This window comes from Geodermatophilus amargosae, assembly GCF_900116515.1.
GTDB lineage: Bacteria > Actinomycetota > Actinomycetes > Mycobacteriales > Geodermatophilaceae > Geodermatophilus > Geodermatophilus amargosae.
Map to the genome: position 1 here is coordinate 55,713 of NZ_FPBA01000020.1, position 49,388 is coordinate 105,100.

Below are 49,388 nucleotides of genomic sequence, written 5' to 3' on the forward strand. Positions count from 1 at the left end.
TCGAGCAGGCCCGCGCGGGGCACCGCCCGCGCTGAGGCGCAGCCTGCGCCTCCGGCTCAGACCCGCGTCGCCAGGAGCTCGGAGAGGTTGCGGTCGACCTCGTCGAGGTAGGTCTCCTCGAAGCCGAAGAGCCCGAAGTGACCGGCGATGCTCGACAGCACCCGCAGCTCGCTGCCCGGGATCAGGGCCTGCTCGGCCGCGCAGTCCCGAACGGGGAAGAACATGTCCTCGTCGATCGGCATGACGAAGGTCTTCGCGGTGATCCGGCCCAGCGCCGTGGCGAGGTCCGTGCCGGTGGCGCGGGCGACGTCGCCCCGCTGCCACTTCCAGCCCATGGTCAGCAGGGCGTTGGGGTCCATGGCCGCGAAGGTGGCCTGGACGAACCGCTCCTGGAACTCCTCGAAGGTCGACCAGGTGACGTCGGGCAGCTCGACGGTCCGCCAGTACTCGGTCTTCCAGAACTCCGTCGACAGGCCCACCACTGCCCAGATGTCGGCGTGCCGGCGCAGCCCCTCGGCGACCTCAGTGTGCGAGCGGTACTCCCCGCCGTTCCAGCCGGGGTCGGAGGTGATGGCGTCCATGAGCGTCCGGGTGAACAGGACGCCGTGCGGGGTGTTCTGCGCCGTCCCGGCGATGGGCGCCGCGCGCAGCACCTGCCCGGGGAAGCGGACGGCCCACTCATAGGTCTGCTGCGCGCCCATGGACCCGCCCACGACCAGAGCCCACCGCTCGATGCCGAACAGCTCGGCGGCGAGCTGCTGCTGCGCGCGGACGTCGTCCTCGATGCGCACGTCCGGGAAGCCCGACATCGCGATGTCGCCCTCGGCGTTGTGCGGCGAGGTGCACAGCCCGTTGCCGATCTGGTTGACCACCACGATGAACCAGTGCGACGGGTCCAGCGCCCGGCCGGCGCCGATGTAGACCTGCTCCCACGTGGCGTGCGTGCCGCTGAACCACGTGGGGATCAGGATCGCGTTGTCCTTGGCGGCGTTGAGCTCGCCGTAGGTGGCGTAGGCCAGCTGCAGGTCGGGGATCCGCCCGCCGTCCGCGAGGTCGAAGCCGCCCAGCGAGTGCAGCCGGTAGGCGCCCTGCACCTCGGGTGTGTAGAAGGCGTTCTGGATCACGGCGGACTCCCTCGTCTCGCGTGGGGGTGACGCCGGTCACTCTCGCTCACCGGACGCCGGCACGCGATCCCAGCGGGGCACCGGTTGACACGCCTGCCATGGTCGGGGCGATGACGACGGTCCCGGACGGGCTGGTCGCGGTCGTGAAGCGCGACTGCCCCACGTGCACGCTGGTGGAGCCGGTGCTGCGGCAACTGGCCGATGCCGGCGCGCTCACCGTCGTCTGCCAGGACGACCCCGCCTTCCCCCGCGACCTGCCGGTGGTCGACGACCGCGAGCTCGAGCTGAGCTGGCGGCTGCGGATCGAGACCGTGCCCACCCTGCTGCGGATGGCCGACGGCGCCGAGTCCGGCCGGGTCGAAGGCTGGCTGCGCGGCGCGTGGGAGGCCTTCACCGGGGTGCCCGGCCTCGGCGACGGACTGCCCGAGCACCGGCCCGGGTGCGGGTCGCGCAGCGTCGAGTGGGGCGTCGAGGACGAGCTGGCCCGGCGGTACGGCGGCCGGGTGCTCACCGCGCGGCGGGTCGAGCTGGCCGACCTCGAGGACGACGTCGAGGCGCTGTTCGACCGCGGCTGGACCGACGGCCTGCCCTGCGTCCCGCCCACCGAGGAGCGCGTGCTGCGGATGCTGGGCGGCACCCGGCGGGCCCCGGACGAGGTGGTCGCCGTCGTCCCGCCCGACCTGGTCAAGTGCACCGTCGAGAAGGTCGCCGTGAACGCGGTCCTCGCCGGCTGCCTGCCCGAGCACCTGCCGGTGGTGCTCGCCGCCGTCGAGGCGGCCTGCCGCGACGAGTTCGCGCTGCACGGCGTCCTGGCCACCACCTGGTCGGCCGGCCCGGTGCTCGTCGTGAACGGTCCGGTCACCGGGCGGCTGCGGATGAACTCCGGCATCAACGTGCTCGGCCAGGGCAACCGCGCGAACGCCACGATCGGCCGCGCGCTGCAGCTGGTGGTCCGCAACGTCGGCGGCGGACGCCCGGGCGAGGTCGACCGCGCGACCCTCGGCAACCCGGGGAAGGTCGGCTGGTGCTTCGCCGAGGCCGAGGACGGGCTGCGCCCCTTCCCCCCGCTGGCCGAGTCGCGCGGCGTCCCCGGCTCGGCGCTCACCGTCTTCGCGGGTGCGGGGCTCGTCCCGTTCCTCGACCAGGCCAGCCGGACGCCGGAGTCGCTGTCCCGCACGCTGGCCCTCGTCCTGCGCACGGTCGGCCACCCCAAGGCCGCGCTCGGCATGGACGCCCTCGTCGTCCTCGGCCCCGAGCACGGGCGGGTGTTCCGCGAGGCGGGTTGGGGCCGGGAGCGGTTGCTCGAGGAGCTCGAGCCGCTGCTCCTCATGGAGCCCGACCAGCTGCGGCGCGGCGCGCTCGGCATCGCCGAGGGCATGCCCGACGCGCTGCTGGACCGGCCGCTGCCCAAGTTCCGCCCCGGCGGGCTGCTGTTCGCCTACGCCGGCGGCCCGGCCGGGATGTTCTCGGCGGTCATCGGCGGCTGGGCCAGCGGTGCGGCCGGCAGCTCGCCGGTCACCGTCCCGATCGAGGAGGTCTGATGGCACGGGTACTGCTCGACCCGACGTCGGAACGGCGGCCGGCAGAACGGGCGCTGACCGCGCGGCCGCCGTCGCTGGAGGGCGTCACGGTCGGCCTGCTCGACATCTCCAAGAGCCGCGGCGACGTCGTCGTCGACGAGCTCCAGGCGCTGCTGCACGCCGACGGCGTCGCCACGCTGCGCTACCGCAAGCCCACGTTCGCCCGGCCTGCCCCGGTGGACCTGCGGCACGAGATCGCCACCCACTGCGAGGTGGTCATCGAGGCGCTGGCCGACTAGGGCTCCTGCACGTCGTGCAGTGTGCACGACATCGCCGACCTCGAGGCCCGGGGCGTGGTGGGCGTCTTCCTCGCCTCCACGGAGTTCGCCGACGCCGCCACCGCCCAGTCGCGGGCGCTGGGCCTCGCGGTGCCGCACGTGCTGGTCCCGCACCCGATCCAGGACCGCACCGACGACGAGCTGCGCCGGCTCGCCCGCGAGGCCTACGCCGCCGTGCTGGCCGCGGTCACGGCCGGCTGACCGCACGGGCGGCCGCGCGCTGCTCCATCCTCGGCGGGGTCGCCGACGCGACCGCACGTCGTGCACACGAGTCCGTGCGCGACGGCGTCCCCGCCCACGGTGTGGTGATGGAGGACGGGGGGTCGTCCGGCGCGGCCCAGCGGTCACCCCGGGAGGTCTTCGCAGCAGCCACCGACGTCCGCGCCTGGTGGTTCGAGGCTCCCGCCGACCGGCGATCCGGTGCGGGCGCCCGGACCCCCACCGCCCGGACCCCCGCCGCCGGGATGCCCACGACGGCGCACGGGCTCCTCGACGGGCCGGAGGACCCGCCGCTACGGTCCGGGGCCACCAGGGGTGCCCCGCGTGCCGTCCACCCGGCCGGCCCCACCCGTGCCGCTCGGCGACCCGGCACCCGCACCGCGGTGCCAGTCTGGACCGTGGACCGTGTCCGACAGCCCCTCCGCAGGATCCCCGACAGCCGGTCGAACGCTGCGCGACCGCCGGCTCCCCGTCCGCATCCACCGGTCCGCGCGCCGTCGCCGTCCGCTGCGTGCCGCAGGTCCGGCGACGGTGGTCGCGGCCGTGGCAGCGCTGACCACCGCGTGCGCCACGGCCGGCGGGAGCGTCGCCGCGCCGGCAACCAGCAGCGGGCTCCCCACGGCCCCGCCGCCGCCGGCACCACAGCTGACCGCCGAGCAGGTCGAGCACGCCGTGGCCTCGCTCGACGGGCTCGTCACGGATGCGATGGACCGGACCGGGGTACCCGGCGTGGCGGTCGCCGTGGTCTACCGGGACCGGGTCGTCTACTCGCAGGGCTTCGGGATCCGGGAGGTCGGCAGGCCCGAGACCGTCGACGCCGACACGGTCTTCCAGCTGGCCTCCCTGTCCAAGCCGCTCGCGTCCACCGTCGTCGCGGACGTGGTCGGGAGCGGGGTGATCGAGTGGGACGACCCGGTCGTCGCCTCGAACCCGGACTTCGCCCTGAAGGACCCCTACGTCACCGCGAACGCCACCTTCGAGGACCTGCTGTCTCACCGCAGCGGACTCTCCACCGGCGCCGGCGACCTGCTCGAGGACCTCGGCTTCGACCGCGAGTACGTCCTCGGCCACCTCGACCAGCAACCCCTCGAACCGTTCCGGTCGAGCTACCACTACAGCAACTTCGGCTTCACCGCCGGCGCCGAGGCAGCGGCGGACGCCGCCTCGACGCCGTGGGAGGACCTCGCCGAGCAGACGCTGTTCGAGCCGCTGGGCATGACCGAGACCAGCTACCGCCACGAGGACTACGAGAACGCGGCGAACCGGGCGGCGATCCACGTGCCCACCGGTGACCGGACCTGGGCGGCCCTCTACGAGCGGGACGCCGACGCCGAGGCACCCGCCGGTGGCGCCAGTTCCTCGGTGCGCGACCTGGCCCAGTGGATGCGCCTGCAGCTCGGCAACGGCGTGTACGACGGCACCCAGGTGATCGACCCGGACGCGCTGGACGTCACCCGCACCCCGCACTCCGTCTCGAACCCGCCGGGGAGCCCGGTCTCCCGCACCGGCTTCTACGGCCTGGGGTGGAACGTGTCCTACGACGACCAGGGGCGGCTGCAGATCGGTCACTCCGGCGCGTTCGACCTGGGCGCCGCCACGTCGGTGCAGATGCTCCCCGTCGAGGAGCTGGGCATCGTCACGCTGACCAACGGCAGGCCCCAGGGCATCCCCGAGGCCGTCAGCGCCGGCTTCTTCGACGTCGCGCAGCACGGCGCGCCCACCGTGGACTGGCTCACCTTCGCCGCGGGGATCTTCGAGCAGCTCGAGGAGGAGAACGCGCCGGAGACCGACTGGTCGCAGCCCCCGGCCGAGGTCGAGCCCGCCTCCGCTCCCGACGCCTACGCCGGGACCTACGACAACCCCTACTACGGACCGCTCACGGTGACCGCGGACGGCGATGCCCTGACCATGTCGATGGGACCGCAGGACCGGCCCACGCTGTTCCCGTTGACGCACTACAGCGGGGACGTCTTCACCTTCGAGAGCATCGGGGAGAACGCCAACGGCCTCGCCGGGGCGATCTTCACCCTCGGCCCGGACGGGACGGCCTCGAGTGTCCGGCTCGACTTCTACGACCGGACCGGACTGGGCACCTTCACCCGCGACTGACCGCACGCGTGCACCTGGCTCGCCGCCCCTCGGCGTCTGGGCCAGGGGCGGCCGCCGGGCACCGGTGCCGGCGCCTCGCGTTCGGCCGGCACCCCGATCACCGGGGTCACCTCATCCCGGTCACACCGTGTGTGCAGCCGGGACGCCAGGCCGCGCCCGAAGTCAGCGGAGATCGGAGACGAGAAAGGTCGCGAAGGGACGGAGGACGTCCTTGACCGTTTCGTGACACAGGCACCAGGCTCGCCGCCAGCCGTCCCGATGGAGGCCACCATGGTCGCAAGGGCACCTTCCACGGCACGTTCCACGCAGGGCCCGCGGTGGCGGCGGTCGATCGCCACCGTGTTCGCCTCGACCGTCCTGGTGCTCGCGCCCGTGGCCGGCCCCGCCTGGGCGCATCCGACTTCGCCACCCGGCGATGCCCCTGCCTGGTGCCGGGACAGCGGGACGACGGCCCAGCTGGACGAGGTGATCTCCACGACGCTGCGTGAGACAGGGGTCCCGGGAGCGGTCGTCGGGGTGTGGGGGCCGCACTGCAGGTACGAGAAGGCGTTCGGCGTCGCCGACGAGGCCACCGGGGCGCCCATGCGCACGGACTTCTACCACCGCATCGGCAGCGAGACGAAGACCTTCACGGTCACCGGGGTCCTTCAGCTCGTCGACGAGGGCCTGGTGGGGTTGGACGACCCCATCGGCGACTACGTCCCGGGGGTGCCGGAAGGCGACCGGATCACGCTGCGCCAGCTGGCCCGGATGCAGAGCGGGCTGTTCAACTACAGCGAGGACGAGCAGTTCCAGCTCGACCTGGTGACCGATCCGTACCGGCCCTTCACCCCGCAGGAGCTGCTGGGTTACGCCTTCGCCCATCCGCTGGACTTCCCACCCGGCGAGGGCTTCCACTACAGCAACACCAACACGATCCTGCTCGCACTCGTCATCGAGAGGGTCAGCGGCCTGCCCCTGCACCAGTACATCGAGGAGCGCGTGCTCCAGCCGCTCGGACTCGAGGACACGTCCTTCCCCACCGACAACACCTTCCCGGAGCCGCACGCCCAGGGCTACACGCGGACGACCCTGGACGGCAGCCAGACCGTCGCCACCGACTGGAACCCGTCGTGGGGCTGGGCGGCGGGGGCGATGATCTCGACCCTGGACGACATGCGGACCTGGGCTCGGGCCGTGGCCACCGGCACCCTGCTCGAGCCGGAGACCCAGGCGCAGCGCCTGGAGACGGTCACACCTCCGGGGTTCAACCCCGGCGCCGGCTACGGGCTGGGCATCTTCGACGCCGAGGGGTGGATCGGGCACAACGGGTCGTTGCCCGGCTACCAGACCCTCGCGGTGTACCTGCCGGAGCGGCACCTCACCCTGGTGGTGCTGCTCAACACCGACGAGCCCGTCCCCGGCAGCAACGGGGAAGCGCCGTCATCCGCGTTCGGCACCGCGATCACCCAGGTCATCAGCCCCGACCACGTCTTCGACCTGAGCCCCGCGTAGGCGGGTGCCCGTCGGTTCGACCCCCGGCCGAGGGACCGGGGGGCCAGGCCGGGTGGTCGCGCGAGGCGCGACAGCGCTCCTCCCGGGTCGAGGTGCCGCACGCCGGCCGCCCGTGGTCGGGAAGCGCTTCCCGGACCTCAGAGGTCCGCGACACCGTCGTCAGCAGAGGGGTGAGGACATGGACGTCTCGGTCGCCTTCCCGACCGCGTTGGACTCGCACGAGGACATCACGCTCGCGGAGGAGCTCGGCTATGCGCGGGCATGGCTCTACGACACCCCGCAGAACAGTCCGGACGTGTGGATGTGCCTGGCTCTCGCCGCGGAGCGCACCACCCGGATCGGTCTCGGGCCCGGCGTCCTGGTCCCCTCGCTGCGGCATCCCATGGTCAACGCCGCCGCGACGGCGATGCTGGCGGCGCTGGCGCCCGGCCGGGTGGAGGTGGCCTTCGGGACGGGGTTCTCCGGGCGTAGGGCCATGGGCTACGGGGCCATCACGTGGTCGTTCATGGCGGAGTACATCCGGGCGTACCGGGGGCTGTTGCGCGGCGAGGTCGTCGAGTGGGAGGGCGCCGAGATGCAGATGCTCCACCCGGCCGGTCACGCCCCTCGCCGACCGGTCGACGTACCCATCCTGATCAGCGCCCTGGGGCCGAAGGGCGCCGAGGTCGCGCGGGAGCTGGGCGACGGCCTGTACGCGACCCTGCAGCTCCCCGACTTCGCCCGGGAGTTCCCGAGGGTCTCGTACCTGGCCTGGGGCACCGTCCTGGACGAAGGCGAGGACCCGACCTCCGAACGGGTCCGCCTCGCGGGCGGTCCCGGCACCGCACTCGCGTGGCATGGCGCGTACGAGTTCGGCGGGCAGGCAGCCGTGGCCGGGCTGGCAGGCGGTGGGGCCTGGAACGAGGTGGTGAACCGGACTCCGGAGGAGCGCAGGCACATCGCCGTACACACGGGTCACTGCGTCGAGCTCAACGAGGCCGACCGGGCGGCGTGGGATGCAGGGGGCTCCTCGCTGCTCGGACCGACCACGCTCAGCGGGACGCGGGAGGAGGTCCGCGACAAGCTCGGCGAACTCGCCGACAGCGGTGTCACCGAGATCGTCTTCCAGCCGTGCGGACCGGACGTCCGCCGTGAGCTCGAGACGTTCCTCGAGGTGGCCAGCCGCTCGACGACTGCTGTCCGCAGCTGACCGACCGGTGCGTCCCGGTGCGGACAGCGGAGCTGCGCGAGCGTTCCGCCTCCGCCACCGTTGCTCGCCTGGCGACCGTCCGCCCGGACGGTGCTCCTCACCTCGTCCCGGTCGTGTTCGCGGCATCCGCCGACACCGCCTGGCCGGCCGTCGACGCCGGACCCGAGCGGACGACGCAGCTGCAGCGGTCGACCGACCTGCGGCGTGAGCGCCGGTGCGCCCTGCTGGTCGACCACGACGAGCAGTACCGGAGCCGCTGTGGTCCGAGTAAACGATCAGGAGCGAGAGCACGAGAGCCCGCACGGACGTCGTCCGTGCGGGCTCTCGCCGGGGTGGAGGTGGCGGGAATCGAACCCGCGTCCTGCGACGCATCACCAGGGCTTCTCCGAGCGCAGTCCGCTCTGTCTCTGCTCGGCCCCATCGATCTCACGGACGAGCCGATGTGACGGGCCCAGTCACTGTTTGGTGTCCCGTGCGCGCCCGCGACCGGCGCACACGGTCAGTCATCTAGCTGATGCCAGGATCCGGGCCGATGACGAACCCGGGCTGACAGAGTCGCCTCGCTACTTAGGCAGCGAGGGCGAACTCGCGCTGACTGGAGTCGGCGCTTGTGTTGTTTCCGACGCGTGGTTAACGAGCTCATCGTCGGCTTCCTCGGCTCGCTTCCCCTGGTCACCCGACCGCAGTCGAGACCATTCACCCCCTGTGCAGTTGTGCACCCATCGTAACCGGGCTGGCCAGCCGGTTGTTCCCGCGCCACCCCGGCGCGCGTCGACGATCGACGGGCGGGCGCCTAGATCCAGTCGCGGCGCTTGAAGACGGCGTACAGGGTCAGGCTCACGCCCAGCATCAGCACCAGCGCGAACGGATAGCCCAGGTGCCACGACAGCTCGGGCATGTCGTCGAAGTTCATCCCGTACACCGTGCCCACCAGGGTCGGCGCGAAGAGGATGGCCGCCCACGCGGAGATCTTCTTGACCTCCTCGCCCTGCGCGATCGAGGCCACGGTCAGCTCGCGGATCTCGTCGTTCTGCCGCTGCGCCACCAGGGTCGCGTTCACCGTGAGGATGTCGCGCAGTTGCAGCCGGAAGGCCTCGATGCGCTCGTTGACCTGGGTGACGTGGTCGGCGACGTCGCGCAGGTAGCTGCGCAGGTCCTCGTCGACGCCGTACTTGTCGAACCCGGCGGTGATCGCCGCGAGGATGCCGGTGAGCGGCTGCGCGGCGCGCTGGAACTCCAGGACCTCCTGCGACAGCTCGTAGATGCGCCGCGAGACGCCGGGGTCGCCGCGGAAGACCTCGGTCTCGATCTCGTCGATGTCGTTGGCCAGGCCGGCGACCACCGGCGAGTACCCGTCGACGACGGCGTCGAGGATCGCGTAGAGCACCGCCTCGCTGCCCTTGGCCAGCAGCGCCGGCTCGCTCTCCAGCCGCCGCCGCACGCGGGCGAGGTCGGGGGACTCCGAGTGCCGGACGGTGATGGCGAACTGCCGGCCGAGGAACAGGTGCAGCTCGCCGAACTCGACCTCCTCGGTCGCGTCCAGGTACCGCGCGGCCTTGAGGACGACGAAGAGCGTGTCGCCGTAGCGCTCGAACTTCGGCCGCTGGTGGGCCTGGATGGCGTCCTCGACGGCGAGCTCGGGCAGGTCGTACTGCTCGGCCATCTCCCCCAGCTCGGCCGGCTCGGGCCGGTAGAGACCCAGCCACACCAGCCGGTCGTCGAAGCCCTCGGTGAGCCAGTCGTGGCTCTCCTCCGCCGACGACGGGGTGGCGATGCGCCGGCCGCCCGCGTAGACGGCGTTGTCGACCAGGCGCGAGAGGCGCTCGGGCTGCGGCGCCGGCGGCGCCGGAGGGGGCACCGGGCGCAGGACCTGCGGGCGGGGACGGCGCCCGAGGGTGGACAGGGCGGTGAGGGGCGCGAGGCGACGGTCGGCCATGACGGGGCTCCCGGAGGACGCTGGGTGACGGGACTCAGCGGAGGCCCTCCGCGCACCGGCCCCCGGCACGCGCGGCGGCCGGGAGTTCAGGCGGAGAGGGCCTCGGGACTGGGACTGGGCGGTTCGCTGCGCACGCGCTCGCCCTCCCTCCCGTCGACCGGTGCCCGGCGTCCTGCGGGCCGTCGTCCATCGTGGCACGCCGGGTCGCTCCCGGCCCGGCCCGAGGGGATGACTTCCCTCTCCGTTCACCCGCCGTCGGCCGGGCCGGACCGCGGTCAGACGTCCAGGACGAGGCCCACCATGACCGGCAGCAGGACCACGATCAGCAGCGCACCGAGCACGTCGAAGGAGATCCCCGACCGGATCATCTTGGTGATCGGCACGACGCCGGAGCCGTAGACGATCGCGTTCTGCGGCGTGGACACCGGCAGCATGAAGCCGAAGGACGCCGCGAAGGTCGCCGCCAGCGCCGGTACGAACGGGTTGATCCCCGCGGCCACGGCCACCGGGATGATGATCGGCACGACCACCGCCGCCGACGCGGTGTTGCTCGTCGTCTCGGAGATGATGATCGCGAGGATCACCGCGAAGATCGTGATCGCGAACGTGCTGGTCAGGCCCAGGGTGTCGGCCGAGGCGTTGCCGATCGTCTCGGCCAGTCCGGTGTCGGCGAGCAGCGACCCGAAGATGATCCCGGTGCCGAAGAGCAGGACCGTGCCCCAGTCGATCGTGGCGGCGTCGGACCAGTTGAGGGTGAACTCGCGGCGCTTCCAATCGGTCGGCAGCAGGAACAGCAGCGAGGCCCCGAGGACGGCGACGATGCCCTCGTTGATCCGGCCGCTGATCGTCGTGTACAGGTCGGAGTCGGTGCCGGCGACCAGCGCGATGACACCGGGGAAGATCCACAGCGCCACGGTGACGCCGAAGGCGATCAGCGTGTTCTTCTCCGCCCGCGAGACCGGGCCGAGCTGGGCGCGCTCGGCCTCCACGTACTCGTGGACGCCCTCGATCCGCCGGATCTCCGGCCGGTTGAGCAGCAGCAGGACGGCGGCGAGCGCCACGAACATCAGCGCGCAGATCGGCAGCGCCATGAGCATCCACTGGAGGAACCCGATCCGCTCCCCCGTCGCCTCCTCGATCAGCCCGCGGCCGATCAGGTTGGGGGGCGTGCCCACCGGCGTGATCAGCCCGCCGACGCTGGCGCCGTAGGCCAGCATGAGCATCAGCGCGACGCCGACCCGCAGCCGCAGCGGGTCGAAGTCCGGCTTGACCAGGTCCTTGGCCTGCAGCAGCTTGGCGATCACCGACAGGATGCCGAGCGCCGTCGGCAGCAGCATCGCGACCGTGGCGGTGTTGGACACGAACGCCGAGAGCAGAGCGGTGATCAGCCCGAAGGCGACGACCACCCGCGCGGTCGACGCACCGACCCACTTCAGCGACAGGATCGCCATGGCGAACCGCCGCGCCACCCCGTGCTTGAGCATCGCGGCGGCGAGGATGAACGCGCCGATGAAGGTGAAGACCGTCGTCGAGCCGAACGGGGCCACCGCCTCGTCGGCGGGCACCACGCCCAGGACGACGATCGCGCCCACACCGATCAGCCCGCCGATCGGGATGGGCACCGGCTCGGTGACCCACAGGACGATGACGCCCAGCAGGACCGCGGCGAGCAGCTGCTGGTCGTTCGCGAGGTCCAGCGGCAGCAGCGCGAAGACGATCGTCACGAGCGGGGCCAGGAACAGCCCGACCGTGCGACGCCCCTTCTCGAACCGCTCCTCGGCCGGGCTGAGCTGCTGCTCACCCAGGCTGCGGTAGGTCGCCGAGCCGCGGAAGGCGGCGTCGACGTCGGTGCGCTTCCCGGACTGCTCCGGACGCTCGATCGTGGCCATGGCGCCTCCCCCGACGATGTGAACCACACCATAGGGAGCCGCGGGTCAGCCGGGAACCTCCCCGGCCGGTCGGGGCACCTGCATCGCCACGAGGAAGCGGGCGACCATCGCGTAGCCGCCCACCAGGACCGTGAGCTCGACGACCTGGCGGTCGTCGAGGTGCGCGCGCACCGCGGCGAAGACGGGGTCGGGGACGGCGACGTCGCGGGCCGAGGCGTCGGTGAAGGCGAGCACGGCGGCCTGCGCCGGCGACCACACCGCCTCGGCGGTCGGGTTCCCGGAGCGCAGCACCCGCAGGTGCAGGTCGGTGAGCCCGGCGCGGCGGCCGATCGGCTCGTGCGCGGCCCACTCGAACTCCGCCCCGGTGAGGACGGCGACCCGCAGGACCACCAGCTCGCGCAGGTCGTCGGGCAGCGTCGTGCTCCCGCGCAGCGCGCCGAGCAGGGCGTTCCAGCCCTCGGCCACCGGCGGGCTGTGCAGCAGCAGGCGGTCCAGCGCGGTGAGCACACCGCCGCGGCGGGCACGCAGCAGGTCGGCGGTGGGCCCCTCGTCGGGGGCCTCGGGCAGGCGGGGGCTCACCGGCCCGCGAAGACCCCGGCCGGGTACGCCCCGTTGGCGACGAGGGTGGCCGACAGCCGCTTGCCCAGCTCGACGACCCGCGCCGTCCGCTCCGGGCCCAGGTGCGCCCAGGGGGCCGTGGCCAGCGCGTCGGTCTCGGTCTCCAGGTCGGCGCGCAGCCGCTGCCCGGCCTCGGTGAGCCGGTCGCCGTCGAGCAGGCCCCGGTCGGCCAGCCGGGCCGCGGCGGCGTCCCAGTCCTCGTCGCTCCAGCCGCGGGTGGCCTTCGCCGAGGCGGGCAGGAAGCCGCGGCCGGTGGCGGTGTGGGTGACCAGCGCCTCCAGCCCGGACAGCCCGGCCCGCACCAGGACGGCGACGTGCCCGTCCCCGCGCCACTCGCGCAGCAGCGAGGCGGCGTGCCACAGCCGGGTGACCGGGTCCTCGGGCCAGGGCAGGTCGGCGTGCCCGGCGTAGAGCGGCCGGCCCTCGGCGGTCAGCACGGTGCACGCCTCGACCAGCAGGTCCGTCAGCTCGGTGACCTCGGGAGCGGCCGCGGCCTCCTCCCCGCCGAGCAGGCGGGTCAGCGAGGCGCGGGCGGAGGCGGCGCGGGCGGTGACCACCTGCTCCGGCGAGGCCAGCGTCCACGCGCGCGGGACGTGCCGGCCCACGATCGCCGGGGAGAAGTTGGAGAAGGTCGCCGTCACCACGCCCGGGCCGACGGCGCCCATCGGTGCCGCGCGGCCGGCGAAGTAGACCATCCGCCCGGGCCGCAGGCCGATCGCGGTGAGGTGCTGCTCGGTCTCCGGCACGAAGTAGACGTGGTTGTGCAGCGGCTCGACGGCGCGGTGCGCGCGGCCGACGAGGGCCGGGTCGAGAGCGGGCGCGGGCTGATCGGCGCTGACCATGCCGTGGACCCTAGCCAGCGGGCGGGACCGCCGTCCGCCGGTACAGCAGGTACGCGCCGTCCTCCCCCGCCGGCGCGAACCCCGCCCCCTCGTACAGGGCGCGGGCCGGGTTGTCGCGGTGCACGCCGAGGCGCACCTCCCCGCACCCGGCCGCCGCGGCCCGCCACGCGCACTCCTCCAGCAGCAGGCGCCCGAGCCCGCGGCGGCGGAACCGCGGCAGCACCTGCACGGTCACCACCAGCGCGGCGCCGCGGTCGGGCGTCCACGTGACGAACCCGGCCGGCGCACCGTCGACCTCGAGCACGGTGGTGCGGCCCGGGTTCGCCCGCCACAGCGCCCGGTTGCGGTCCAGCGCGGCGGTCCAGGCGGCCTCCTGGCCGGGCTCGACGTCGCGGACGTAGGCGCGCTCGGCCTCCTCGACCAGCAGCAGGTCGGCTCTGGTCGCCGCCCGGGTGGCCGGACGGGTCACCCGGCGACCGGCGGAACGGCGAACGCCCAGGCGGTCCGGGTCCGCGCGGTGCGGAAGCCGGCCCGCTCGTAGAGGGCCAGCGCCCCGGTGCTGTTCTCGCTGTCGACGTCCAGGGCCGCCCGGCCGCAGCCGGCGTCGGCCGCGGCGCGCAGGGACGCGGCGATGGTCGCCGTCGCCACCCCCTTGCCGCGTGCGGGCGGCAGCACCCCGATCTGGCCGAGGTGCACCGTCTGGACGCCGGTGGCCCGGGTGTCGGCCTCGTACACGTAGCCGAGGACGTAGCCGGCCACCGCGCCGTCGACGAGGGCGAGCACCGACAGGTCGGGCCGGAACGCGCGCTGGCCGGTGAACCAGCTGCGCCAGGCGACCTCGTCGCGCTCGGTGGAGCCGTGGTGGGCGGTGAAGGAGGCGTTGTGCGCGCGGCGCACCTCGTCGTCGCGGTCCCAGGTGAAGGGCACCAGCTCCACGCCGGGCGCCGGGCGCACCTCCGGCACGTCGGCGAGGTCGCGCTCCATCGAGTGGTACCAGCGCTCGGCGGTGAACCCCGCGCGCTCGAACAGCCGCGCGGCCGAGTCCATCGCCGGGTACGCCGACGCGACGAGCCGGCCCGGCAGCCCGGGCGGGGCGAAGGCGGCGTGCTGCTCGGTCCCGCGGCACACCTGCCAGGCGAGGAGCGCCCGGCCGATCCCGCGGCCGCGCTCGGCGGGGTGCACGCGGCCCTCGGCCCAGATGCGCAGGGCGTCGCGGCCGCCGCGCGGGGAGATCGAGGTCGCCCAGGCCAGCAACCGGCCGCTCTCGTCGACGACCGCCCGGCCGTCGCGGGGCAGGTCGACCAGCTCGCGGTCCCACCACTCGGTGAGGTCGCCGGCGTCCTCGTGCTCGCCGGTGTCGTCGACGGCCTCGGCCGCGGCGAGCAGCTCGGCGGCGGCATCCGCGTCGTCGAGGGTGAGCGGGCGGGCGGTCAGGCCCTCGGGGAGGCCGGTCAGGTCGGCGGGGAGCACGTCGGACACGGGCGACGAGGCTAGGCGGGCTCCCCCGGTGTCGGCGACCCGTTTCCCAGCGGGACGAACAGGCAGAACGGATGGCCGTCGGGGTCGGCGTAGACGCGCACGACCTCGTCGGGGTCGTCGTAGCCGCCGAGCTGCCGCGCGCCGGCCTCCTCCGCGACGGCACAGGCCGCGGCGAGGTCGTCCACCTCGAGATCGAGGTGGATCTGCATCTGCTGGGTGCCCGGCTCCGGCGGCCACACCGGCGGCACGTGGTCGCGCTCGAGCTGGAAGGACAGCCCGGTGCCGCCGTCGGCCGGCCGCAACGTCGCCCATCCCTCCTCGTCGTCGCGGAGGGGCCAGCCGAGCAGCCGCTGGTAGAAGCGGGCCAGGGCGGGTGGGTCCGGGGAGCCGAGGACGGCGGCGGTGAGGCGGAACTGCGGCATCAGCCCTCCAGTGCGAACAGCCGGGCGCCGTTGTCGTGCAGCACCGCGCGCAGCCAGTCGTCGCCCAGGTCCAGGCGGCACAGCGCGGCCAGCTGCTCGGCGTAGGGGTACGGGATCGACGGGAAGTCGCTGCCGAGCAGCACCTTGTCCCGCAGCGCCGCCAGCCGCGGCCGGTCGGCGGGGTCGAAGGGCATGAGCCGCTCGGTGAAGTCGGTGGCGAACATGGTGGTGTCCAGGTGCACCCGCTCGTACCGCTCGGCGAGGTCGAGGAAGTCGCGGTACTCGGGCATCCCGAGGTGGGCGATCACCAGGCGCAGCCCGGGGTGCCGCTCGAGCAGGCCGGTCATGGGCGCGGGCCCGGTGTGCTCCCCGCGCAGGGGTCCCGACCCGCAGTGGATGACCACCGGCGTCCCGGTCTCCTCCAGCCGCGCCCAGACGGCGTCGAGCAGCGGGTCGCGCGGGTCGAAGGACCCCACCTGCACGTGCACCTTGAACACCCGCACGCCACGGTCGAGCGCCTCGGCCACGTAGTGCGGCGCCTCGGGCTCGGGGAAGAACGTGGCCGAGGACAGCACCTGCGGGTGGGTGGCGGCGAACTCGTGTGACCAGTCGTTGAGCCAGGCGGCCATGCCGGCCTTGTGGGGGTAGGGCAGCGTCGGGAACGCGCGCACGCCCAGCCGGCCGAGGACGGCGAGCCGCTCGTCCTCGGGCAGCGGGTAGTGCACCGGCCAGGCCGCGCCGTAGTGCGTCTGCGCCGCCTCGAAGTAGGACCACACCTTCGCCTGCACCCGCGGCGGCAGGAAGTGCACGTGCACGTCGACCAGCCCTGGCAGGCCCAGCTCGCGCCAGAACCGCGGGACGTCGTCGTCGTCGAGGGGCGGCAGGGGGCTCACCGGAGGGAACGTAGCGCCCGCCGGGGCGGGAGGCCTCCGCCCCCCGCTCAGCGCCGGCCGGGAGAGACGGCGGCGCAGGTGGCCAGCTCGACGACGTCGTGCAGCCGCTCGAACAGCCCCGGCGCGGTGCTCGGCGTGATCTGCGCGTTCACCGGCACCGTGACCGTCCGCCGGCCGGTCGCCGTGGCGGCGGCGAACTGCGTGTACCCGGCGGTGTTGCCCGTGTGCCCGTAGACGGTGCCGCACCGGGTGTCGTACCGGAACAGCCCCAGGCCGGCGGAGTTCTCGCCCGGGCCGGGCGGCTCCGACGACCCCGGCCGGAAGCGGAACTGCTCGGCCCGGGTCCGCCGGTCGGTGAAGGCCCCCCGGACGTCCGCGCCGATGAACCGAGCGAGGTCGGCGGGGGTCGACACGACCCCACCGGAGGCCCACGCCCAGCCTGCCGCCAGCACCGTGCTCACGTCCTCGGGCGGCTGCTCCGACACGTCGTAGCCGGAGACGTGCGGCTCGGGCAGCCCGGGTCCCGTGGGCAGGCTCGTCGCGGTCAGGCCGGCGGGCCGGAGCACCTCAGCGTGCAGCACGTCGGCGTAGGAGCGGCCGGTGGCCGACTCGATCAGCAGTGCGACCACGACGTTGTCGGAGTTGGAGTACCGGTACTCCGTCCCCGGGGTGGACAGCAGGGGCTCGTCCTCGACGTAGGACAAGAGGTGCCGGGGCTCCGGCGGGTCGGTGAGGGACGCGACCACCTCCGCCCGGAAGTCGTCGCTCCTGCTGAAGTCCGGGATGCCGCTGGTGTGCCCGAGCAGCTGGCGCAGGGTGATCGGCCACCACGCACGCGGCAGGTCCGGCAGCCGGGTGCCGATGGCGTCGTCCAGGGACAGCACGCCCTGGGACACCAGGCGCAGCGCGGTCGCGGCGCTGTACGCCTTGGCGACGCTCGCGACCCGCATGGCATCCCCGGCCTCGGGACGGCGTCCGGTGGCGGTGTCGGCCACCCCGGCGGTCAGCACGTCGAGGCTCCCGCCGCGGCCCAGGGTCACGATGGCCCCGGGTGGCCCGCCCGGCTGCTGCACCAGGTCGTCGAGGGCGCTCTGCAGCGCTTCGGTCCGTGGCCTGTCGTGGGCGACCGCGGGCCCCACCCCCAGGGACAGGCAGAGCCCGGTGACCAGGGGCGCGAGGAGGACCAGTGCGCGCCGTCTTCTCAGCATCGGCGGAGCCTGGCGGGGTGGAGACGCGCCCACCAGGGTCTCCGGGTCCGCCCGCCGGCTACCGCAGCGTGACGACGACCTTGCCGCGCACGTGCCCGCCGGCCACCAGGTCGTGCGCCTCGGCGGTGCGCTCGAGCGGAAACGCTCTCGCGATGGCCACCCGCAGCTGGCCGGCGTCGGCCATCCGGCCCAGCTCCTCGAGGTCGTGCCGCTCGGGCCGCACGAACACGTAGCGCCCGCCCATCGCGTTGACCGCCGGGTCGACGACGCTGGCGATGCGGGAGACGTCCCGCACCTGCTCGGGCGCGTCGGCCAGGGCGTCGCCGCCGTTGAGGTCCAGGACGGCGTCGACCGGCGCGGAGAGCTGCTCGCTGACCGGCCCGGCGGAGTAGTCGAGGACCTCGGCGGCGCCGGCGTCGCGCAGGAAGCCGTGGCTGCGCGGGCTGGCGGTGCCGACGACGTGCGCGCCGAGCGCGACGGCGATCTGCACGGCGAAGAAGCCGACCCCGCCCGCGGCCCGGTGCACCAGCACGCGGTCGCCCTCGCCGACGTCGAGCGCCTCGGTCAGCGCCTGGTAGGCGGTCAGCCCGGCCAGCGGCAGCGCCCCGGCCTCGGCGAAGGACAGCGACTCCGGCTTGGGCGCCACGCAGCGCTGCGGTGCCGGCACGAGCTCGGCGGCGGTCCCCCACTGGACGTCGTCGCGGCGGAGGTAGCCGAACACCTCGTCGCCGGGCGCGAGGTCGACGACCGCCGGCCCGACCGCCTCGACGGTGCCGGCGAGGTCCCAGCCCGGGACGATCGGGAAGTGGTGCGGGAAGAGCCCGGCCAGGTTCCCCTCGCGGATCCCGACGTCGACCGGGTTGACCCCGGCGGCGTGCGTGCGGACCAGCACCGTGTCCGGGCCGACCGGCGGCTCGGGGAGGTCGTCGCGCAGCGTCAGGACGTCGGAGCCCCCGAACCGGTCGAAGGCGATGCCCCTCAACGGCGTCCCTTCACGTAGCGGCCGAAGGCCTTCTGGATCTCGCGGCGGGAGTCCCGCTCGGCGAGGTCGTGGCGCTTGTCGTAGGACTTCTTGCCCTTGGCGAGGGCGAGGGTGGCCTTGACCTTGCCGTCCTTGAAGTACAGGTCCAGCGGCACGAGCGTCAGGCCGCCCTCGCGGGTCTTGCCGATCAGCTTGTCGATCTCCTCGCGGTGCATGAGCACCTTGCGCTTGCGGCGCGGGGCGTGGTTGGTCCAGGTCCCCTGCGTGTACTCGGGGATGTGCACGTGCTGGAGCCACACCTCGCCGTCGTCGACGGTGGCGAAGCCGTCGACCAGCGACGCCCGGCCGGCGCGCAGGCTCTTCACCTCGGTGCCGGTGAGCACCAGGCCGACCTCGAAGGTGTCGAGGATCGAGTAGTCGTGCCGCGCCTTCTTGTTCTGGGCGATGAACTTCCGCCCCTGTTCCCGCGGCATGTCCCCAGGTTACTGGGGCTCACCGCCGCCCATCCCCCGCGGCGGCGATCTCGCGCCGGAGCTGCCCGTAGGTGGGGGCCTGCACCGGCAGGAACGCCGCCTCGCGCACGCGCCGGGCGGTGTCGCTGCCGGCCAGGTACCCCGACCCGCCGGCCACCGCGGTCTCCAGCCGCACCGCCTCCGCCGCGACGTCCAGGGCGGCCAGCCGCAACCGGGCGAGGTCGCCGGGGTGCACGCCCACCCGGTCGCCGGCGAGGTCCTCCAGCCGGCGGGCGGCGTCGTCGCGGCGCTCGGCCAGCGCGGCGGCGTCCGGACGCAGGACGGCGGGCAGGTGCTCGCCGGCGGCGGTCAGCGCGGCGTCGGCGACGCCGAGGGCGAGCGCGGTCTGCAGGAGCAGCATCGCCGGGCGGCACACGGCCATGAAGCCGGCCAGGTCGTCGCTGAGCACCTGCCCGGACCCGACGACGACGCCGTCGAGGTGCAGGCCGCCGGTGCCGGTGCCGCGCAGGCCGAGCAGGTCGTGCGGCCCGGTCGGCGTCACGCCGGCGTCGGTGCGCCGGAACAGCACCACCACCCGGCCCTCGTCGGCGGTCCGCGCGGGCGTGACCACGACGGCGTCGTCGAAGAGGTTGGACGCCCAGCCGACGGTGCCCGACAGCCGCCAGCCCGCGCCGTCGCGGACGGCGTGGACCGGGAGCGTGCCGGTGCCGGCGAGGTCGGCGACCGCCGGGGCGAGCGCGGTGGCGCCGGGGACGGTGCCGGCCCGCAGCTCGGCGACGAGGCCGGTCAGCGGCTCCGGCGGCGGGCAGCAGCGCAGGTACTCGAGCACCATCCGCTGCGACCAGGCGCCGAAGGCGGTGGCCAGCGACACCGACGCGAGCCGGCGGAGCATCCGCACCGAGGCCAGCAGCGCGACGGTGGGGTCGTCGTCGTCCGCGCCGAACGCACCGATCTCACCGAGCCGCCGCAGGGCGGGGCGGACGTCGGCCCGGCCGGCGTCGAGGTCGTCTGCCGTGGCACCGGTCACCGTCGTCGTCATGCCCCTGCCCTACCCCGGTGTCCGCCTTTCGCGCGCGGATGGCGGCGGGACTACAGGCGGACGTAGAGGCGCAGCGTCACGTAGGCGGCGACCGCGGCCAGCCCGACGCCGGCGCCGGCGATGATCGGGCTGATCGTGGCGATCGCGCCCCAGTCGACCGGCGGGATGATGCCGGCCTTGATCGGCCCGGCCAGCGTCTTGTCGACGAAGAGCACCTTGGTGAGCACCAGGCCGCCGACGGCGAGCAGCGCGCCGATCAGGCCGGCGAGCGCCGCCTCGAGGATGAACGGCAGCTGGGTGTACCAGCGGGAGGCGCCGACCAGCCGCATGATGTTGGTCTCGTTGCGGCGGTTGAACGCGGCCAGCTGGATGGTGTTGGAGATCAGCAGCAGGGCCGCCAGCGCCTGCACCACCGCGACGGCGATGGTCGCGTTGCGGGCGCCGTTGAGCAGGCTGAACAAGCGGTCGAGGAAGTCGCCCTCGTCGCGCACCTGGTCCACCCCGTTCTGCCCGTTGGGGAACTCCGCGGCGATGACCTCGTAGCGCTCGGGGTTGACCAGCTCCACGCGGAAGCTCTCCGGCAGCGCGTCGGCAGGGGTGTTCTCGACCAGCTCGGGCTGCTGGGAGAACTGCTGCTGGAAGCGCTCGTAGGCCTCGGCCTTGGACTCGTAGAGGTAGCTCTGCACCTCCGGCGAGTCGGCCAGCTGCGCCTCGATGGCGCCGCGCTGCTCGTCGGTGACGTCGTCGGCCAGGAAGATGGAGACCTGCACCTTGTCGTAGTAGATCTCCTTCATGTCGGAGATCATCCCGGCGATGAGCAGGCCGGTCCCCATGAGACCGAGCGAGATGGCCGTGGTCAGGATCATCGCGACCGTCATGGTCAGGTTGCGACGCAGCCCGGTGGCCACCTCGGAGAGGACGAAGTTGACGCGCATGGAATCCCTGTCGTGAGGTGCAGGTCGTGGGGAGCGGGCGGCTCAGCGGCCGTCGCGACGGCGTCGCATCAGCGGCCCACGCCGTAGACACCGCGCGTCTGGTCGCGGGTGATCTGGCCCCCGTTGAGCTCGATGACGCGCCGGCGCATCGAGTCGACGATGTGGTAGTCGTGCGTCGCCATGATCACGGTGGTGCCGGTGCGGTTGATCCGCTCCAGCAGCAGCATGATCCCCTCGCTGGTCTCCGGGTCGAGGTTGCCGGTGGGCTCGTCGGCGAGCAGGACCAGCGGCCGGTTGACGAACGCGCGGGCGATCGCGACCCGCTGCTGCTCACCACCGGAGAGCTCGTGCGGCAGGCGGGCGGCCTTGCCCTCGAGCCCGACCATCTCCAGCACCTCGGGCACGACCCGCTTGATCGTGCGGTGCGGCTTGTTGATGACCTCGAGGGCGAAGGCGACGTTCTCCGCCACCGTCCGGTTGCGCAGCAGCCGGAAGTCCTGGAAGACGCAGCCCATCGTGCGGCGGAGCTTGGGCACCTGCCACTTGCTCATCGTGTTCAGCGTCTTGCCGTTGACGGTGACCGTCCCGCGGGTCGGGTCGTCCTCCTTGAGCAGCAGCCGGAGGAAGGTCGACTTGCCGGAGCCCGAGGAGCCGATCAGGAAGACGAACTCGCCCTTGTCGATCTCCGTCGACACGTCATCGAGGGCCGGCCGTCCGCTGGCCGGGTAGAGCTTGGTGACGTGTTGCAGTTCGATCACGAGGGGCCACGGTACCTGCCCGGAGCCGCACGATGGTCGGTTCGCGCGAGGACGCACCGGTGCGTTTCCCGACCCGCGCCCCTACCCGGCGGGATCGCCCCGCCAACCCCGCCAGATCGTGACGGAGGCGACCCTAGTTGGCGGGGACGCTCTCCTGCTGGCGGCGCCAGCGGATGCCGGCCTCGATGAAGCCGTCGATGTCGCCGTCGAGGACCGCCGACGTGTTGCCGGTCTCCTGCTCGGTCCGCAGGTCCTTGACCATCTGGTACGGGTGCAGGACGTAGGAGCGCATCTGGTTGCCCCAGCTGCTCCCCTCCCCCTTGAGCGCGTCCATCTCGGCGCGCTGCTCCTGCTGGCGGACGACGAGCAGCCGGGCCTGCAGCACCCGCAGCGCGGCCGCCCGGTTCTGGATCTGGCTCTTCTCGTTCTGGCAGGAGACGACGATGCCGGTCGGGATGTGGGTCATCCGGACGGCGGAGTCGGTGGTGTTGACGCTCTGCCCGCCGGGACCCGAGGAGCGGAAGACGTCGACCCGGATCTCGTTCTCCGGGATGTCGACGTGGTCGGTCTGCTCGACGACGGGCAGCACCTCGACGCCGGCGAACGACGTCTGCCGGCGGCCCTGGTTGTCGAAGGGCGAGATCCGGACCAGCCGGTGGGTGCCCTGCTCGACCGAGAGCGTGCCGTAGGCGTAGGGCTGCTTGACCGCGAACGTGGCCGACTTGATGCCGGCCTCCTCGGCGTAGGAGACGTCGTACACCTCGACCGGGTACTTGTGCCGCTCGGCCCAGCGCAGGTACATCCGCATCAGCATCTCGGCGAAGTCGGCCGCGTCCACGCCGCCGGCCTCGGAGCGGATGGTCACCAGCGCCTCGCGGGGGTCGTACTCGCCGTTGAGCAGCGTGCGGACCTCGAGCTCGTCGATCGCCTTGCGCAGGCTCTCCAGCTCCCGCTCGGTCTCGGCGGTGGTGGCCTCGTCGTTCTCCTCCGCGGCCATCTCGTGCAGCAGGCCGACGTCGTCGAGCCGGCCGCGCAGCTCCTCGACCCGGCGCAGGTCCCCCTGCAGGTAGGAGAGCTTGGAGGTCAGCGCCTGGGCGGCCTCGATGTCGTTCCAGAGGTCCGGCGCGGCCGCCTGCTGCTCGAGCTCGGCGACCTCGCGGCGGAGGCGGTCGACGTCGAGGACGGACTCGATGCTCGTGAGGGTCGTGTCCAGTTCGTCCAGGACGACGGAGAAGTCTGCGGCCACGTCGATCGAGGGTAGTGCGCCCCGGGAAGGTGGCGGCGGTCACGGCGGTTGCAGCGACACGTCCTGACCGCCGACCGGGAGGAGCGCGGGATGCGCGCCGTCGTCTACACGCAGTACGGAGAGCCCGACGTCGTGGGCGTCGCGGAGGTGCAGGAGCCGCACGCCGGGCCGGGGCGGGTGCGGATCGCCGTCCGGGCGGCGAGCGTCAACCCGATCGACTGGAAGCAGGTCACCGGCCTCATGGCCCGCGGGGACCGGCCCGACGGGCCGGCCGTGCCCGGCGTGGACGCCGCCGGGATCGTGGACGAGGTCGGCGAGGGCCTCACCGGCGTGCAGGTCGGCGACCCGGTGTTCGGCCTCGGCCGGGCGACGGCGGCCGAGCACGCCGTCCTGCACGCGTGGGCGCCCAAGCCCCCGGAGGTGTCCTTCGAGGTCGCCGCGGGGCTGGGCGTGACCGGCGAGACCGCCGTCCGCGTGCTCGACCTGCTGAACCTCGACGTCGGCCGCACGGTCGTCGTCGACGGTGCGAGCGGCGGGGTCGGCACCGTCACCGTGCAGGTCGCCGTCAGCCGCGGGCTCGGCGTGATCGGCACGTCGTCGCCGGCCAACGCCGACTTCGTCCGCTCGCTCGGCGCGCTGCCCGTCCCCCACGGCGAGGGCCTGGCCGACCGGGTGCGGGAGATCGCGCCCGACGGGGTGGACGGCGGGATCGACACCGCAGGCCGCGGGTCGGTCCGCGACCTGGTGGCGCTCACCGGCGACCCCGGGAAGGTGGTGACCATCGCCGACTTCGGCGCCGGCGAGCTCGGCGTGCACGTGACGACGTCGAGCGAGGGCGCCGTCCCGCGGCTGGCCGAGGTGGCCGGGCTGGTGCGCCAGGGCCGGCTGCAGCTGCCGGTGGCGGAGAGCTACCCGCTCGAGCAGGCGGCCGAGGCCTACCGCCGCAGCCGCGAGGGGCACGTGCGCGGCAAGCTCGTGCTGGTGCCCTGAGTCCCCCGGGTCAGGGCCCGCGCGTCTCGGTCACCACCCAGCGCAGGTACTCGGGGCTGCCGTCGACCAGCGGCAGCGCGATGACGCACGGCACGTCGTAGGGGTGCAGCTCGGCGGTGCGGGCGACGATCGCCGGCACCAGCGCGCGGCGGGTGTGCAGGGCGACGCGGGCCTCCGGGTCGTCGTGCACCTCGCCCGCCCACCGGTACACCGACCGGATGGCGGTGAGCTGGTGCCCGCAGGCGGCCAGCCGCTCCTCGACGAGGGTCCGCGTGTAGCCGGCCAGCCAGTCGGCGTCGGGGCCGGTGACGACGACCTCGCAGCACTCGGGGTCCACGTGCCCATCCTGGGGTGCGTGCCCGGGGGCGCGCGGGGTAGGGCCCGCCCATGAGCGACGACCTGACACTCGACATCGACGGCGAGCAGTACGTGGTCCGGCAGGGCGGCGACCTCGGACTGCAGGTGGGCCGGCGCAACGGCGGCGAGGTGGCCTGGCTCGACGACGTCGACCCGGCGCTGCTGACCGAGGACGCCCGCGCGGCGCTCGCCGAGGGCGACACGTCGAACGAGGCGCTGCGGGTGGCGATCAGCGGCATCGTCCAGGCCGAGGTCGAGCGGGGCGGCTGATCCGCACGGACGGCGCGCCGCCGGTCCCGCACGGGACCGGGCGGTGCGCCGTCGCCGGTCAGCGGTACACGTAGGGCGCGAGCGCCGGCTCCTCGGCCACGTCGGGCGCGTTGCCCTCGCTGTCGCCGGCGTAGGCGACGAAGGCCGCGTGGTCCGTGGCGAAGGTCAGCGCGTCGACGCCCGGCTGGAACGCCTGCAGACAGGTCGACAGCGGGATGCGCGAGCGCACTGCCGGCCCGTCGTGGGTGAGCGCGTCCGCGACGATCGCGTAGCCGACCGGGTCGTAGCTGCCGATGGCGAAGTGGTCGGCGGCGTTGGCCGGGCAGACCGCCTGGGTGGCGATGTTGGCGATCGCGCCGTCACCGGTGCGCAGTGCCGAGCTCGCCACCCCGGGGGTGTTGGGGACGACGACCTCGTCGAGTGCGGTGTAGGCGACGGTGTAGTCGATGCCGGCGAAGGTCTCCGCGCCGCTGTTGAGCGCCTCGAGGAACTGCGACCCGGTGGCCTGCTGGTGGAACGAGGGGTTGCAGTCCCCGCACGTCACCGCGGAGTCGAGGGTGCCGTGGTTGGACGGCGACAGGCCCACGACGTCGTCGACCAGCTCGCGGGTGTCCGGCCAGAACCGCAGCGCCCAGCGCGGCACCATCCCGCCCTGGCTCCAGCCGACGACGTCGACGTCGCGGCGCGACTGCGAGCTCATCGTGCGGACGGCGTCGACGAGGTACTCGCCGGCCACCTGGATGTCGCCGGTGGCGTCGAAGGGCAGCGTGACCGTGCACCAGCGCCAGCCGTTGCGGTCGAAGGCGCGGGTGTAGTTCCAGCCGAAGCCCACCTGGGGGTCCATGGTGGTGCCGGGGACCAGCAGGATCGGGTCCTGGGCCAGCCCGCGCAGGGAGCCGTTGCAGGACAGGCTGGCGTCGAGGTCGGCCCTGGGCACCGACAGCCGTGGCCCGGGCCGGTCCACGGGGGCGAACTCCCCGGTGTCCGGTGAGGTCGTGGGAGCAGGCGCGGCGCTGGCCGTGCCGCTCCCCAGGAGGACAGCGGCGCACGCCGCGGTCAGGGCGGTCAGCAGTCGGGACCTCGTCATCGAGGGTCGCGTCTCCTCGCGGTCGGGCGCGCTCGGATCGCGCGCTCGTGCAACACAACGATCGAGTGTCCCTCAGGATGTGCGCCGCGCCACCCGGCCTACGGTGCCGCCGTGACCGCGACCCGCGAGGGCGAGACCCTGCGCGGCGACGACCGCTGGGGCGAGGACCTCTCCGGGGAGTCGTTCGTGCGCTGCACCCTGCTCGACGTGGACCTCTCCGAGACGACCTCGGTGGGCGCGACGTTCGAGGACTGCACGTTCACCGACTGCCGGTTCTCCGCCGGCCGGCACGCGGCCTCGGCGTTCCGCGGCTGCCTGTTCACCGCGTGCTCGTCCACCACGGCGGAGTCCACCGACTGCACGTTCCTCGGGAGCGCCTTCGCGTCCTGCTCGCTGCGGCCGCTGCGGGTGACCGGCGGCGACTGGTCGTTCGTCTCCCTGGTCGACGCCGACCTGCGCGGCGCCGACCTCACCGGCGCCACCGTCACCGACGCCGACCTCTCGGCCGCCGCACTCGCGGACAGCCGCTGGACGGGCGCGGACCTGCGCGGCAGCGACCTGTCGGCGTTCGACCCGCGCGAGCTGCCGCTCGACGGCGCCCGCATCCGCGCCGAGCAGGCCGTCGCCCTCGCGCAGTCGCTGGGACTGCGGATCGGTTGACCGGCCCAGGTCAACCCCCGGCGCCGTCTCCGTCGAGCGGCTGCCGGTGCGGTGCGCGCCCCGCGGGGCGAGGTGGTCGTCGGTGACTGCGTCCCGGGCGACGAAGTGGGTGGCGACGACCGGGCCGACGAGCAGCCGTAGCGGTCCTCGTCGACGGCGGTGCCGGAGGCGGCCCGCCGGGCACGCCCCTCCCGGACGTCGTCGTCCCGTTCACGGGCTGTGGCGGTACTGGGCCTGGGCCTGGGCGGGCGTCAGCGCCGTGTCCCACAGCGCGCCGGCCGCCACCGAGCCGCGGTACCAGTCGTTGGCGGGCCGGTCGGGCCAGTTGGCCAGCGTGTCCCACCCGAAGCGCCAGAAGCCGGTGACCGGCTCGGCTGCCGTCATGGCGGCGTCGCCGGCCACCTGGACGCCGTCGACGTAGAGGTACGTGCCGGTCGCGCCCATGCTCACGGTGGCCAGGTGCCAGCCGCCGTCGGCATAGGAGGCGGTGCTGCCGATCGTGCGGTTGCCGCCGTTGTAGACGCCGAAGACGAGCCGCCCGGCATCGGTCATGTAGAGGTGCCGGTCGTACTGGCCGCCGATCCCGGTGGCGTACTTGGCGAAGCCGAACAGCCGGCCACCCGGGTGGTCCGTGGCGAACCAGACCTGCACGGTGAAGGTCTGCGGCGAGACCTCGCTGCCGGCGGTGCTGACGTAGCCGGTCGTGCCGTCGAGGGTGACCGCCCGCGCAGGTCCCTTGCCGCAGTCGGGTCCCGGGGTGTCGAAGGCGATGCCACCCCGGTAGGTGCCGTCGCCGGCGGCGCCGAGGGTGCCGGTGTTCAGGGCGGTGGTGCCGGAGGCCTCCTGGAAGTCGTAGAAGCGCCGCGCGCGGACCGCGGACTCGTCGATGCAGGCCCAGACGGCGGCCGCGGAGGTGCGCCAGGCGTCGGCGTCGCCCGTGTGCGCCGACCAGCCGGCCGCGGCCTGCGGTGTCGGGACCAGCCACGTGGCGCCGGCCGCCACCGTGAGCAGCGCGGCGGCGCGCACGGCGCCCGGTCGACGGGACCGGGCCGCCGGACGGTCCCGGAGCACGATCAGGACCGGGCCGTCCGCGGCGCGCCACCAGCCGGCGGCGGCCAGGACGGCCAGCGCCCCGGCGCCGGAGCCGACGAGCGCCGACCAGCGGCCCTCCTCGGCCCAGACGACGGGAAGCCCGACGGCGGGGATGCGCAGGACGCCGGCGCCGTGGACGGCCGCCGGGTCGACCAGCGCGGTGTCGGGCGTGCGGTTGGCGTCGCCCTGCAGCCGCAGGGCGCCGTCCTCGACCTCGACCAGCCGGTGCAGCCGCAGGCCGCCGGACCGGTCGGGATCGTCCACGAGCAGGACCTGGCCGGGCCGGATGTCCTCGGCGGCGACCGGCCGGACGACGGCGACGTCACCGGTGTACAGCGCCGGCGTCATCGAGCCGCTGCTCACGACCGTGGACTCCCAACCGAGCAGCGCGGGCACCAGGGACCAACCGACGAGGCCGAGGACGGTGACCAGCACCGCCCTGGCCAGGACGGTCACGGTGAGCGCGGCCCAGCCGGCGCGGGAGTCGGTCGTCATGGCAGGTGCCCGGACGGCGAGGTCGGCTGACCTCTCAGCGCGACTGGGCCTCCCAGGTGAAGGTGACCGAGGCGCTGCTGTTCTGCGTCGAGTCCGGCGCGTCGGCGGCGAAGAGGTAGGTGAAGCGGTAGCTGCGGGTCTCGGCTGCCGAGGGGTCACTGGTGCCGGCCGGCTGCCAGGTGCCCACGCCGTCGGCGAAGCTCTCGGGGAAGTCGGCCAGGCTGCCGTCGTAGAGGTCCGCGCCGATCCGGGTGAAGCCGGTGCAGGAGCCGAAGCTGCCGCCGCTCCCCTCGGCGACGGTGAGCCGCAGGTGGCCGTCGAGCCCGTTGGTGGCCGCGGGCGCGACGCCGTAGAGGTGGGCGGTCGAGGGGACCGTGCCGGTGGAGCTCACGGTGATGCAGTGGGTGCCGGTCATGCCCGGACGCAGGCCGCGCACGGTGAACATCGCGGCGCCGCCGTCGTCGGTGAGGTGCACCGAGCCGGTCTCCCAGCTGTCGACCGCGTTGCCCGTCGAGTGCGTGTACGCCGCTGCGGAGGTCTGCCAGATGAGGCAGGCGGAGGCGATCAGGCCGAGCAGCACGCTCGCCGCCAGCCCCAGCCGCCCGGTGCGGTGGCTGGGTCGGCGGACGGTGCGGTACGTCGTCATGGTGTCGTCCTGCGATCGGGTGACGCGCGAACGGGTGTCCGCGACCACCTGTCCTGTCGGGGACGAACCGTCTGGGAGTGAGCCGACAGCCGGTCGTCCCACCCGAAGGGGTGAGAGGACCGGGCGCTCCGTCGGGACCGTCCCCGGACCCGACGGGAACCGCTCCCGGCCTGCGGCGACGCGTCAGCCGGCCACGAGCTCGGCGGCCGCCTCGGGCCACCACTGGCCGGCGGGCGGGCCGCCGCCGCAGGTGCCGTCGGAGTCGCCGGGCTGCTTGATCCACAGCAGCGCGTCGAGGCGGGGTGCGGCGGGCGACGTCGTCGGCGGCTCGCCGAGCGCGCGCCCCGGCGGGTTGCACCAGCGCCCCTCGCCGCCGGGTGCGTCCTCCGGCGGACCGGCGCCGTTGCGGCTGGTGTCGATGACGAAGTGGGCGACGGGGGTGCCGGGGGGCGCCCCCTCCTCCAGCTGCTCGGACAGCGCCAGGCCGTACTCCGCGTTCGCCTCGGTCGTCTCGTAGTTGGAGACGTTGAGGGCGAACCCGTCGGCGGCGTCGACCCCGCTCTTGCGCAGGGCGTCGGCGAGTGCCGGCAGGTCGTCCACCCAGTCGGCGTTGCCGGCGTCCAGGTAGATCCGCGTCTCCGGCTGCCGGTCGAGGATCGCGACGGCCTGGGAGAGCAGCAGGTAGCGCGCCGCGGGGTCCACGCCCTCGCAGCCGGCCACGGCGTGCGGCACGGCGTCCGGCTCCAGGACGACCACCGCGGGCCGGTCGGCGAGGGCCGCCGCGAAGCTGCCGATCCAGGCCAGGTAGGCGTCGACGTCGGCGGCACCACCGGCGGAGTAGGAGCCGCAGTCACGCCCCGGCACGTTGTAGGCCACCAGGACCGGCAGCCGGTCCTCCTCCGCCGCGGCCCGGGAGGCCGCCTCCACCACCGGGTACGGGTTGTCGGGGCTGGCGATCCAGACGGCGGTCGGCTGCTCGGCCAGCGGGGCCAGTGCCTCGGCCTCCTCGGTCCGCCCGCTCGCGCGGGCCTCGCGCACCGCGGCCGGGCCGTGTCCCTCGGGGTCGAGCCAGAGCTCCTCCCCCGCGAGCCGGCTCGACTCCTGCGTGGCGGCGGTGCCCGTCGCGCCGCTCTCCGGCGCGCCGTCGGTCCCGGTGCCACCACTCCCGGTGCCACCGCTTGCGGTTCCACCGCTCCCACCACAGGCGACGACGGTGCCGGCGACGACGGCCAGCACCGCGGCGCGGACCGACCGTCGCCGCTGGAGACGGGTCCTCACGCGACGTGCACCCAGCGCGCCGGGGAGGGGACGCCGTCGGAGTCGAGCACGACCAACGTGTACCAGCCGGAGGGGGTGAGGCCCTCCTCCTCGGGCACGGTGAGCTCGACCGTCCCGCTGCCGCAGCAGCCGTCGGGGCAGTGCGCGCCCCCGTCTGCGGTGGTGTGGCCGGACGCGCCCTCGGGGCAGGACGCCGGCCGCACGTCGAGTGCGACGGACCGCTGCTCGGTGTCGGTCTGGTGCGTCACGGCGCTGGGCCGCAGCAGCCGGGCCTCGGCGACCTCGGTGCCCTCGACGTCGACGGAGAAGCTGCTCCCCCGGCTGATCTCCTCCGGTGCCCCGGTGATGGCCGGACGCTCGTCGGCGAACAGGTACGGCGGGGAGTAGATCTCGATCCGCGTGTCGAAGGTGCCGGTGCGGGTCTCCTCCGCGTCGGCGAACAGCGGGTCCGACCCCATGGTCATGACCCGGCCGTCGGGGAGCAGGAGCGCCGTCGCGTGGTAGTTCCGCCCGACGAAGTTGGGAGCCGCCTCGTCGAGCGTGCCGGTCTCGGGGTCGTAGATCGTCGTCAGGTGGAGGTCGCTCTCCTCGTTGCCGCGATAGTCCTCCGAGCCGCCGGTGAGCAGGGTCGTGTCGTCGGGCAGCGTGACGGCGTTGAGGTAGCGGACCGGGCTCGGGTAGTCCGGCGCCGGCTCGTACCGCGGGGCCACCGATCCGTCGAGGTCGACCACGTTGAACCGGGTGGTCGACTCCGGGCTGTCCCCGACCAGGCCACCGCCGACGATGCCGACGCGCTGGTCCTGCACCGGGGCGAGGAAGAACGACGCGCTCGTCTCGTTGTACTCGGCGTCCTCGAGACCGTGGACGTCCTGCCAGGAGTTGTCGCTGACGTCCCAGATGCCCGGCTGGCGGCCCGCCTCGGCCGGCCCGTAGCCGGTGTTGGAGCCGCTGTAGAAGACGCGCCGGCCGTCTGCGAGCCGGAACAGCGCCGGAAAGGTCGGGAAGTACCGGAAGAGGTCCGGCTGGTCGGTCCAGGTGCGGGTGGCCGGGTCGTAGAGCTCGTTGTCACCCGGCAGGATCCGGCCGTACTCGTCCAGGCCGGACACGGCCAGCACGCGGCCCCCGTCCAGGCCGATCAGCGTCGGGTACCAGCGGGCCTCGTCGAGCCGGCCGGTGCGCCGGTAGGTCTCGGTGGCGACGTCGAACTCGTAGGAGGCGTCGAGGCCCTGGAAGTTCTGCTTGTCCTTCGTCACGCCGGCGCCGCGGACGTGCACCTCCCCCCGGTGCTCCGCCGGGAGGTCCGGCGCGCCGAACGTGCGCTCCTCCTCGACGACGTACTCGTCGCCGGTGCCCTCGGCCTCCACCCACACGTCGGCGACGCCGTCCATCGCCGAGCCGTCGGGCATCTCGTGCGCGGCGGGCAGCCTGACCTCCTCGGTGGAGGTGTAGGTCAGGCCGCCGTTGGTGAACGTGGTGCCCACGGGCAGCGTGAGCGGCTCGTCGTGCTCGTTGGTGAGCGACAGGACGCCCGCGGCCCGGTCGACCTGCTCGTCGAGCCGCTCGTACCGGCGGGTGCCGCCGGCGATGAGCAGGTTGCCGTTGGGCAGGTAGGCGTGCCCGCCGCAGAAGAGGTCCTCGGGGGTCGGGACCTCCTTGGTGTCACCGGTGACCGGGTCCCAGACGATCGAGCGGAAGGTCCCGGCCTCGAACCGCTCGGCGTTGTTGCCCGAGCCGGCGATCAGCAGGACCTTGCCGCTGGACAGCAGTGCGGCGTGCACCGCCGACAGCCGGTACTCCTCCGACAGCTCGACGGTCTCCCAGAAGCCGTACTGCTGCTTGTAGTCCTGCTGGTTGCGCTCGAAGTCGTAGACGAGCCGGTCGGCCACGTCGACGACGACCGGCCCGTTCGCCGCGACGACGCCCGTGACCGCGGCACCGACCAGCGCGGCGTTGCGCAGCCGCCGCAGCGGCCCGGCCACCCGGCGGGTCATCGGAGGCTCTCCTGCGGGAGGCCCGCGAGCTGCACCGGTGCGACGACGACCGCAGGAGCGATGGCGGGCAGTTCCTGGACGATGTTGTCCTCGATCCGGTAGGTGGCGGCCGCCTGACGGCGACGGCCGGTGGAGGTGGTGACCAGCCAGCAAGGCGACCGGGAACAGGCACATGACCGCGCTGAGCACCGCCCAGGCGGAGACCGCGACGTGCACGTGACCCAGCGGCACCGAGGCGACCAGGACCCCGACGAGCAGCGCCCCCCAGGCCAGGTGCCGCCGGAAGACGCCGAGGTGGTCACCGGAGACCGCGCCCTTGCGGGTGACGACGAAGGCCGGCTCGCGCTGTCGCAGCGCCTGCGACAGCGCCTGGACGTAGACCGGCGCCGACATCGCCGACATGGCCATGCCCGCCACGCCGGAGGAGCCCTCCTGCTCGTGGGGGCTCACGTTGTGCCTGCGGTTCCAGAAGTAGACGCCCAGGTGGAGCACCGCGGAGTTGACGTAGAGCATCAGCCACACCTGCGCGGTGACCACGAGGCCACCCACCCCCGTGAGCATGAAGGCGGTGAGGTTGAGCGCGCCGAGCACCCAGCTGATCGCCGCCGACGGGTAGTAGGCCAGCAGCATCGTGTAGTGCGCCCTGCCGGCCCAGGACAGCTTCCAGAAGGACGTCCGGAAGTGACGCAGGATCGTCTGGTCCGCGCCGCAGGCCCACCGGTGCTGCTGGGTGAAGAAGTCCCGCCAGGTCGCCGGGCCCTCGCCGACGGCGAGCACGTCGGGGGTGTAGACGGACTTCCAGCGCGCACCCGTCTCCGGGTTGCGCGCGGAGTGCCAGACGATGCTCGTGGCGGCGTCCTCGGTGATCGAGTCCGCCAACCCGCCGATGGCGCGCAGCGCCGAGATGCGGACGGCGTTGTTGGTGCCGACGAAACATCGCCGACGAGAGGCGGTTGCCCGCCCGCTGCAGCACGCTGTGGAACATGTACTGCTGCGACTCCGCGCCCCGGGTGACGACGTTGTCGTAGTTGCCGTACACCTGCGGGCCGACGACGAAGGCGACGTCGGGGTCGCGGAAGTAGCCGACGAGCCGCTCGACCATGTTCGGGTGGGGCACGTGGTCGGTGTCGACCGACACCCACAGGTCGTAGTCGTCGCCGTGCGCATCGAGCCAGGCGTTGTAGTTGCCGTGCTTGGTGCGTGCCTTGAACCCGCCGCTCGGCTGGTTCCAGCGGTCGACGCCCTTGCGGCTGAAGTGCCGGACGCCGAGCTCGGTGCACATCGCGCGCACGGCCGCGTCGTCGCCCTCGTCGAGCAGCCACACGTCGAGCCGGCCGTCGTAGTGCATGCGGCACGCGGCCTCGAGCGTCGCCCGGACCATCTCCAGCGGCTCCTTGCCGGGGACGATCGTGGTGAGGAAGGCGACCCGCTGGCCGGCCAGCGGCGTCATGGGGACCGGGTCGCGGGCGTTCAGCGTGGCCAGCGCCAGGGTGATCACGTTGACCATCTGCAGGACGCCGATGACGGCGACGCTGCCCAGCAGCACGACCGCGAGCACGGAGCGCCAGTCGCCGACGTACTCGGGGTGGTGGGAGGGGAGCAGCAGCCAGACGAGGAAGACCAGCTCGAAGACGAAGGCGCCGAGGACCAGCAGCCGTGCGCGGACGCGGGCCCAGCCCCGGGTGACCGGCCGGAAGCGGACGCGGCCGTCGGCCGGCGGCTCCTCCAGCGGTCCGGCGAGCTCGCTGAACTCCGGGTACGGGTAGGGAGCGACCTCAGCCACGCCGGGACGTGACCAGGAGGCTGCCTCCTTCCCGTGCGGACACCAGCGGGGACGTCGCAGCCCGGCAGGGCACGGCGATCTGGGGCAAGGCGGACCCATTCGTGAGACGGCGGTTCGGGCAGGTGCACGGCGCAGCGCCGGCGGAGGCCGGCGGACGGAAGGACCGTGGCGTGCTGCGGCGAACGACTCCGTCCCTGCGCGCCAGCGCGCGGGTCGGATCCGATCGGCCCGTTCCGTGCTGCTTCCGGGGGAAGCCGCGACGCACGGTAACCAGAGCCCCTCCGCAGCTGCCACTGAGTCACCGGTTCGGGGGCGCCTCGTGCTCGATACGCGGGCTTTCGTCACGAGAACCTCGTGTGACGCTCACCGTGCGTCATTCCGGTCGAGTCCGTGCCCCGTGCTCCCTCGCTCGACGTCCGGCGCCGCTGGCCTCCCGGACCCGTGACCCGCCCCCGGGTGGCCGCGCGCATCCGCGGCCGCGCCGCCCTCGACGCGCGGGACCGGGAGGACGCGCGGCGCGGGCACCCCGCCGTCGACCTCAGCGCCTTCGCGCGCGCCCGCGGCCTGGAGCCGCTGGGCAGCCTCGACCCCAGCGGCCACACGGCCGTGATGCCCATGGAGCCGGAGCTCCAGTTCAACGTCGTGCGCGGCACGGTCGCCGGCCGTGACGCCGTCCTGTGGCACTGGCGCTACCCGTGGCCGCTGGACGACGACGGGCCGGCCGGCCCGTACGCCTTCTCCGGCGTGGTGTCGGTCGCCCGGTCGGGCTGGCGGTCGTTCCTGGGCATCAGCGCCGACGACGACCAGTACGTCGGCGTCCCGTGCACCGGGGTGGCCGCGCTCGTGCCGGAGGCCGGGCTGCTCCCCTCCTTCCGCATCGCCTGCGGGCCGGGCACGCGGCAGCTGTCCCGGCGGGCGGTGGACCTCGGCCCGTCCGGCCTGCCCGGCGCCGGGCCGGACGCCGAGGGCCCGCTGCCGGAGGGCTCCGCCGCGGCCGTCGCGCGCGGGCCGCTCGGCGCCGTGGTGCGCGCGGGGTCGCGGTGCCCGCTGTTCGACGTCGGCGACCGGTTCGGCACGGTGGTGCTGCGCCGCAACGGCTACGTGGCCGACGAGCGCGACCTCGACGGGCTGCTGCGCACGGCCGTCGACGCCGGGGACGCGCTCGCCGGGCCGGCCCGGCCGCTGCCGTCGCCGCGGCCGTTCGAGGAGCCCCTGCCGGCTTCGGGCCCGCCGCTCCCTCCCTGGCTGGTGCCGCCGGCGACCCAGCTGGAGGCGGTGCACGCGCTCGCTCGCCGCTTCGGCCTCACTCCGGAGGACCCGCGCGCCCACACCGCCGCCTTCCCCGCCAACCCGGCGCCCGGCACCGCGTGGGCGGTGCTGCGCGGCGCCCCGCCCGGCCTCCCGCCGACCACCCGGCTGGCGCTGCACACCGAGGCGCCGGTGCGGGAGGTGAACACCGGCCGCACCGCGCTGGTGCTCCCCGCCGGGGACGCCACGCCGACGCCGCGCGGCGGGGTGCGGATCGACTCCCCCACGGCCCCGCGGCGCCTGGCGGTGTACGACGGGCTGTGGACGTCCTCGGTGCTCCGCTCCCGGCAGCTGGAGCTCGGCGACGTCGACCTGCTGCTGTCCGCCGGTGCCGACCTGGCACGGCGGACCGGTGCGCTGCCGGGCTGAGCGGGTCCCGCAACCGGGACCTCCGACCCTCTGCGCCGCCCCGAAGTCGATCTAGCGTCGGGATCGGACGCCGGAGCGTCGGCGTCCGGACGCCGGTCTCCGTGGCCGGTCGCTCCGGGGAGTCCCCATGACCGTGCCCGTCGACCACCCCACCCCCTCCGGCGAGGAGCCGCAGCCGCCCGCCGACCACCCCGCCGAGGACGACTACGCGACGAGGCGCGGCATCGAGGACCGCAGCTGGTTGCTGGCCGCCGTGGTCATCGCCTTCATCGTGCTCGCCTTCGTCGGGATGATCGCCCTGACCGCGCTCGGCGGCGGCACCGACTACGTGCCCTGGGGCGAATGACCCCTCGACGGAGGAGTCACTGCAGGGCGAACCGCTCGTCGAGCAGGCGGTTGACGCTGCCCTCCGCCTCGTCGACGGCGGCGGCGTTCTCCGCGCTCGGGCACCGGTCGAACGAGCTCCGGGCGACGCCGAGTGCGATGTAGGCGACGGAGATGTCGTAGTCGAGCTGGTCGAAGCTGCTGACGGTCGGGCTCATGACGACCTCCTGGCGATCGGTGCCTGCGAACTGCACGCTAGGACGCAGGTATGACGGTTCTTCGTCGCCCAGGTCATCGGCGGATGCCGATCCGTCCCATCCGGCACTCCCTCCCCCTAGCGTCGGCACCGACCCAGCGGAGGACGACGGAAGGCGATCCCATGACCGGTACGACCACCCTCACCCGGGAGCGGGCCGACCTCATCGAGTCGCTGCGGCGGCACCGGGCCTTCCTGCGGTTCACCGTCCGCGACCTGACCGACGAGCAGGCGCGGCGCCGTCCGACCGCCAGCGCGCTCGACCTGGCCGGGCTGGTCAAGCACGTGGCGGCCACGGAGGCCAGCTGGGTGCGGTTCGCCGAGGGTGGAGCGGAGGCGATGAACCGCAACTGGGGCCCCGACGCCGCGACGCGGCACTGGCACCTCGCGCCCGGGGAGACGCTGGCGGACGTGCTGGCCGAGTACGAGGCGGTCGCCGCGCACACCGACGAGCTCGTCGCCTCGCTGCCCGACCTGGACGCCGACCACGCGCTGCCGGAGGCCCCCTGGTTCGAGCCGGGCGCCCGCTGGTCGGCCCGGCGGGTGTTCCTGCACGTCATCGCCGAGACCGCCCAGCACGCCGGCCACGCCGACATCCTGCGCGAGTCGATCGACGGCCAGAAGACGATGGGCTGACACCGCCGGGCCGGCAGCGTCGGGACGTCGGTCCTCCACACCTGCCCGACCACGCCTCCTCCCGACGGGCCCGCACCCCGGCTCGGTGACGCCGCGGTGACGGTTCCCCGGGGACGCTGCACCAGCCCGGAGGACCTGGGAGGTGCCCGTGCTCGCCCGCCCGCGCGCTGCGCTCGTCACTGCCGTCCTGGTCCTGGCGCTCGTGCCCGCGTGCGCGACACCCGAGTCCCCCCGGGCCGTCGAGCCCACCGCCGCACCGCAGTCCTCGCCGTCATCCGGGATGCCGCGAGATCCGGGCCAGCAGTCCGGCACGACCGAGGCGGACGGTGACGAGGGCCAGGACCCCGTGGAGCAGCCCGACGACGGCACGGACGGTGGGATCGGTCCTGGCCCCGGTTCCGGCACCGGCGAGGATCCCGGCGCCAGTGAAGAGCCCGGCAACGACCCTGGCGGCGACGGCACCGGCGACGACCCCGGCGGGAACGACTCTCCGGACGAGGACGGCACCAGCCCGGGCGGCAACGGCACTCCTGAGGGGAACGGCACCGGCCCCAGCGACAACACGTCCGGCGGCACCGGCCCGGGGACCGGTGGCAACGGCCCGGGGACTGGGGACAACGGAACGAGCCCCGGCGGCACGGGCACTCCCGATGGGAACAGCACCAGCCCCGGTGGCAATGGCGCCGACCCTGGCGGCACGGGTCCCGGGACCACGGACGACGGCTTCGCGTGGGTCCCGTTCGGCCCGGCGGACCCCAGCGACCCCCCGCCGGAGCAGCTGTACGGGTACCTCGAGCGCCGGGACTGCGACGGCCTCGCCACCTCGTCCGACACACCACCGTGGCCGGCCCTCGCCGCGGTCTGCCGGGCGGTCGTCGAGGGGGACACCAGTCAGTGGTCCGTCGCGGAGGCCGCCGTCGCCGACGGCCCGGGCGGGGGCGGCGGTTGCCTCCTCGACCAGGCCTGGGCCCTGCTCACCCGCGCCCTCGAGTGGCACGAGCGCAACCCCGGCCGCACACCGGAGATCGGCTACCCGACGGCGGGCGGTGCGACGGCCTGCCCGTTCCGGATCACCGAGGTGCAGGTGGTCGACGAGGAGGGGAACGCCCTCGGGACCCCGCTCGAGGGACCCGTGACCGGCGGGACGCTGCTGCTGATCGACGGCGAGGGGATCGACGACCTGGAGAGCGTCAGGATCGGCTGGGGTCAGGCTGTGGTTGCCGAGGGCGTCTTCCGTGCAGAACCCCCCGACGACCCCCGCGGGGGCGGCCTGGACGACGTGGTGGTGCGGACACCGCCGGCTCCCCGGCCCGGCCCCGTCGAGATCAGCCTCCGCAACCGGGCCGGTGAGGTCGTCGCACCCGTGCAGTTCACCTACGTGACCACGCAGACGGAGACACCCGACACCGGATCGGGCACCGGGACCGATCCCGGCACGCCGGCGGCCCCCTCGGGGGAGGGCGGATGAGCCAGAGCCGCGAGACGGCCGTCGCGGACCGACCCGACCAGGTCCCTCCGCCACGGTCAGGAGACACACTGGCCGACAGGTCCCCACCGGCTGCCGCTCCCGCCGGGCAGGTGGGAGCTCCTCCCGACACGACCGGGACGGCGGCACCTGCGCAGACGGCGCCCTCGGACGGGACGCCGTCGTCCCCGGCCGGAGCGACCGCGACCCGGGCGGTCGGGGACGAGGAGGAGTCCTCCCCCCTCCGGTCGGCGCTGTCGGTGCTGGCCACCCTCGGGCCACCGATCACGGTTGTCACCGCGCTGATGCACTACTTCGGCTGGTCGCGGGCGGACGTGCAGGCCGCCGCCATGGGGCTGGACGTGACCCTGTTCGGCTACTCGCCCCAGGACTACGTCATCCGCAGCGTCAGCACCCTGTACGTCCCGCTGCTGGTCACCGGGGCGGTCGCCCTCGGCTGGCTGGCCCTGCACCGGCGCATCGCCGAGCGGGTGCCCGAGGAACCGGCCCCGGGACGCACCTCCCTGCGGGTGGCCGGCTGGTGGGTGCTGGCCACCGGCCTGCTCGCCGCCGCCGGAGCCGTGGCCGTCGCGACGGCCGACGACGAGCGGGGGCCCGTCTTCACCCCACTGGTGCTGGCCGTCGGAGCGGCGGTCGCGGCCTACGGCGCCTGGATCGTCCGGGCGACGTCCCCGGCCGGTCGGCCGGTCCCGCCCTGGCAGCGCGCGCTGCGCGCGCTGCTCACGAGCGCCGTCATCACACTGGCGCTGTTCTGGCAGATGTCGAACTACGCCGGGGTCGTGGCCCGGGGGCACGTCGACGACCTGGTCGACTCGGTGGCGGACATGCCCCGGGTGTGGGCGTACAGCTCGACACCCCTCGGCATCCAGGCGCCCGGCGTCCGCGAGGACGTGATGGGCGACGAGCCGGCCGCCGAGGACGACGATGCCCGCTACCGCACGAGCGGCCTGCGGCTGCTCGTCCGCTCCGGCGGCCGGCTGTTCCTGCTCCACGACGGCTGGACGCCGGAGACCGGCACCGTCGTCCTCCTCCCGGACGACGGCACGATCCGCTGGCAGTTCTCGAACTGAACCCGCTACCCGCCCGTCCTCAGCGGTCGACGTAGCGGTCGGTCTCGACGACGAACTGGCCGGTGGCGGTGTTGGCGTCGACGAACTCCGGCAGCAGCGGGATCCGCACCGTCACCGTGGCACACACCGAGAACTCCTCCCCCGGCGCCAGCGTCGGCGCGTACCCGCCCACCGCCTCGTCGCAGGTGACGCCGGCCGGCACGAAGGACAGCCGCACGTCGGTGGCGTCCACCGCCTGGTCGGCCACCGCCAGCTGCGCAGCCCGCTCCGCCCGCGCCAGCCCGGAGGCCGGGTCCGGCGCGGTGGCCAGCGCGCGTCCTGCCTCCCGCGCGGCCGCCGTCGCGGCGAACACCCCGCGCTGCACCGCGGAGAACCCGGCGACGACGTAGACCAGCGGCACGAACACCACCAGCGCGACGAAGACGAACTCCACGACCGCCGACCCGCGCTCCCCCGAGCCCAGCCGCGCCCGGAGCCATCTCACGCGGCCTCCTCCCTCACGCGGCCTCCTCCACCGCCCGGCCGGTGACGTCCAGCGGCAGCACGTTCCCCAGCCCCGCCAGCAGCGCCGGCACCGCACCGGTGCAACGCACGCTCACCAGCACCAGCCCGGTGTCGTCGACCTCCTCGACCGCTGTGCACACCAGGCCCTCGGCGGTCCCCTCCGACGTCGCCCGCGCCACCGCCGCCAGCGTCCGCCCGGTCGCCGCGGCGGTGGGCACGTCGGCGTTGGCGGCGTACCGGGCGCCCTCCTGCGCGCTCGCGGTCACCACGTTGCGCACGTGCACGTAGACGGCCACCTGCAGCACCGCCAGCAGCAGCACGACGACGAGCACCGAGACCAGCACGAAGTCGACGACGGCACTGCCCCGCTCGCGGTCGTCAGCCACCGCTCGTGACGGAGGCCAGCGCGTTCTGCACCGCCGACACGATCGCCTCGCGGAACGGCACGAGGATGGCCAGCACGAGTGCCGCCGTCATCACGGTGATCATCACCCAGCCGGGCACGTCGCCCCGCTCGGGATCGTCGTCCCGCAGCCGCGCGGCCACCGCCGCGGTCGTGGTCAGGAGCCAGGCCAGTGCCCGCATCCGTCGTCCTCCTCCGTTGTGCACGGCGCTCAGCGCGCCAGCGAGACGATGCTGATCAGCCCCGGGAACAGGGCGAACAGGACGGTGACCGGCAGCACCAGGAAGACGACCGGCACCATCATGGCGATCTCCTTGCGGCCGCCGGCCTCGAGCAGCCGGCGCTTGCCGGCCTCGCGGACGTCGGCGGCCTGCGCGCGCAGGACCTCGGCCAGCGGGGTGCCGCGCTCGATGGCCACGAGCAGGCCGTCGACGAACCGGGCCAGCGCGTCCACCGACGTCCGGTCGGCCACCTGCTGCAGCGCCGTCACCAGCGGGACGCCCGCCCGCGCCCGGCCGAGTGCGCCGCCGAGCTCGCGGGCCAGCTCACCGCCGGACAGCCGCGTCACCCGGGCGATCGCCGCCGCCGGCCCCTCCCCCGCGGTCACGGCCAGCGCCAGCAGCTCGGCGACGACGGGGAACTCCGCGAGCAGCAGGTCCTCGCGCCGGCGCACCTGCTGGGTCAGCCACCAGTCGCGGCCGAGCACCCCGCCGAGCAGGCCGGCCAGGCACACCAGCGCCACCGACAGCACGTTCACCCTGCCGGCCAGCAGCGCGCCGACCGCCGCCACCAGCGCGGCACCCAGCAGGCCGAGCCCGCCCCACACGACCTGCTCGACGCGGAGGTCCTCGACGGTCTGGTCGGTGCCCAGTGCCTCCAGCCGGCGCCGGACGGCGGCGCGCCCGCCGAGCACGCGGTCGACGAACCGGGCGCCGTCGGCGACCACCGGACCGAACACGCGGCGTGCGGCGGTGAGCAGGCCCGGCTCGGTCGCCGTGCCGAGCAGCCGCGACGGCGGCGGGGTGTCGTGCACGTAGGGCGCCAACCGGTCGACCAGCCGCACCGCGCGGAACGGCGGCGCGAAGCTCGCGATCAGCAGCACCCCGACCGCGGCGACCCCGCCGAGCAGCATCCCGATCAGCGTCATCGCAGCACCCGCACGTCCTGCGGCAGCCGGCCGATCCGCATCATCAGCCGGTAGGCCACGAGGCAGACGACGCCGCCGCCGAGCAGCAGCGCGGTACCGAGCGGGGTGTCGTAGGCGGCCAGCGTCGTCGACTGGGTGGCCAGGAGCAGGAGCACCACCCACGGCGCGCCGACGGCGAGCCGCGCGGCCTGCACCACCCAGCCCTGCCGCGTCTCGAGCTCGGCGCGGGCGCGGGCGTCCTCGCGGAGGAAGCCGGCCAGCGTCCGCAGCACCCGGCCGAGGTCGGAACCGCCGACCTCCCGGGCCACCCGCAGCGTCTCCACGATGCGGTCGCCCACCGGGTCGGCGAGGTCGGCCTTGAGCCGGTCGAGGCTCTCGCCGAAGCGGCCGCTGGAGCGGTGGTCGGCGGCGAAGCGGGCGAACGGCGGGCGCAGCACGTCCGGGCCGCGGGTGGCCAGCGCCGCCAGCGACTCCGGCAGCGAGAGCCCGGCCCGCACCGCCGAGGCCAGGTTGTCGACCACCTCGGGCCACACCTCGCGCAGGTCGGCCCGCCGGCGCGCGGCCAGCCGCCGCACCTGGGCGTACGGCAGCGCGGCGGCGAAGAGGCCGAAGGCGAGGCTCACGGTGACCGTGCCGGTGGTCAGCAGGACGACGACGAGCGCCAGCAGGCCCAGGCCGGCCTGCAGCGCGACCAGCTGGGCGGGGTTGATGCCGGTCAGCCCCGCCTCGGCCAGCAGCCGCGCCCGCCGCCCCGGCCGGCGCGGCGTGGTGCTGCGCTGCGGTGCCCGGGGCCCGCTGCGCCAGACGAGCAGCAGGCCCACGCCGAGCAGCAGCCCGAGCAGCGCACCGGTCAGCTCCACGTCGCCGTCCCCAGCAGCGCGGCGAGGTCGAACCCGGCGGCGGCGAACCGCTCGGGGTGGGGCGGGAAGCCGTCGGCGCGGACCAGCCGGCCCTCGCGCGAGGTGAAGACGTCGGCCAGCTCGACCACGCCGTCCTCGGCCCGCCCCGGCACCGCCACGACCTCGCGCACGCGGCGCTGCCCGGACGCCTCGGTGGCCACGTGCACGACCAGGTCCACGCTGGCCGCCACCGTCGGGACGACGAAGGCGTGGCCGATGTTGTCACCGGCCAGCAGCGGCAGCGTGCACATCTTCACCACGGCCTCGCGGGCGCTGTTGGCGTGCAGCGTGCACATGCCCGGCAGCCCGCTGTTGAGCGCGATCAGCAGGCGCAATCGCCTTGATAACATACTGGTGTGCCTAGGGTCTCACGTCGGCTGCGCGCGGCCGTCTACTGCCGGATTTCCAATGACCGGGAGGGTGAACGCCTCGGCGTGGAGCGGCAGCGCCAAGACTGCCTCGCTCGCGCGGAACGGGAGGGCTGGGAGGTCGTCGGCGTCTACACGGACAACGACCTGGGTGCGTCGCGGATTGTGCAGCGTCAGCGGGCGGATGGAAGCTGGGAGGCGGTCAGCACGCCCCGTCGTCCTGCGTTCGAGGACATGCTGGGCAAGGCCGAACGTGGGGAGTTGGACGTCATCGTTGCCTACTCCAACTCCCGGTTGACTCGCCGGGTGATGGAGTTGGAGCGGTTGATCCAGCTGCACGAACGTACCCGAGTGCAGATTCAGACGATCGTCTCGGGCAACGACGACCTAGCAACGGCCGACGGCCAGATGACCGCGCGGATCAAGGCGTCAGTCGACGCCGGGGAAGCCAAGCGGATCGGGGAACGAGTGAAGCGCGCTGCACAGCAACGCCGCGAGGCCGGCCAATTCCATGGCGGCCGACCTCCCTACGGCTATGACCGCATCGGTAAGGGCGAGCTAGCAATCAACGCCGAGCGCGCAGCGGTCGTGCGGGAGGCAGCCGACCGAGTACTCAACGGTGAGTCGGTCTATGGCATCTGGACCAACTTCAACAAGCGCGGGATCAAGACAGCGCCCAGCCCGCGAGCGCCGCAGGGGACCCGCTGGCAGGGTCAGACGTTGCGCCGCATTCTCACCAGTGCGGCCACGATCGGTTGTCACGAACTGGACACCGGCAAACTCATCCAGGTCGCCGAGCCGATCCTGGACCGGCCGACGTGGCAACGACTGCGCGAGATTCTGTTCGACCCCGGTCGCCGAACCGGTTCTTCGCCGGACTGGTCGAGCCGACTCAAGTACCCGCTGTCGGGGCTGCTGTTCTGCGCCAAGTGCGGGCACTGGCTGTCCGGTGCGGCGTTGCCCGACCTACGGCCGTCCGGTCCGGACGGCAAGCGTCGGCCACCAATATTGAGCTTCGCGTGCGTCACCGCCACCGGTGGCTGCGGAAAGCTGCGCATCGCGTACAGCCCGCTGGAGCAGTGGGTGCTGGACATGGTCTTCGCCAGGCTTGACGTCCCCGGCATGCAGGAGGCTCTGTCTACGCACCAGGAGTACCCGGACGCCGAAGACCTCCGCCAGCGGATCGCCGATGTTCAGCGGCGCCTCGAGCGGCTCGACGATCAGTACGCCGACGGGGTACTCGACGACCAGCGGTACCGGCGCCAAGTCCAGCGGCTGACCGAGCAGATCACCGAGATGCGCACCCGCCTGGCCGAAATTCAGCGTGCTGTCTTCGTCATCGGCACCGGCGGCCGGTCACTGCGCGAGGTCTGGGCCGAGCACGACGCGACCTGGCAGCGGACCCTGCTCGGACACCTCATTGACAAGATAGTCATCGAGCCGCATCCGGCCGGGGTCACCACCAATCTGTCGCGTCGGCGCGCGGAGAGCGGCGAGGAGTTAACCCAGCGCCGCGCAGAACACCGCGAGAGGTTGCTGCTCGAGCGGGTGCACATCTCCTGGAAAGCGTGAGCACTAGGTAGATCTGCTGCTGGCACCAATTGTCAACCCCGGCGACCGCGTCTGCAGCCGCCGCCATTCTTCGCTACACTCTTCAGTACCGACGCCCAGTCGGTTCCAGGAATTAGGAACCCGCGGGCGGCGGCATGCCGTTTTGCGGGTTCCTCGACTGTAGAGGGGTACCGCATGGCACTCAATCGATTCGGTCCGCAGCCCATCCGCGAGGTCATCTGGCGAGCCGGCTACTCACATCAGGAGTTCGCCGAGATGTCCGGCGTCCGGCCGATCTCACACGTCCGCCTGGCGCTGTCGGGATACTGCCCGCCCTCTGCGGAACTACGCCGAGCCGCCGCTCGGTTGCTGCGTGTGCCGATCGAGCAGCTGTTCACGTCCGAATCCCTGAGTACACCGCATCATCCGCACCGCCCACACCGGCCCCGCTCGGTCGATCGACCCACGCCGACGCCACGGTGAGCGAGTTCGATTCCCTCTCTCCTCTGCAGCAGCAGGCGCTTGAACGCAGCTGCGCGCAGAGCAATGTGCCCATCCAACTCGCCGATCCTCGAACGATTGAGCAAGTTACCGCGCTACTCCGGTCGCCAGCCACATCCCCAATGGCAACGGAGACAGACGTGCATGTTCGTCGGCGCCCTAACGATGCCGGCAGCAGTGACGGGGGAAGCGGTCGGACGGGCCGTGCGGCGCCCCGATCCTCCTCACTTGCTGGCGATCAAATTCAGAGTCAATCAGACGTCGCGATGAAGGACGCGCAGCCATGGGCATCAACAGCTCCGCCGCGGTACACGGACCAGGACATCGTGTCTCCAAGCCTCGTCGACGAACCCGCGGCGTAGGCGGTAACCCCGCAATACCGAGCGGAATACCGCCGAAACGCAGGTCAAGGTCGAGGACAGCGGAGGGTGCTCCGCCAACCGCAGTACGACCGGCGATAGTACGTCTGCATCAAAAAGGGACCACGCCGAGCCGGCAACTCAATGTGATTCCAACCAGGTCCCACAACCCGGCTACCACTTTCCACGCAACGCGACACAGTCACATCCAGAAAAGGTAAAACCATGCAGTGCGAGTGTAACCCAGAAGAACCCATGCCCGAGCCCCAAGAGGGCACCGTCATGCTTGAGCCAGCACTGTGTTGGGCCAGCATGGGGATGCCGATCCTGCCGCTGCAGCCGTGGGACAAGCCCGGATGGTCGGTCATCCTCGGCACTGGCTACGAGGTGGCCAGCGCAGGCATCACCGACCCCCAACGCGCGAAGGAGGTCTGGGACGCCTACCCCATGACCAACATGGGTCTGGTGTGCGGCACCGTCCGCTACGCCTCTCACTGCATCATGGTGCTTGACCTCGACGTTCATGAGGACGGTGCTGATCCGGTCGGAGAACTTGTCCGCTGGCAGCAGCACACCGGCATCAAGCTCCCACCCGGTCCGACGGTTGAGACACCTCGTGGGATTCAGCTCTACTTCCTGATCCCGGAGGGCACCGGACCAATCTGGAGTGGCGCGAAGTGGCTACCCAACGTCGATGTCCGAGCCGATGGCAGCTACGTCGTCGCACCCCCGTCGGTGATCGCCACACGTCGCTACCCCGGCCGGTACCCGGCGGACAAGTTCCCCGAGGGCTGGGCGCAGTACCGGTTCCTTGACATGTCCGGCACCCCCTACTATCCGCGTCCGTCGGAGTTCTTTGATGATCTGGAGAACGCTGTCGCCCCCGCCGCGCTGCTCGAGGACATCAACAGCAACCGCAATCGGCGAGGCAAAGAAGCCGCCTACAAGGCCGCCACAGGGCACACGCGGGCTCCTCGCAGCGGCCGGGTACCGGTGGCCTACTACATCGAGAACGGCATCCCTAAGGGCGTCGTGCAGTGGGATGAGCTGTGGGCTATCGCCTGGTCGGTACACCACCGGCAAACGCCGCAGGAGACGTTCGACCTGATCAAGCACATCGCCGACAAGTCGCCGCAGAATGAGTGGGACCCGTGGATCGACGGATACCTCGACATCGGCACGACGGGTAAGACGCTGTGGTCCATCGTGAACCGCTGCTACGACCGCGCCGACCGACACCGTGGTGACGAGATCGACCAGAGGCGCCGCGCCGAGTTCCACGCACAACGCGACAAGGAGACGGCGGAGAAGTATGCCGCTGCTCTGACGTGGCTGGACAACCTGAACACCAACCGCAAGGACAAGTGACCACAGTGACGGCAACTAACGACACCCTAGGCCATCTGGCCCGTCTATATGCGGTGCCTGCCGCTACTCCTGATCCCACCGCCACTGAACCCGATGACGACAGCACTGACATCGGTGCATTCCAGGGCGATTCGGCTAGCGTTGGTGAGGCCTACTACGAGGGCCTTGTGCAGGAGAAGCGGCTTCACCTTCGGGCCAGCAGAGAGGCCGCGCTCCGGGAAGCCGCCCAAGACGACGGCGCCGGCGATTCGTGGCAGGAGTTGGACCTAGGTCCCATCTACGAGTCCGGAATCGTTCCTCCTCAGCCCACCATCACGGACAGGGGCGATGGAAGGGGCCTGTTCTATCCTGGGCTGCCCAACGTCATCTTCGGTGACTCAGGAGCCGGCAAGACCGCTCTGACCCAATGGGTGGCCGCACAGGAGCTGATGGCCGGGCATCACGTCTACCACGTCGACTACGAAACCAACGTCTATGTGTGGCTATCCCGATTCGATGCGCTCGGTGTTCCCCGGGCGAAGGTGCTGGCCGGATATCACTACTACAACCTGTCCGAGGGACAGCGGCCACCGAAAACTTTCCACCCTGATGCCCGTATCGTGATCATCGATTCACTCACCGCGGCCATCGCTGCGTCTGGTGCTGACCCGAACGCGATGGACGGTGTCGAAACCGTGTATCGGCAGGTGGTCAACCCGTTCACGCGAGCCGGTCTGGCTGCGGTAGTCATCGATCACGTCCCGCACGCTGACAAGAAGCGCATGGTGAACTCGACCCGCAAGAAGGGCATCGTCCAGGGCGCGATCTACCGCGTGGAGGGTGTACGGGGAGCTCCCTTCGGCCCCGGCATGGCGGGGACGTCGGCCCTGCACCTGTTTAAGGACAACATGGGCGGGACGCAGGTCGCGGTGGAGGACGTAGTGACGACGTTCAACATGGCGTCTGACACCAAGGGCCTGAACATGCAGTGCTACTTCGCTCGGCCGTCCGCCACGCCACCGTTGGCACAGCTGGCTCTCCAGGCCCAGCGGCAAGACGAGCTGAAGGAGAAGCGCAAGCAGGACATCTACGAGGTGGTCGCCGAACTGGCCGACAATCCGCCAACGAAGACCGACGTCTACAAGCACATCGGCGGAACCTACAAGTACTTCACCGAGGTGCTAAACGAGATGATCACCACGGGGCAGGTGTACACATTCCGACCCAAGGGCGCTCGCTCCGATCACTATGTCATCGACCGTCCCTGACCGTTCGTCATCGGTTGCAGCGCAAACCTGAGAACTGAGGAGTCTGAGGTCCTTATAGACGAGGACCTCAGCCTTGGACTCAATACTGAGGCCAATATTGAGCCCTCAATTTCTAGATTTGAGCTTCCGACTTGCATGTATGGCAGGGATCAGCTGCAAATTGACATTGGGCATTTAGCCCTCAACTCCTGCCCGCCTACTATGAACTTTGAGCCTCTGATCCCAATTCCTTAATAGGTAGTCTCTGGGGACGAGCCCCGCGACCACCGCGACGGACAACCCAGAGGACCTCATTATGAGCACTGTGCTCTACACCTACTGCGAAGAGTGGCAACAGCGGGTACAGGACGACAGGTGAATCACCTGGACTACCGATCCGATTTCTGGCAAGTGGGACCGTTGAGCACCCTTCGCGCAAGCGCGGCGCGGGCGCGGGCGCGGGCGCGGGCGCGGGCGATTATAGCGGTCCGGCTTACTAATTGGGCACTTACCATCAAGCTGACCTCTACGAATTGACGAAATATCTGACCCATACGCTGCGAGCGAGCTCGCCTACCGTATACCGCCTGGCGCACTGAAGGCTCCTGAATCAAGCGCGATACGGGATCAGCTGGCGGCGTGCTCGGGGTCGGACGATCGCGGATGGACGGAATACGGCGACCAGCCGCCTGCTCATCGACGCAGGGTGCACATGCAGCGGGGTGACGAACCTGAATTTGACGATGTGGACCTGGACGACGGGTCGTCGAGCTAGCTGGTCAGGGCAATGATCTTTGACTTACTCCTTCAGGTCGCAGACTGCCCCGCGCTTGCCCGCTACTTCCGACTGCGCCAACTGGACCGCACGCAGGGCAGCCCAACCTCCGGCTCGAGCCCGGCAAGGGTGAGCCGCTGGGTCATGATGAGGCGCGCCAGATGCTCGACCGTCGGGGACACGCGGCCGGCATTTTGATCTGCACGCTCACCAGTTTCGTCACTCCGCAGGGCACAGGTGGCAGGCCGACGACGGAAGCGAGATCAACCTAATGCGGCTGATGGGTTGGCGCGCCTCAGACAGGCTGCGCCGATACGCCGCCTCGACTGCTGACGTCCGTGCTCGGGATGCTCATCGACGGCTCAGCCTGGGCGACAAGTTCTGACGTCTCACTTGACGTGGCCGAAATTGGCCTGTGCGCCTCTGTGACCGACGAACCCGCGCGATTGATAGCTCAGTTAGGGGTCGGCAGCTACGGGGGCTTCAGTACCGAGGATGGGTGTGGGTCTAATACTGCGGCGGCTGCCTGCACGTAACTCGACCGAGCAGCGTCCAGGGGGTAGGTGCCGAAACAGGCCATACAGGGCTTGCGCGCTGTAGCCGAACTTTACGACTCTTCCCCGGAGCTCTTGATCTTGGTGGATCGGAGTGGCACGGCGCTCGATCAGTCCGGTTGTCCGCGCACCTCGAAGGCTAGGATTCGGCGACCGGCCCACTGCTGGCCTCCTGTGAACCCACACAGTCAGGAACATCGTTCGTGATCAAACGTTCCTTCGCCGTCCTCGCAGCCGCCGTTGCCCTCGGCGTCCTCTCCGTCGGCACTGCTCAGGCCGCCCCTGCCGACACCGCGCCATGTAAGTCCGGCGGCTACGCCAACTACGTTGACCCGGCCACCGACCTGCCGTTTGCCAACCAGGGTCAATGCGTATCCGTTGTCAACCATGGTGGCATCCTCGTCCCGGTCGAGGAGGAGCCCTCGGTGATTGCAACACTCACCAATATTCCTGCTGACGGTTGGATGGGATTCACCTGCCGCGTAGAGCTTGACGTGTCAGGCCCTGCCGGTACATACCTCGTCGAATCCTACCGGAATGGCCACTTCTACCGCGGCGAAGATATAGTAGTGCCTTAAAACTGGTTTCAGATTGAGGGCAAGCGGCGGTAGCAGATCAGCGCACAAGCCAACTGGAGCAGGCCGAGGTGGATGTCGCCGCGGCGCTCGTAGCGAGTGCGCAACCGCTTGAAGGCGTGCAGCCAGGCGAAGCTGCGCTCGACCACCCAGCGGTGCTTACCCAGGCCCGAGCCGTGCGCGATACCGCGGCGGGCGATCCGCGGGGTGATGCCGCGGGCGCGCAGCTGGCGGCGGTAGATGTCGTGGTCGTAGCCGCGGTCGGCGAACAGCTCCCGCGGTCGCCGGCGGGGTCGGCCGCGTCGGCCGCGGATCGGCGGCACGGCGTCGACCAGCGGAATCAGCTG

Annotated in this window: 47 protein-coding genes, 1 other RNA gene and 4 pseudogenes (1 of these 52 only partly in view); 19 read left to right on the forward strand and 33 right to left on the reverse strand. The window is 72.7% G+C overall.

The window, feature by feature from the left end:
* A protein-coding gene (locus BM414_RS21295; protein ID WP_093582742.1) for a winged helix-turn-helix transcriptional regulator crosses the window boundary here: on the forward strand, nucleotides 1-35 show its 3' portion. 340 nt of this gene lie to the left of the window's left edge; 35 of the gene's 375 nt are visible here — the last part of the coding sequence; its start codon lies off the left edge, out of view; its stop codon occupies nucleotides 33-35.
* A 21-nt stretch (nucleotides 36-56) separates the two neighbouring features.
* Here the strand turns inward: BM414_RS21295 and BM414_RS21300 are convergent, their stop codons facing one another.
* A complete protein-coding gene (locus BM414_RS21300) occupies nucleotides 57-1,124 on the reverse strand; it encodes an alpha/beta fold hydrolase (RefSeq protein ID WP_093582744.1) in 1,068 nt (355 codons plus the stop codon).
* 110 nt (nucleotides 1,125-1,234) lie between these two features.
* Here BM414_RS21300 and BM414_RS21305 point away from each other — a divergent pair, with 110 nt between their 5' ends.
* The 6 genes and pseudogenes from BM414_RS21305 to BM414_RS21335 all read left to right on the forward strand — a co-directional run.
* On the forward strand, nucleotides 1,235-2,665 hold the full coding sequence (locus BM414_RS21305; protein ID WP_093582829.1) for a thioredoxin family protein: 1,431 nt from the start codon (nucleotides 1,235-1,237) through the stop codon (nucleotides 2,663-2,665).
* A pseudogene (locus BM414_RS31475) lies at nucleotides 2,665-3,183 on the forward strand (UGSC family (seleno)protein). The gene BM414_RS21305 and the pseudogene BM414_RS31475 overlap by 1 nt, the downstream one beginning before the upstream one ends.
* 561 nt (nucleotides 3,184-3,744) lie before the next feature.
* Nucleotides 3,745-5,310 (forward strand): serine hydrolase, encoded by a 1,566-nt coding sequence (locus tag BM414_RS21320; protein WP_217644858.1) that lies wholly within the window; start codon nucleotides 3,745-3,747, stop codon nucleotides 5,308-5,310.
* 339 nt (nucleotides 5,311-5,649) lie between these two features.
* Entirely contained in the window at nucleotides 5,650-6,804 is a 1,155-nt protein-coding gene (locus BM414_RS21325) for a serine hydrolase domain-containing protein (RefSeq protein ID WP_217644859.1), read from the forward strand.
* A gap of 178 nt (nucleotides 6,805-6,982) precedes the next feature.
* A complete protein-coding gene (locus tag BM414_RS21330) occupies nucleotides 6,983-7,993 on the forward strand; it encodes an LLM class flavin-dependent oxidoreductase (protein ID WP_093582749.1) in 1,011 nt (336 codons plus the stop codon).
* A gap of 17 nt (nucleotides 7,994-8,010) precedes the next feature.
* Nucleotides 8,011-8,232, forward strand: a pseudogene (locus tag BM414_RS21335) (pyridoxamine 5'-phosphate oxidase family protein); the annotation flags it as partial.
* 91 nt (nucleotides 8,233-8,323) lie between these two features.
* Here BM414_RS21335 and ssrA read toward each other — a convergent pair.
* The 16 genes from ssrA to prfB form a co-directional block, all read right to left on the reverse strand.
* Nucleotides 8,324-8,697, reverse strand: a transfer-messenger RNA (tmRNA) gene (ssrA, locus tag BM414_RS21340).
* Nucleotides 8,698-8,786: 89 nt separating this feature from the next.
* Nucleotides 8,787-9,929 carry a magnesium and cobalt transport protein CorA gene (locus BM414_RS21345; protein WP_093582751.1) on the reverse strand — a complete coding sequence of 381 codons (1,143 nt, stop codon included), beginning with the start codon at nucleotides 9,927-9,929 and terminating at the stop codon, nucleotides 8,787-8,789.
* 275 nt (nucleotides 9,930-10,204) lie between these two features.
* A complete protein-coding gene (locus BM414_RS21350) occupies nucleotides 10,205-11,818 on the reverse strand; it encodes an SLC13 family permease (RefSeq protein ID WP_093582753.1) in 1,614 nt (537 codons plus the stop codon).
* A gap of 45 nt (nucleotides 11,819-11,863) precedes the next feature.
* On the reverse strand, nucleotides 11,864-12,397 hold the full coding sequence (locus BM414_RS21355; protein ID WP_175551720.1) for a carboxymuconolactone decarboxylase family protein: 534 nt from the start codon (nucleotides 12,395-12,397) through the stop codon (nucleotides 11,864-11,866).
* Nucleotides 12,394-13,278, reverse strand: a complete 885-nt coding sequence (locus tag BM414_RS21360) for an SCO6745 family protein (RefSeq protein ID WP_093582755.1) — start codon at nucleotides 13,276-13,278, stop codon at nucleotides 12,394-12,396. The genes BM414_RS21355 and BM414_RS21360 overlap by 4 nt, the downstream gene beginning before the upstream one ends.
* Nucleotides 13,279-13,288: 10 nt before the next feature.
* The gene (locus tag BM414_RS21365; RefSeq protein ID WP_175551721.1) at nucleotides 13,289-13,747 is read right to left on the reverse strand and encodes a GNAT family N-acetyltransferase; all 459 of its coding nucleotides are present in this window, start codon (nucleotides 13,745-13,747) and stop codon (nucleotides 13,289-13,291) included.
* Nucleotides 13,744-14,757, reverse strand: coding sequence for a GNAT family N-acetyltransferase (locus BM414_RS21370; protein WP_245784887.1), 1,014 nt, complete (start codon nucleotides 14,755-14,757; stop codon nucleotides 13,744-13,746). Before BM414_RS21370 ends, BM414_RS21365 begins: the two co-directional genes overlap by 4 nt.
* 11 nt (nucleotides 14,758-14,768) lie before the next feature.
* Nucleotides 14,769-15,179: a VOC family protein gene (locus BM414_RS21375; RefSeq protein ID WP_093582757.1), complete on the reverse strand. Its 411-nt coding sequence runs from the start codon at nucleotides 15,177-15,179 to the stop codon at nucleotides 14,769-14,771.
* Complete coding sequence (locus tag BM414_RS21380) at nucleotides 15,179-16,072, reverse strand: amidohydrolase family protein (RefSeq protein WP_093582759.1); 894 nt, start codon at nucleotides 16,070-16,072, stop codon at nucleotides 15,179-15,181. The genes BM414_RS21375 and BM414_RS21380 overlap by 1 nt, the downstream gene beginning before the upstream one ends.
* 47 nt (nucleotides 16,073-16,119) lie before the next feature.
* A complete protein-coding gene (locus tag BM414_RS21385) occupies nucleotides 16,120-17,280 on the reverse strand; it encodes a serine hydrolase domain-containing protein (RefSeq protein ID WP_093582761.1) in 1,161 nt (386 codons plus the stop codon).
* 58 nt (nucleotides 17,281-17,338) lie between these two features.
* Nucleotides 17,339-18,262, reverse strand: a complete 924-nt coding sequence (locus BM414_RS21390) for an NADP-dependent oxidoreductase (RefSeq protein WP_093582763.1) — start codon at nucleotides 18,260-18,262, stop codon at nucleotides 17,339-17,341.
* Nucleotides 18,259-18,735: an SsrA-binding protein SmpB gene (gene smpB, locus BM414_RS21395; protein WP_073418869.1), complete on the reverse strand. Its 477-nt coding sequence runs from the start codon at nucleotides 18,733-18,735 to the stop codon at nucleotides 18,259-18,261. Before smpB ends, BM414_RS21390 begins: the two co-directional genes overlap by 4 nt.
* A 19-nt stretch (nucleotides 18,736-18,754) precedes the next feature.
* The gene (locus BM414_RS21400; RefSeq protein WP_139245970.1) at nucleotides 18,755-19,774 is read right to left on the reverse strand and encodes an acyl-CoA dehydrogenase family protein; all 1,020 of its coding nucleotides are present in this window, start codon (nucleotides 19,772-19,774) and stop codon (nucleotides 18,755-18,757) included.
* A 50-nt stretch (nucleotides 19,775-19,824) separates the two neighbouring features.
* Complete coding sequence (gene ftsX / locus BM414_RS21405; protein WP_093582767.1) at nucleotides 19,825-20,709, reverse strand: permease-like cell division protein FtsX; 885 nt, start codon at nucleotides 20,707-20,709, stop codon at nucleotides 19,825-19,827.
* Nucleotides 20,710-20,777: 68 nt separating this feature from the next.
* Nucleotides 20,778-21,467, reverse strand: coding sequence for a cell division ATP-binding protein FtsE (ftsE, locus tag BM414_RS21410; protein WP_093582769.1), 690 nt, complete (start codon nucleotides 21,465-21,467; stop codon nucleotides 20,778-20,780).
* A gap of 133 nt (nucleotides 21,468-21,600) precedes the next feature.
* Nucleotides 21,601-22,713 carry a peptide chain release factor 2 gene (gene prfB / locus BM414_RS21415; RefSeq protein WP_093582771.1) on the reverse strand — a complete coding sequence of 371 codons (1,113 nt, stop codon included), beginning with the start codon at nucleotides 22,711-22,713 and terminating at the stop codon, nucleotides 21,601-21,603.
* A gap of 90 nt (nucleotides 22,714-22,803) precedes the next feature.
* On the opposite strand from prfB, the gene BM414_RS21420 reads away from it, so the two are divergent.
* Nucleotides 22,804-23,703 carry an NADP-dependent oxidoreductase gene (locus BM414_RS21420; protein ID WP_093582773.1) on the forward strand — a complete coding sequence of 300 codons (900 nt, stop codon included), beginning with the start codon at nucleotides 22,804-22,806 and terminating at the stop codon, nucleotides 23,701-23,703.
* Nucleotides 23,704-23,713: 10 nt separating this feature from the next.
* Here the strand turns inward: BM414_RS21420 and cutA are convergent, their stop codons facing one another.
* Complete coding sequence (gene cutA, locus BM414_RS21425; RefSeq protein WP_093582775.1) at nucleotides 23,714-24,040, reverse strand: divalent-cation tolerance protein CutA; 327 nt, start codon at nucleotides 24,038-24,040, stop codon at nucleotides 23,714-23,716.
* A 50-nt stretch (nucleotides 24,041-24,090) separates the two neighbouring features.
* Here cutA and BM414_RS21430 point away from each other — a divergent pair, with 50 nt between their 5' ends.
* Entirely contained in the window at nucleotides 24,091-24,330 is a 240-nt protein-coding gene (locus tag BM414_RS21430; protein ID WP_093582777.1) for a hypothetical protein, read from the forward strand.
* A gap of 58 nt (nucleotides 24,331-24,388) precedes the next feature.
* Here the strand turns inward: BM414_RS21430 and BM414_RS21435 are convergent, their stop codons facing one another.
* A complete protein-coding gene (locus BM414_RS21435; protein WP_093582779.1) occupies nucleotides 24,389-25,417 on the reverse strand; it encodes an esterase/lipase family protein in 1,029 nt (342 codons plus the stop codon).
* 111 nt (nucleotides 25,418-25,528) lie between these two features.
* Between BM414_RS21435 and BM414_RS21440 the strand changes: the two genes are divergently transcribed.
* Nucleotides 25,529-26,077 (forward strand): pentapeptide repeat-containing protein, encoded by a 549-nt coding sequence (locus BM414_RS21440; RefSeq protein WP_093582781.1) that lies wholly within the window; start codon nucleotides 25,529-25,531, stop codon nucleotides 26,075-26,077.
* Nucleotides 26,078-26,287: 210 nt separating this feature from the next.
* On the opposite strand, the gene BM414_RS21445 is transcribed toward BM414_RS21440, so the two are convergent.
* The 6 genes and pseudogenes from BM414_RS21445 to BM414_RS31870 all read right to left on the reverse strand — a co-directional run.
* Nucleotides 26,288-27,664 (reverse strand): LamG-like jellyroll fold domain-containing protein, encoded by a 1,377-nt coding sequence (locus BM414_RS21445; RefSeq protein WP_093582783.1) that lies wholly within the window; start codon nucleotides 27,662-27,664, stop codon nucleotides 26,288-26,290.
* 34 nt (nucleotides 27,665-27,698) lie between these two features.
* Entirely contained in the window at nucleotides 27,699-28,310 is a 612-nt protein-coding gene (locus BM414_RS21450; RefSeq protein WP_139245971.1) for a hypothetical protein, read from the reverse strand.
* A 183-nt stretch (nucleotides 28,311-28,493) separates the two neighbouring features.
* Nucleotides 28,494-29,588, reverse strand: a complete 1,095-nt coding sequence (locus tag BM414_RS21455; protein ID WP_093582787.1) for a glycoside hydrolase family 6 protein — start codon at nucleotides 29,586-29,588, stop codon at nucleotides 28,494-28,496.
* Complete coding sequence (locus BM414_RS28595) at nucleotides 29,585-32,209, reverse strand: galactose oxidase early set domain-containing protein (protein WP_425432365.1); 2,625 nt, start codon at nucleotides 32,207-32,209, stop codon at nucleotides 29,585-29,587. The genes BM414_RS21455 and BM414_RS28595 overlap by 4 nt, the downstream gene beginning before the upstream one ends.
* Nucleotides 32,198-32,494 (reverse strand): annotated as a pseudogene (locus BM414_RS31865) (glycosyltransferase family 2 protein); the annotation flags it as partial. The pseudogene BM414_RS31865 and the gene BM414_RS28595, both read right to left, overlap by 12 nt.
* 112 nt (nucleotides 32,495-32,606) lie before the next feature.
* Nucleotides 32,607-33,461: pseudogene (locus BM414_RS31870) on the reverse strand (glycosyltransferase family protein); the annotation flags it as partial.
* Between the two features lie 342 nt (nucleotides 33,462-33,803).
* On the opposite strand from BM414_RS31870, the gene BM414_RS21470 reads away from it, so the two are divergent.
* Entirely contained in the window at nucleotides 33,804-35,039 is a 1,236-nt protein-coding gene (locus tag BM414_RS21470) for a hypothetical protein (RefSeq protein ID WP_093582793.1), read from the forward strand.
* Between the two features lie 127 nt (nucleotides 35,040-35,166).
* On the forward strand, nucleotides 35,167-35,385 hold the full coding sequence (locus BM414_RS21475; RefSeq protein ID WP_093582795.1) for a hypothetical protein: 219 nt from the start codon (nucleotides 35,167-35,169) through the stop codon (nucleotides 35,383-35,385).
* Between the two features lie 16 nt (nucleotides 35,386-35,401).
* Here the strand turns inward: BM414_RS21475 and BM414_RS21480 are convergent, their stop codons facing one another.
* Nucleotides 35,402-35,581, reverse strand: a complete 180-nt coding sequence (locus BM414_RS21480) for a hypothetical protein (RefSeq protein WP_093582841.1) — start codon at nucleotides 35,579-35,581, stop codon at nucleotides 35,402-35,404.
* Between the two features lie 161 nt (nucleotides 35,582-35,742).
* Between BM414_RS21480 and BM414_RS21485 the strand changes: the two genes are divergently transcribed.
* From BM414_RS21485 to BM414_RS21495, 3 genes are all read left to right on the forward strand, one after another.
* Nucleotides 35,743-36,255: a DinB family protein gene (locus BM414_RS21485; protein WP_093582797.1), complete on the forward strand. Its 513-nt coding sequence runs from the start codon at nucleotides 35,743-35,745 to the stop codon at nucleotides 36,253-36,255.
* 142 nt (nucleotides 36,256-36,397) lie between these two features.
* Nucleotides 36,398-37,723: an IPT/TIG domain-containing protein gene (locus BM414_RS21490; protein WP_093582799.1), complete on the forward strand. Its 1,326-nt coding sequence runs from the start codon at nucleotides 36,398-36,400 to the stop codon at nucleotides 37,721-37,723.
* A gap of 110 nt (nucleotides 37,724-37,833) precedes the next feature.
* Nucleotides 37,834-38,811 (forward strand): hypothetical protein, encoded by a 978-nt coding sequence (locus tag BM414_RS21495; RefSeq protein ID WP_093582801.1) that lies wholly within the window; start codon nucleotides 37,834-37,836, stop codon nucleotides 38,809-38,811.
* Between the two features lie 19 nt (nucleotides 38,812-38,830).
* On the opposite strand, the gene BM414_RS21500 is transcribed toward BM414_RS21495, so the two are convergent.
* Genes BM414_RS21500 through BM414_RS21525 form a run of 6 tightly spaced genes read right to left on the reverse strand, consistent with a single transcriptional unit; the run spans nucleotide 38,831 to nucleotide 42,099 of the window.
* The gene (locus BM414_RS21500) at nucleotides 38,831-39,295 is read right to left on the reverse strand and encodes a hypothetical protein (RefSeq protein WP_093582803.1); all 465 of its coding nucleotides are present in this window, start codon (nucleotides 39,293-39,295) and stop codon (nucleotides 38,831-38,833) included.
* Between the two features lie 13 nt (nucleotides 39,296-39,308).
* Nucleotides 39,309-39,701, reverse strand: coding sequence for a TadE/TadG family type IV pilus assembly protein (locus BM414_RS21505; protein WP_093582805.1), 393 nt, complete (start codon nucleotides 39,699-39,701; stop codon nucleotides 39,309-39,311).
* On the reverse strand, nucleotides 39,694-39,900 hold the full coding sequence (locus BM414_RS21510; protein WP_093582807.1) for a hypothetical protein: 207 nt from the start codon (nucleotides 39,898-39,900) through the stop codon (nucleotides 39,694-39,696). The genes BM414_RS21505 and BM414_RS21510 overlap by 8 nt, the downstream gene beginning before the upstream one ends.
* A 29-nt stretch (nucleotides 39,901-39,929) precedes the next feature.
* Nucleotides 39,930-40,865, reverse strand: a complete 936-nt coding sequence (locus tag BM414_RS21515; protein WP_093582809.1) for a type II secretion system F family protein — start codon at nucleotides 40,863-40,865, stop codon at nucleotides 39,930-39,932.
* Entirely contained in the window at nucleotides 40,862-41,725 is an 864-nt protein-coding gene (locus BM414_RS21520) for a type II secretion system F family protein (protein WP_245784889.1), read from the reverse strand. Before BM414_RS21520 ends, BM414_RS21515 begins: the two co-directional genes overlap by 4 nt.
* Nucleotides 41,716-42,099 carry a P-loop NTPase family protein gene (locus BM414_RS21525; RefSeq protein ID WP_245784890.1) on the reverse strand — a complete coding sequence of 128 codons (384 nt, stop codon included), beginning with the start codon at nucleotides 42,097-42,099 and terminating at the stop codon, nucleotides 41,716-41,718. The genes BM414_RS21520 and BM414_RS21525 overlap by 10 nt, the downstream gene beginning before the upstream one ends.
* A gap of 21 nt (nucleotides 42,100-42,120) precedes the next feature.
* On the opposite strand from BM414_RS21525, the gene BM414_RS21530 reads away from it, so the two are divergent.
* The 4 genes from BM414_RS21530 (at nucleotide 42,121) to BM414_RS28605 (ending at nucleotide 49,044) form a co-directional block, all read left to right on the forward strand.
* A complete protein-coding gene (locus BM414_RS21530) occupies nucleotides 42,121-43,704 on the forward strand; it encodes a recombinase family protein (RefSeq protein WP_093582811.1) in 1,584 nt (527 codons plus the stop codon).
* Between the two features lie 1,151 nt (nucleotides 43,705-44,855).
* Nucleotides 44,856-45,911, forward strand: a complete 1,056-nt coding sequence (locus BM414_RS21535; protein ID WP_342716299.1) for a bifunctional DNA primase/polymerase — start codon at nucleotides 44,856-44,858, stop codon at nucleotides 45,909-45,911.
* Nucleotides 45,908-47,158, forward strand: coding sequence for an AAA family ATPase (locus BM414_RS21540; protein ID WP_139245973.1), 1,251 nt, complete (start codon nucleotides 45,908-45,910; stop codon nucleotides 47,156-47,158). Before BM414_RS21535 ends, BM414_RS21540 begins: the two co-directional genes overlap by 4 nt.
* Before the next feature lie 1,511 nt (nucleotides 47,159-48,669).
* The gene (locus BM414_RS28605) at nucleotides 48,670-49,044 is read left to right on the forward strand and encodes a hypothetical protein (protein WP_139245974.1); all 375 of its coding nucleotides are present in this window, start codon (nucleotides 48,670-48,672) and stop codon (nucleotides 49,042-49,044) included.
* Between the two features lie 8 nt (nucleotides 49,045-49,052).
* On the opposite strand, the gene BM414_RS21545 is transcribed toward BM414_RS28605, so the two are convergent.
* On the reverse strand, nucleotides 49,053-49,388 hold a 336-nt coding region (locus tag BM414_RS21545; protein ID WP_139245975.1), incomplete at its 5' end, for a transposase.

Coding starts and splice junctions, on each gene's coding strand:
- BM414_RS21305 (WP_093582829.1), top strand. CDS start 1,235: ATGACGACGGTCCCGGACGGGCTGGTCGCGGTCGTGAAGCGCGACTGC.
- BM414_RS21330 (WP_093582749.1), top strand. CDS start 6,983: ATGGACGTCTCGGTCGCCTTCCCGACCGCGTTGGACTCGCACGAGGAC.
- BM414_RS21345 (WP_093582751.1), bottom strand. CDS start 9,929: ATGGCCGACCGTCGCCTCGCGCCCCTCACCGCCCTGTCCACCCTCGGG.
- BM414_RS21350 (WP_093582753.1), bottom strand. CDS start 11,818: ATGGCCACGATCGAGCGTCCGGAGCAGTCCGGGAAGCGCACCGACGTC.
- BM414_RS21360 (WP_093582755.1), bottom strand. CDS start 13,278: ATGGTCAGCGCCGATCAGCCCGCGCCCGCTCTCGACCCGGCCCTCGTC.
- BM414_RS21375 (WP_093582757.1), bottom strand. CDS start 15,179: ATGCCGCAGTTCCGCCTCACCGCCGCCGTCCTCGGCTCCCCGGACCCA.
- BM414_RS21385 (WP_093582761.1), bottom strand. CDS start 17,280: ATGCTGAGAAGACGGCGCGCACTGGTCCTCCTCGCGCCCCTGGTCACC.
- smpB (WP_073418869.1), bottom strand. CDS start 18,735: ATGCCGCGGGAACAGGGGCGGAAGTTCATCGCCCAGAACAAGAAGGCG.
- BM414_RS21400 (WP_139245970.1), bottom strand. CDS start 19,774: ATGACGACGACGGTGACCGGTGCCACGGCAGACGACCTCGACGCCGGC.
- ftsX (WP_093582767.1), bottom strand. CDS start 20,709: ATGCGCGTCAACTTCGTCCTCTCCGAGGTGGCCACCGGGCTGCGTCGC.
- BM414_RS21420 (WP_093582773.1), top strand. CDS start 22,804: ATGCGCGCCGTCGTCTACACGCAGTACGGAGAGCCCGACGTCGTGGGC.
- BM414_RS21430 (WP_093582777.1), top strand. CDS start 24,091: ATGAGCGACGACCTGACACTCGACATCGACGGCGAGCAGTACGTGGTC.
- BM414_RS21435 (WP_093582779.1), bottom strand. CDS start 25,417: ATGACGAGGTCCCGACTGCTGACCGCCCTGACCGCGGCGTGCGCCGCT.
- BM414_RS21445 (WP_093582783.1), bottom strand. CDS start 27,664: ATGACGACCGACTCCCGCGCCGGCTGGGCCGCGCTCACCGTGACCGTC.
- BM414_RS21450 (WP_139245971.1), bottom strand. CDS start 28,310: ATGACGACGTACCGCACCGTCCGCCGACCCAGCCACCGCACCGGGCGG.
- BM414_RS28595 (WP_425432365.1), bottom strand. CDS start 32,209: ATGCTGCTGGCCTACTACCCGTCGGCGGCGATCAGCTGGGTGCTCGGC.
- BM414_RS21475 (WP_093582795.1), top strand. CDS start 35,167: ATGACCGTGCCCGTCGACCACCCCACCCCCTCCGGCGAGGAGCCGCAG.
- BM414_RS21480 (WP_093582841.1), bottom strand. CDS start 35,581: ATGAGCCCGACCGTCAGCAGCTTCGACCAGCTCGACTACGACATCTCC.
- BM414_RS21485 (WP_093582797.1), top strand. CDS start 35,743: ATGACCGGTACGACCACCCTCACCCGGGAGCGGGCCGACCTCATCGAG.
- BM414_RS21510 (WP_093582807.1), bottom strand. CDS start 39,900: ATGCGGGCACTGGCCTGGCTCCTGACCACGACCGCGGCGGTGGCCGCG.
- BM414_RS21515 (WP_093582809.1), bottom strand. CDS start 40,865: ATGACGCTGATCGGGATGCTGCTCGGCGGGGTCGCCGCGGTCGGGGTG.
- BM414_RS21535 (WP_342716299.1), top strand. CDS start 44,856: ATGGGGATGCCGATCCTGCCGCTGCAGCCGTGGGACAAGCCCGGATGG.